The organism is Nonomuraea phyllanthi, from assembly GCF_006334985.2.
GTDB classification, from domain to species: domain Bacteria; phylum Actinomycetota; class Actinomycetes; order Streptosporangiales; family Streptosporangiaceae; genus Nonomuraea; species Nonomuraea phyllanthi.
The window spans coordinates 1-55,184 of the sequence record NZ_VDLX02000027.1 but is presented as its reverse complement, the minus strand read 5'-3'; the positions used below and the strand labels follow the sequence as shown (position 1 = coordinate 55,184).

The 55,184-nt window shown below is 71.1% G+C and carries 57 protein-coding genes and 2 pseudogenes (1 of these 59 running past the window's edge); 35 read left to right on the top strand and 24 right to left on the bottom strand.

The features are described 5' to 3' along the window. A protein-coding gene (gene modA, locus FH608_RS45475) for a molybdate ABC transporter substrate-binding protein (protein WP_193318998.1) crosses the window boundary here: on the bottom strand, nt 1-506 show its 5' portion. Its footprint begins 295 nt before the window's first position; only the first 506 of its 801 coding nucleotides appear in the window; the start codon lies at nt 504-506; its stop codon lies off the left edge, out of view. An 11-nt stretch (nt 507-517) separates the two neighbouring features. Further along, complete coding sequence (locus FH608_RS45470) at nt 518-928, bottom strand: TOBE domain-containing protein (RefSeq protein ID WP_139637402.1); 411 nt, start codon at nt 926-928, stop codon at nt 518-520. A gap of 239 nt (nt 929-1,167) precedes the next feature. On the opposite strand from FH608_RS45470, the gene FH608_RS45465 reads away from it, so the two are divergent. After that, entirely contained in the window at nt 1,168-2,160 is a 993-nt protein-coding gene (locus FH608_RS45465; protein ID WP_139637401.1) for an alpha/beta fold hydrolase, read from the top strand. A gap of 104 nt (nt 2,161-2,264) precedes the next feature. Next, nucleotides 2,265-2,663, top strand: coding sequence for a GNAT family N-acetyltransferase (locus FH608_RS45460; protein WP_139637400.1), 399 nt, complete (start codon nt 2,265-2,267; stop codon nt 2,661-2,663). A gap of 4 nt (nt 2,664-2,667) precedes the next feature. On the opposite strand, the gene metE is transcribed toward FH608_RS45460, so the two are convergent. Continuing rightward, entirely contained in the window at nt 2,668-4,809 is a 2,142-nt protein-coding gene (gene metE, locus FH608_RS45455) for a 5-methyltetrahydropteroyltriglutamate--homocysteine S-methyltransferase (protein WP_139637399.1), read from the bottom strand. Nucleotides 4,810-4,897: 88 nt separating this feature from the next. Between metE and FH608_RS45450 the strand changes: the two genes are divergently transcribed. Then, nucleotides 4,898-5,737 carry a LysR family transcriptional regulator gene (locus tag FH608_RS45450; protein ID WP_226900493.1) on the top strand — a complete coding sequence of 280 codons (840 nt, stop codon included), beginning with the start codon at nt 4,898-4,900 and terminating at the stop codon, nt 5,735-5,737. A 3-nt stretch (nt 5,738-5,740) separates the two neighbouring features. Here FH608_RS45450 and FH608_RS45445 read toward each other — a convergent pair whose 3' ends face one another. Together FH608_RS45445 and FH608_RS45440 are read right to left on the bottom strand one after the other, a co-directional pair. Then, complete coding sequence (locus FH608_RS45445; protein WP_139637397.1) at nt 5,741-6,421, bottom strand: DNA alkylation repair protein; 681 nt, start codon at nt 6,419-6,421, stop codon at nt 5,741-5,743. Further along, complete coding sequence (locus FH608_RS45440; RefSeq protein WP_139637396.1) at nt 6,418-7,086, bottom strand: TetR/AcrR family transcriptional regulator; 669 nt, start codon at nt 7,084-7,086, stop codon at nt 6,418-6,420. Before FH608_RS45440 ends, FH608_RS45445 begins: the two co-directional genes overlap by 4 nt. Nucleotides 7,087-7,273: 187 nt before the next feature. Between FH608_RS45440 and FH608_RS45435 the strand changes: the two genes are divergently transcribed. Continuing rightward, nucleotides 7,274-8,752, top strand: a complete 1,479-nt coding sequence (locus tag FH608_RS45435) for a glycoside hydrolase family 3 protein (protein WP_139637395.1) — start codon at nt 7,274-7,276, stop codon at nt 8,750-8,752. A gap of 4 nt (nt 8,753-8,756) precedes the next feature. Beyond that, nucleotides 8,757-9,428: a pentapeptide repeat-containing protein gene (locus tag FH608_RS45430; RefSeq protein WP_139637394.1), complete on the top strand. Its 672-nt coding sequence runs from the start codon at nt 8,757-8,759 to the stop codon at nt 9,426-9,428. 42 nt (nt 9,429-9,470) lie between these two features. Here FH608_RS45430 and FH608_RS45425 read toward each other — a convergent pair whose 3' ends face one another. After that, a complete protein-coding gene (locus FH608_RS45425) occupies nt 9,471-10,118 on the bottom strand; it encodes an NIPSNAP family protein (protein ID WP_139637393.1) in 648 nt (215 codons plus the stop codon). A 216-nt stretch (nt 10,119-10,334) separates the two neighbouring features. On the opposite strand from FH608_RS45425, the gene FH608_RS45420 reads away from it, so the two are divergent. The 3 genes from FH608_RS45420 (at nt 10,335) to FH608_RS45410 (ending at nt 11,836) form a co-directional block, all read left to right on the top strand. After that, on the top strand, nt 10,335-10,622 hold the full coding sequence (locus tag FH608_RS45420) for a hypothetical protein (RefSeq protein ID WP_139637392.1): 288 nt from the start codon (nt 10,335-10,337) through the stop codon (nt 10,620-10,622). 51 nt (nt 10,623-10,673) lie between these two features. Further along, a complete protein-coding gene (locus tag FH608_RS45415) occupies nt 10,674-10,931 on the top strand; it encodes a DUF320 domain-containing protein (RefSeq protein WP_139637391.1) in 258 nt (85 codons plus the stop codon). A 95-nt stretch (nt 10,932-11,026) separates the two neighbouring features. Beyond that, complete coding sequence (locus FH608_RS45410; RefSeq protein ID WP_139637390.1) at nt 11,027-11,836, top strand: ATP-grasp domain-containing protein; 810 nt, start codon at nt 11,027-11,029, stop codon at nt 11,834-11,836. A 7-nt stretch (nt 11,837-11,843) separates the two neighbouring features. Here the strand turns inward: FH608_RS45410 and FH608_RS45405 are convergent, their stop codons facing one another. Both FH608_RS45405 and FH608_RS45400 read right to left on the bottom strand, forming a co-directional pair. Then, nucleotides 11,844-13,139 carry a DUF2252 domain-containing protein gene (locus FH608_RS45405; RefSeq protein WP_139637389.1) on the bottom strand — a complete coding sequence of 432 codons (1,296 nt, stop codon included), beginning with the start codon at nt 13,137-13,139 and terminating at the stop codon, nt 11,844-11,846. Between the two features lie 63 nt (nt 13,140-13,202). Further along, nucleotides 13,203-13,910 (bottom strand): flavin reductase family protein, encoded by a 708-nt coding sequence (locus FH608_RS45400; protein ID WP_226900483.1) that lies wholly within the window; start codon nt 13,908-13,910, stop codon nt 13,203-13,205. A 1,008-nt stretch (nt 13,911-14,918) separates the two neighbouring features. Here FH608_RS45400 and FH608_RS45395 point away from each other — a divergent pair. The 3 genes from FH608_RS45395 to FH608_RS45385 all read left to right on the top strand — a co-directional run bounded on the left by FH608_RS45395 (nt 14,919) and on the right by FH608_RS45385 (nt 17,279). Beyond that, nucleotides 14,919-15,668, top strand: coding sequence for a GntR family transcriptional regulator (locus FH608_RS45395; RefSeq protein WP_193318996.1), 750 nt, complete (start codon nt 14,919-14,921; stop codon nt 15,666-15,668). 315 nt (nt 15,669-15,983) lie between these two features. Continuing rightward, nucleotides 15,984-16,472: a GNAT family N-acetyltransferase gene (locus FH608_RS45390; RefSeq protein WP_226900482.1), complete on the top strand. Its 489-nt coding sequence runs from the start codon at nt 15,984-15,986 to the stop codon at nt 16,470-16,472. A 126-nt stretch (nt 16,473-16,598) separates the two neighbouring features. Continuing rightward, the gene (locus FH608_RS45385) at nt 16,599-17,279 is read left to right on the top strand and encodes a copper homeostasis protein CutC (RefSeq protein WP_139637387.1); all 681 of its coding nucleotides are present in this window, start codon (nt 16,599-16,601) and stop codon (nt 17,277-17,279) included. A gap of 33 nt (nt 17,280-17,312) precedes the next feature. Here FH608_RS45385 and FH608_RS45380 read toward each other — a convergent pair whose 3' ends face one another. Next, complete coding sequence (locus tag FH608_RS45380) at nt 17,313-18,497, bottom strand: DUF6986 family protein (protein ID WP_139637386.1); 1,185 nt, start codon at nt 18,495-18,497, stop codon at nt 17,313-17,315. Nucleotides 18,498-18,513: 16 nt separating this feature from the next. Beyond that, nucleotides 18,514-19,815 carry an FAD-dependent oxidoreductase gene (locus FH608_RS45375; protein ID WP_226900481.1) on the bottom strand — a complete coding sequence of 434 codons (1,302 nt, stop codon included), beginning with the start codon at nt 19,813-19,815 and terminating at the stop codon, nt 18,514-18,516. A 374-nt stretch (nt 19,816-20,189) separates the two neighbouring features. Between FH608_RS45375 and FH608_RS45370 the strand changes: the two genes are divergently transcribed. The 4 genes from FH608_RS45370 to FH608_RS45355 all read left to right on the top strand — a co-directional run bounded on the left by FH608_RS45370 (nt 20,190) and on the right by FH608_RS45355 (nt 23,749). Further along, entirely contained in the window at nt 20,190-20,666 is a 477-nt protein-coding gene (locus FH608_RS45370) for a hypothetical protein (protein WP_226900480.1), read from the top strand. Between the two features lie 93 nt (nt 20,667-20,759). After that, nucleotides 20,760-21,431, top strand: coding sequence for a hypothetical protein (locus tag FH608_RS45365; protein ID WP_139637383.1), 672 nt, complete (start codon nt 20,760-20,762; stop codon nt 21,429-21,431). A gap of 82 nt (nt 21,432-21,513) precedes the next feature. Then, the gene (locus FH608_RS45360) at nt 21,514-23,256 is read left to right on the top strand and encodes a proline--tRNA ligase (protein WP_193318995.1); all 1,743 of its coding nucleotides are present in this window, start codon (nt 21,514-21,516) and stop codon (nt 23,254-23,256) included. A 118-nt stretch (nt 23,257-23,374) separates the two neighbouring features. Then, complete coding sequence (locus tag FH608_RS45355) at nt 23,375-23,749, top strand: ArsR/SmtB family transcription factor (protein WP_193318994.1); 375 nt, start codon at nt 23,375-23,377, stop codon at nt 23,747-23,749. Nucleotides 23,750-23,755: 6 nt separating this feature from the next. Here the strand turns inward: FH608_RS45355 and FH608_RS45350 are convergent, their stop codons facing one another. Together FH608_RS45350 and FH608_RS45345 are read right to left on the bottom strand one after the other, a co-directional pair. After that, complete coding sequence (locus tag FH608_RS45350) at nt 23,756-24,229, bottom strand: ferritin-like domain-containing protein (RefSeq protein WP_139637381.1); 474 nt, start codon at nt 24,227-24,229, stop codon at nt 23,756-23,758. Further along, complete coding sequence (locus FH608_RS45345; RefSeq protein WP_139637380.1) at nt 24,226-24,735, bottom strand: hypothetical protein; 510 nt, start codon at nt 24,733-24,735, stop codon at nt 24,226-24,228. The genes FH608_RS45350 and FH608_RS45345 overlap by 4 nt, the downstream gene beginning before the upstream one ends. A gap of 223 nt (nt 24,736-24,958) precedes the next feature. Between FH608_RS45345 and rimP the strand changes: the two genes are divergently transcribed. From rimP to truB, 8 genes are all read left to right on the top strand, one after another. Then, nucleotides 24,959-25,444 (top strand): ribosome maturation factor RimP, encoded by a 486-nt coding sequence (rimP, locus tag FH608_RS45340; protein WP_139637379.1) that lies wholly within the window; start codon nt 24,959-24,961, stop codon nt 25,442-25,444. A 12-nt stretch (nt 25,445-25,456) separates the two neighbouring features. Then, entirely contained in the window at nt 25,457-26,461 is a 1,005-nt protein-coding gene (gene nusA, locus FH608_RS45335) for a transcription termination factor NusA (protein WP_139637378.1), read from the top strand. Next, on the top strand, nt 26,445-26,756 hold the full coding sequence (locus FH608_RS45330) for a YlxR family protein (RefSeq protein WP_139637377.1): 312 nt from the start codon (nt 26,445-26,447) through the stop codon (nt 26,754-26,756). Before nusA ends, FH608_RS45330 begins: the two co-directional genes overlap by 17 nt. A gap of 112 nt (nt 26,757-26,868) precedes the next feature. Next, nucleotides 26,869-29,949, top strand: coding sequence for a translation initiation factor IF-2 (infB, locus tag FH608_RS45325; RefSeq protein WP_139637376.1), 3,081 nt, complete (start codon nt 26,869-26,871; stop codon nt 29,947-29,949). Nucleotides 29,950-30,066: 117 nt separating this feature from the next. Then, nucleotides 30,067-30,363: a DUF503 domain-containing protein gene (locus FH608_RS45320; protein ID WP_139637474.1), complete on the top strand. Its 297-nt coding sequence runs from the start codon at nt 30,067-30,069 to the stop codon at nt 30,361-30,363. A gap of 39 nt (nt 30,364-30,402) precedes the next feature. After that, on the top strand, nt 30,403-30,867 hold the full coding sequence (gene rbfA, locus FH608_RS45315; protein ID WP_139637375.1) for a 30S ribosome-binding factor RbfA: 465 nt from the start codon (nt 30,403-30,405) through the stop codon (nt 30,865-30,867). Then, nucleotides 30,864-31,907 (top strand): DHH family phosphoesterase, encoded by a 1,044-nt coding sequence (locus FH608_RS45310; RefSeq protein ID WP_139637374.1) that lies wholly within the window; start codon nt 30,864-30,866, stop codon nt 31,905-31,907. Before rbfA ends, FH608_RS45310 begins: the two co-directional genes overlap by 4 nt. Beyond that, nucleotides 31,907-32,779: a tRNA pseudouridine(55) synthase TruB gene (gene truB, locus FH608_RS45305; protein ID WP_139637373.1), complete on the top strand. Its 873-nt coding sequence runs from the start codon at nt 31,907-31,909 to the stop codon at nt 32,777-32,779. Before FH608_RS45310 ends, truB begins: the two co-directional genes overlap by 1 nt. Nucleotides 32,780-32,839: 60 nt before the next feature. On the opposite strand, the gene FH608_RS45300 is transcribed toward truB, so the two are convergent. Next, complete coding sequence (locus tag FH608_RS45300; protein ID WP_139637372.1) at nt 32,840-33,859, bottom strand: TRM11 family SAM-dependent methyltransferase; 1,020 nt, start codon at nt 33,857-33,859, stop codon at nt 32,840-32,842. A gap of 83 nt (nt 33,860-33,942) precedes the next feature. Here FH608_RS45300 and FH608_RS45295 point away from each other — a divergent pair, with 83 nt between their 5' ends. The 6 genes from FH608_RS45295 (at nt 33,943) to FH608_RS45270 (ending at nt 40,841) form a co-directional block, all read left to right on the top strand. Further along, nucleotides 33,943-34,869, top strand: a complete 927-nt coding sequence (locus tag FH608_RS45295; protein ID WP_139637371.1) for a bifunctional riboflavin kinase/FAD synthetase — start codon at nt 33,943-33,945, stop codon at nt 34,867-34,869. Nucleotides 34,870-35,144: 275 nt separating this feature from the next. Then, nucleotides 35,145-35,414 (top strand): 30S ribosomal protein S15, encoded by a 270-nt coding sequence (gene rpsO, locus FH608_RS45290; RefSeq protein ID WP_132334293.1) that lies wholly within the window; start codon nt 35,145-35,147, stop codon nt 35,412-35,414. A 316-nt stretch (nt 35,415-35,730) separates the two neighbouring features. Then, nucleotides 35,731-38,067 (top strand): polyribonucleotide nucleotidyltransferase, encoded by a 2,337-nt coding sequence (locus tag FH608_RS45285; RefSeq protein ID WP_139637370.1) that lies wholly within the window; start codon nt 35,731-35,733, stop codon nt 38,065-38,067. A 67-nt stretch (nt 38,068-38,134) separates the two neighbouring features. Next, nucleotides 38,135-39,466 (top strand): M16 family metallopeptidase, encoded by a 1,332-nt coding sequence (locus FH608_RS45280; protein ID WP_193318993.1) that lies wholly within the window; start codon nt 38,135-38,137, stop codon nt 39,464-39,466. A gap of 9 nt (nt 39,467-39,475) precedes the next feature. Continuing rightward, complete coding sequence (gene dapB / locus FH608_RS45275; RefSeq protein WP_139637369.1) at nt 39,476-40,213, top strand: 4-hydroxy-tetrahydrodipicolinate reductase; 738 nt, start codon at nt 39,476-39,478, stop codon at nt 40,211-40,213. A 154-nt stretch (nt 40,214-40,367) separates the two neighbouring features. After that, nucleotides 40,368-40,841, top strand: a complete 474-nt coding sequence (locus FH608_RS45270) for a GNAT family N-acetyltransferase (RefSeq protein WP_139637368.1) — start codon at nt 40,368-40,370, stop codon at nt 40,839-40,841. Between the two features lie 120 nt (nt 40,842-40,961). On the opposite strand, the gene FH608_RS45265 is transcribed toward FH608_RS45270, so the two are convergent. From FH608_RS45265 to FH608_RS45245, 5 genes are all read right to left on the bottom strand, one after another. Further along, the gene (locus FH608_RS45265; RefSeq protein WP_193318992.1) at nt 40,962-41,831 is read right to left on the bottom strand and encodes an aminoglycoside N(3)-acetyltransferase; all 870 of its coding nucleotides are present in this window, start codon (nt 41,829-41,831) and stop codon (nt 40,962-40,964) included. A gap of 45 nt (nt 41,832-41,876) precedes the next feature. Beyond that, entirely contained in the window at nt 41,877-42,884 is a 1,008-nt protein-coding gene (locus tag FH608_RS45260; protein ID WP_139637367.1) for an adenosine deaminase, read from the bottom strand. Between the two features lie 10 nt (nt 42,885-42,894). Beyond that, nucleotides 42,895-43,770 carry a 1,4-dihydroxy-2-naphthoate polyprenyltransferase gene (locus FH608_RS45255; RefSeq protein WP_139637366.1) on the bottom strand — a complete coding sequence of 292 codons (876 nt, stop codon included), beginning with the start codon at nt 43,768-43,770 and terminating at the stop codon, nt 42,895-42,897. Nucleotides 43,771-43,786: 16 nt separating this feature from the next. After that, nucleotides 43,787-44,395 carry a GNAT family N-acetyltransferase gene (locus FH608_RS45250; protein ID WP_193318991.1) on the bottom strand — a complete coding sequence of 203 codons (609 nt, stop codon included), beginning with the start codon at nt 44,393-44,395 and terminating at the stop codon, nt 43,787-43,789. Between the two features lie 125 nt (nt 44,396-44,520). Continuing rightward, a complete protein-coding gene (locus tag FH608_RS45245) occupies nt 44,521-45,918 on the bottom strand; it encodes an aminotransferase-like domain-containing protein (protein WP_139637365.1) in 1,398 nt (465 codons plus the stop codon). Between FH608_RS45245 and FH608_RS45240 the strand changes: the two genes are divergently transcribed. Together FH608_RS45240 and FH608_RS45235 are read left to right on the top strand one after the other, a co-directional pair. Further along, complete coding sequence (locus FH608_RS45240) at nt 45,917-46,822, top strand: DMT family transporter (protein ID WP_139637364.1); 906 nt, start codon at nt 45,917-45,919, stop codon at nt 46,820-46,822. The two genes, FH608_RS45245 and FH608_RS45240, sit on opposite strands and share 2 nt — an antisense overlap. A 47-nt stretch (nt 46,823-46,869) precedes the next feature. Next, a complete protein-coding gene (locus FH608_RS45235) occupies nt 46,870-47,892 on the top strand; it encodes a hypothetical protein (protein WP_139637363.1) in 1,023 nt (340 codons plus the stop codon). A gap of 153 nt (nt 47,893-48,045) precedes the next feature. Here the strand turns inward: FH608_RS45235 and FH608_RS45230 are convergent, their stop codons facing one another. Then, nucleotides 48,046-48,564, bottom strand: a complete 519-nt coding sequence (locus tag FH608_RS45230) for a hypothetical protein (protein WP_139637362.1) — start codon at nt 48,562-48,564, stop codon at nt 48,046-48,048. Between the two features lie 110 nt (nt 48,565-48,674). On the opposite strand from FH608_RS45230, the gene FH608_RS45225 reads away from it, so the two are divergent. The 4 genes and pseudogenes from FH608_RS45225 (at nt 48,675) to FH608_RS45210 (ending at nt 50,430) form a co-directional block, all read left to right on the top strand. Beyond that, nucleotides 48,675-49,151, top strand: a complete 477-nt coding sequence (locus FH608_RS45225; protein ID WP_139637361.1) for a GntR family transcriptional regulator — start codon at nt 48,675-48,677, stop codon at nt 49,149-49,151. A gap of 41 nt (nt 49,152-49,192) precedes the next feature. After that, the gene (locus tag FH608_RS45220) at nt 49,193-49,669 is read left to right on the top strand and encodes a GntR family transcriptional regulator (RefSeq protein ID WP_139637360.1); all 477 of its coding nucleotides are present in this window, start codon (nt 49,193-49,195) and stop codon (nt 49,667-49,669) included. A gap of 216 nt (nt 49,670-49,885) precedes the next feature. Further along, nucleotides 49,886-50,074: pseudogene (locus tag FH608_RS45215) on the top strand (IS256 family transposase); the annotation flags it as partial. Next, nucleotides 50,071-50,430, top strand: a complete 360-nt coding sequence (locus FH608_RS45210) for a hypothetical protein (protein WP_139637359.1) — start codon at nt 50,071-50,073, stop codon at nt 50,428-50,430. The pseudogene FH608_RS45215 and the gene FH608_RS45210, both read left to right, overlap by 4 nt. Before the next feature lie 259 nt (nt 50,431-50,689). Here the strand turns inward: FH608_RS45210 and FH608_RS45205 are convergent, their stop codons facing one another. The 5 genes and pseudogenes from FH608_RS45205 to FH608_RS45185 form a co-directional block, all read right to left on the bottom strand. Further along, complete coding sequence (locus FH608_RS45205) at nt 50,690-51,004, bottom strand: hypothetical protein (RefSeq protein ID WP_139637358.1); 315 nt, start codon at nt 51,002-51,004, stop codon at nt 50,690-50,692. 639 nt (nt 51,005-51,643) lie between these two features. Further along, the gene (gene radC / locus FH608_RS45200; protein ID WP_139637357.1) at nt 51,644-52,300 is read right to left on the bottom strand and encodes a RadC family protein; all 657 of its coding nucleotides are present in this window, start codon (nt 52,298-52,300) and stop codon (nt 51,644-51,646) included. Nucleotides 52,301-52,419: 119 nt separating this feature from the next. After that, nucleotides 52,420-52,650: a hypothetical protein gene (locus FH608_RS53495; RefSeq protein ID WP_139637356.1), complete on the bottom strand. Its 231-nt coding sequence runs from the start codon at nt 52,648-52,650 to the stop codon at nt 52,420-52,422. Nucleotides 52,651-53,034: 384 nt separating this feature from the next. Continuing rightward, nucleotides 53,035-53,787, bottom strand: coding sequence for a GntR family transcriptional regulator (locus tag FH608_RS45190; RefSeq protein WP_226900479.1), 753 nt, complete (start codon nt 53,785-53,787; stop codon nt 53,035-53,037). Between the two features lie 298 nt (nt 53,788-54,085). Further along, nucleotides 54,086-55,184: pseudogene (locus FH608_RS45185) on the bottom strand (IS256 family transposase); the annotation flags it as partial.

The window sequence follows — 55,184 nt, the reverse complement described above, 5'->3', positions numbered from 1 at the left end:
TCCAGCGCCTTGCGCGCGGCGGCCCCGCACGGCACCTGCTCGGCGCAGAGCGCCACCTTGACCGCGGGATCGGCGAGGTCCTTCAGCTCGTCAACCCCGGCCGGGTTGTCGGCGGGCACGGCGATCCGCAGCTTGTTGCGGACGAACGTGGTCGGCGAGCTCGCCAGGGACGCGTCGGCCACGGTCTTCATGGTGGCCGGGCTGGCCGAGGCGAACACGTCGGCCGGCGCGCCCTGCACGATCTGCTGGGCCAGCGTGGCGCTGGAGCCGAAGTTCAGCTTCACCGCGGTGCCTGGATGGGCGGCCTCGAAGGCCTTGCCGAGCTCGGTGAACGTGCCGGTCAGCGAGGCCGCCGCGAACACCGTCACCTCCTTCGCCCCCTCGCCGGCGGCCGCGGAGCCCGCCGACGTGGAGGCGGCGGGCGCGCCGGAGCCGCACCCCGACAGAGCCAGCGCGAGCGCGACGGGAAGGGCCAGGGTCCACCGGGAGAGACGGCTGAACACCAACGAGGGGCTCCTCACAGGCTGCCGGCCACGCGCTCGTGACCGGGGATCTCCACGACGACGTTGGTGGACTTGATCACGGCGACCGCCACCACCCCCGGCTCCAGGCCGAGCTCGTCGGCGGCCTGGCGGCTCATCAGCGACACCACGCGGAACGGCCCGGCGGCGATCTCCACCTGCGCCATCACCGCATCCCTGACCACCTCGGTCACGATCCCCCTGAAGTGGTTGCGTGCCGAGGAACGGCCGCCCTCGACCGACCCGACCTGCGAACGGGCGAACGCGGCCAGATCGGCGCCGCTCACCCGCCGGTGGCCGTGCTCGTCCCGCTCGGCGGCCAGCCTCCCCGCGTCCACCCACCGGCGGACGGTGTCGGAGCTGACCCCGAGCAGCGCGGCGGCCTCACTGATCCGAAACGTCGTCACAAGCCCACACCCTACCCCTCGCACATTCGAGCTTGAAGACCCCTATTCCCTTGTATCAGCGACAGGTTCTACGCACTCACCATGGCATCTCCGCGAATCACGAGACGGGAGCGGGAGGCTTTGCCGAAGCGGCAACAGGATGCACGGCGCTCGCTCACCTCGCACGATGATGTCTGCTGTCCGGCCGGTGGCGGGTATGTGCGTGGAGTCCCGGCATATGGCGAGCTTCGGGAGGGCCGATGTCGACGTCCACCACTCCGGCGTCCACGGAGAAGATCACACACCGCATGATCCTGTCCACCTCAGGCCGCATCCACGTGGCCGAGCAGGGCTCAGGACCGCTGGTGCTCCTGGTGCACGGGTTCCCCGAGTCCTGGTATTCCTGGCGCCACCAGCTCCCGGCGCTGGCCGCGGCCGGATACCGGGCCGCCGCCATCGACGTCCGCGGCTACGGCCGCTCCTCCAAGCCCGCGGAGGTGGCCGCGTACCGGATGCTGGAGCTGGTCGAGGACAACGTCGCCGTGGTGCGCGCCCTGGGCGAGCGGACGGCGGCGATCGTGGGCCACGACTGGGGCTCGCCGATCGCCGCCAATTCCGCCCTCGTCAGGCCGGACGTTTTCCGCGCGGTCGGGCTGCTGAGCGTGCCGTACGCCCCGCGCGGCGGGCCGCGCCCCAGCGAGATCTTCGCGCGGATGGGCGGGGAGGAGGAGTTCTACATCAGCTACTTCCAGGAGTACGGCCGGGCGGAGGCGGAGATCGAGCCGGACGTCCGTGGCTGGCTGGCGGGCCTCTACGCCGCCCTGTCCGCCGACACCATGCCGCCCGCCGGCGCCCCTGACCCCCACTTCGTCTCCCGGGGCGGCAGGCTGCGCGACCGCTTCCCCACGGGCCGGCTGCCCGCGTGGCTGAGCGAGGACGACCTCGACGTCTACGCCGGCGAGTTCGAGCGGACCGGCATGACCGGGGCGCTCAACCGCTACCGGAACATGGACCGGGACTGGGAGGACCTCGCCCGCTTCGACGGCGCTCCCATCACCCAGCCGTCCCTGTTCATCGGCGGCTCGCTGGACGCCTCCACCACCTGGATGGCCGACGCCCTCAAGGCGTACCCGACCACCCTGCCGGGCCTGGCCTCCTCCCATGTCCTCGAGGGCTGCGGCCACTGGGTCCAGCAGGAACGCCGCGAGGAGGTCAACGAGCTCCTGACCGGCTGGCTCGCCTCCCAGAGCTGACGCCGCGCCCGATAGGCGCCTTCACCGGCCAGGCCGGGAACGCCGTGTAACAGGAGGGACAACCCGCTCGCGGCGGGCGGTCGCGGCGTGGTTGGCTGCCGTTCATGACCTCGGCATGGGCAGGCGAGCGCGTACGGTTGCGGGCCGTGGAGCCCGAGGACTGGGAGGCGTTCCACGCGCCGGTCGGCATGATCAACACGCACAGCGTCGACCGGGTGCACGGCACCTTCGCCTACGGCGTCAGCATCGGGACGCCGCACCACCGCAAGGGCTACGCCGGCGAGGCCGTCGTGCTGCTGATCCGCTACATGTTCTTCGAGCGCCGCTTCCAGAAGGCCGAGGCGTGGGTCTACGGCTCCAACGAGGCGTCGCTGGCTCTGCACCGGCGGCTGGGCTTCGTGGAGGAAGGCCGCCGGCGCAGGAGCCATTTCCACAACGGCCGCTACGACGACGAGGTGCTGTTCGGCATGACGGTCGAGGAGTTCACCGAGCGCCACGCCTGAGCACCTACAGGTCGGCGCGGAGCGTGCGGGTGGCGGTGACCACGTTGGCCAGCGCCGCCTCCACCTCCTCGTACGTCCGCGTCTTCAGCCCGCAGTCCGGGTTGACCCACACCCGCTCCACCGGCAGCACCGCGAGCGTCCTGCGCAGCAGGTCCTCGACCTCCGCGGCCGCGGGCACGCGGGGCGAGTGGATGTCGTAGACGCCGGGTCCTAGGCCGCGGGTGAAGGAGCCGACGGTGGGCAGGATGCGGGCGCCGGACCGGGCGGACTCGATGGTGGTCACGTCTGCGTCCAGCCCGTCGATGGCGGTCACGATCTGGTCGGCGTCCGAGTAGCACAGGTGGGTGTGGATCTGGGTGCGGTCGCTCGCGCCCGAGGTGGCCCGCCGGTACGCGGCCACCGCCCACTCCAGGTAGTCGGCCTGCGCGGCCCGGCGCAGCGGCAGCAGTTCGCGCAGCGCGGGCTCGTCCACCTGGATGATCGACACGCCGGCGGCCTCCAGGTCGCGCACCTCGTCCCTGACGGCGTCCGCCACCTGGAACACGACGTCGCGCAGCGGCAGGTCGTCGCGGACGAACGACCAGGCCACAATGGTGACCGGGCCGGTTAGCATGCCCTTGACCGGCTTGTCCGTCAGCGACTGGGCGTACGTGGCCCACCGCACGGTGATCGGCGCGGGGCGGCCGACGTCGCCGTGCAGGATGGGCGGGCGGGTGCAGCGGGAGCCGTACGACTGGACCCAGCCGTTCCTGGTGACGGCGAAGCCGTCCAGGTGCTCGGCGAAGTACTGCACCATGTCGTTGCGCTCCGGCTCGCCATGGACGAGGACGTCGAGCCCGAGGCGTTCCTGCACCCGGATGACGCGCTCGATCTCGGCCTCCACCTGCCGCTCGTAGTCGTCCTGCGAGAGCGTGCCGGAGGCGACGGCGGCGCGGGCGGCGCGCAGCGAGCCGGTCTGCGGGAACGAGCCGATCGTGGTGATCGGGAGCGGGGGCAGGCCGAGGTGCTCGGCCTGCGCCGCGGCGCGCACGGCGTACGGGCCGCGCCGCTCGGGCGCCACGGGCGCGGGCAGGGCCACGGAGGGCTCGGCGGGGGAGGCGTCGAGCCGCGGGGAGCGCGCGAGCGCGACCACCTCGGCCACCTTCTCCTCCGCGAAGGCGAGCCGCGCCCGCAGCCCCGGCTCCAGCTCCGGTTCGGCCGCCACGGAGTAGGGGACATGCAGGAGCGAGCACGAGGTGCTGACCGTCACCTCCGAGGCCCGTACGGCGCCCAGGGCGGCCAGGGCCCGCTCCGGTGAGGTCCGCCACACGTCGCGCCCGGACACGACGCCCGCGACGACGGTCTTGCCGGACAGGTCGAGGGCGGGCACGCCGCCGCGAACCAGGTCGAGCCCGATCGCCTCCACCGGGGTCGCGGCCAGGGCGGGCAGCGCCTCCCCGAGGTCGCCGAAGTACGAGGCCACGAAGAGGCCGGGCCGGTCGGCGAGGGAGCCGAGCCGCGCGTAGGCGGCGCGCACGGCGGCCAGCTCCTCCGCGCTCCTGTCGCCCACCAGCGCCGGCTCGTCGAGCTGCACCCACGCGACGCCCTCGGCGGCCAGCAGGGACAGCAGCTCCGCGTAGCAGCCGAGCACGTCGTCCAGCCGGTCCAGCGCCCCCGCCAGCAGCAGGAACGTGACCGGCCCCACCACGACCGGCCGCGTCTCGAACCCCAGCGCCCGCGCCTCCCGCACCTCCGCCAGCGGCTTGGCCGCGTCCAGCGCGAACACGGTGTCAGGCCCGATCTCGGGGACGATGTAGTGGTAGTTGGTGTCGAACCACTTCGTCATCCGCAGCGGCGCCAGCCCCTCGGTGCCCCGGGCCATCGCGAAGTACGGGTCGTCCGCCGCGCGATAGCGCGCCGGCACCGCGCCCAGCAGCACCGCCGTGTCGAGCACCTGGTCGTACATCGAGAACGTGTTGGACGGCAGCCCCTCCAGCCCCAGCTCGGCCAGCCGGCGCCAGGTCCGCTCCCTGATCTCGGCCCCCACCCGGTCGAGCTCGTCCCGGCCCGATGTGCCGTTCCAGTACGACTCCAGAGCCCGCTTCAACTCCCTGCGCGGACCGATCCGCGGATATCCGAGCACGGTGGACGTGGGAAATGGGGACATGGCTGTTGACTCCCTCGATGTCGATCGGCTGATCGCGGGCATCCTGCCGAGCATCCGGGATCTCGTGCATCATGTATTGGTGCTGCTTATGCTCAAGGAGATGCACTGCTTCGCCAGGGTCGCGGCGCGGCTCAGCTTCTCGCGGGCCGCCGCCGATCTGGGGATGTCGCAGCCCGCGATGAGCCAGGCCATCACGCGGCTGGAGCGGGCGGCCGGGGTCAGGCTCTTCGAGCGGACCGCGCGCGACGTGCGGCTCACGGCCGAGGGCAGGACGCTGCTCCCGTACGCGGAGCAGGTGATCGAGTCGGTCGGGGCGTTCGCGGCCGAGTCGGCGCGGCTGGCCCGGCCGACCATTCATCTCGCTTATCCACCGATCGTCGGCGCGCTGGCGGCGCGGATCGTCAGGCGGCTGGCGGGGCGGAGTCCGGCGATCGGCGTGGAGCTGCGCGCGGCGGGCCGAGGGGCGGCGGTGCGGGCGCTGGCGGACGGCGAGGTGTCGGCGGCGATCCTGGCCACGCCGGCGCCCGCGCGGTTCGTGACGGCGGCCAGGTTTCACGTCACGGTGGACCACCTCGCGGTCCCGGCGGGTCACCGGCTGGCGGCCAGGCCGAAGCTGGCGCCGGACGAGCTGGCCGGGCAGGTGGTGCTCACGCCGGGCAGCCGCCCCTGGCCGGGGCTGCCGGGGCGCTCGCGCATGGTGGCCGACGACGACTTCGCCGCCGCGCTCGACCTGGTGGCGGCGGGCGCGGGGCTGCTGCCGATCCCGCAGCTCGTGGCGAGGACGATCCGGCGCGACGACGTGCGCTTCGTGCCGCTCGACGCTGGCGACCTGCGCATCACGTACGCGCTGGCCTGGTCGAAGGAGCGCGTCACGCCGGAGCTGATGGCCCTGGTGCAGGCCGTGCAGGACGCCCTGTGGACGCGATGAGGGCTAGGCGACGGGGAGGTTCTTGAGGGCCTCGCGGCGGCTCAGGCCCGTGATGCCCTTGGCGTTGACGTAGCGGATCACCTCGGTGGGGCTGGTCTTGGCGTATTCGCGTAACGCCCAGCCGATCGCCTTGCGGGCGAAGAAGTCGTTGTCGGACAGACTGGGCTCGATGCACGCGTACAGCAGGGCCGTGTCGGTGCGCTGCTTGAACCGGTTCTGGCAGAGGATCGCGGTGCGCCGCTTCCACAGGTCGCCGTCGTGCGCCCACTCCAGCATGAGCGGCCGCATCGTGTCGGGGAAGGCGGTGAGCAGGCCGCCGATCCGGTGCGTGGCGAGCTCGTCCACCAGGTCCCACCAGGCGCCGGAGACGATCATCTCCTCGTACATCGGCACGGTGTAGAGGGTCTGGTAGTCGCGGTAGAGGTGGTGGCCGGACAGCTCGATCGCGGCGTAGCGCTCCTCGCGGTATTCGGCCTCCCGCCACAGCCCCAGCACGGCGCGGCGCCACTCGGGCGCGCTCTCCAGCCGGTGCTCGGCGAACACCCGCCGCAGCGCCGCCCGCCTGGGCACGGCCCGCACCCCGAGGAAGGGCATCGAGGACTTCATGTACGCCCGCATGGCCTCGGCCCTGCCGGGCTCCGCGATCTCCTGCAGTGCCAGCCGCACCGCCTTGCCGAGGCTCATCCGTGCTGGGTGGAGCGCTCGCCGGTGGCCAGGCCGTCGAAGAGCACGGTGATGTAGTGCTCGGCCAGCGTGTGCGTGTTGAGCCGGCCGCCGGGGCGGAACCAGCGCACCGCGACCCACATGGTGTCGCGGATCATGCGGTAGGTCAGCTTCGGGTCGACGTCGGGCCGGAACAGCCCGGCCGCCTGGCCCGCCCTGATCTGCGACACCCAGATCTGCTCGACCTCGTCCTCGGCCTTGACGAGGTAGTTGAACCGCTCGAACTGCCGCAGGTAGTTCCAGTCGTTCTGCATGACCGTGATGGCGGCCCGGTGGGGCTCCAGCGTGCCGAACCCGATGCGGACCATCTCCGACAGCACGGCGCGGGCGTCGGCGCTCGAGTCGACCGCCGTGCGGTAGCGGGCGATGAGGTCGTCGAGGAAGGTGGACAGCACCTCGTCGACGATCGTCTCCTTGGAGTCGAAGTGGTGGTAGAGACTTCCGGAGAGGATGCCCGCCTCGCGGGCGATCTCGCGTACTGTCGTAGCCTGGAAGCCTTTACGCGCGAAGATCTCGGCGGCGAGCTTGACGAGGTGGTCTCGGCGCTCGGAGGCGGACCCCGACGAGGTCGCGCGCTGGTGTCTGGCCGGGGTGGTCGTGGTGCCGGAGTTCTTACGCGTGCTCACCAGACCATTATGAGCCCTCAGACAATCGCTTGTTCACCTAACTGCCGCAGCTCATACGGCCTTCTGGGCCAAACCAAGCGTTTGCTACCAGGGGGGTGCCGAGGGGGCGCCTGTGGGGGGACATTCGCGGCAAGGCGTCGCGAAATGCCCCTAGCAAATAGGAAACTTTCCTATTAGATTGCGGGTCATGCCCTTGAGCGGTGACCTGCTTCGCCTTGCCGACGCCGTGCTCTTCCCCGGATTCGCGGGACACACGCCGCCCGACTGGGTCCGGCGCCGCCTCGGCGACGGGCTGGCGGGCGTCGTGCTGTTCTCCCGCAACATCGCGGGCGCCGAGCAGGTGGCCCGGCTGACCGCCGAGCTGCGCGCCGAGAACCCCTCGGTGCTGGTCGGCACCGACGAGGAGTCGGGGGAGGTCACGAGGCTGGAGGCGGCCACCGGGAGCAGCCGCCCCGGCGGGTACGCGCTCGGCGTCGTGGACGACGTGGCCCTGACCGAGGCCGTGGCCGGCGACCTCGGCCGCGACCTGGCCGCCGCCGGCATCACGCTGGACTTCGCCCCTTCCGCCGACGTCAACTCCAACCCCGACAACCCCGTCATCGGCCTGCGGGCGTTCGGCGCGGACCCGGCGCTGGTGTCCCGGCACACCAGGGCGTTCGTACGCGGCCTGCAGTCCGCCGGCGTGGCCGCGTGCGCCAAGCACTTCCCCGGCCACGGCGACACCTCGGTGGACTCGCACCACGGCGTGCCCGTGGTGGCCGGAGACGGGATCGAGGACGCGCTGCTCCCTTTCCGCGAGGCGATCAAGGAGGGCGTCAAGGCCGTCATGACCGGCCATCTGCTGGTGCCGTCGTACGACGCCGAGCTGCCGGCCACGCTCAGCCCCAAGCTGCTGACCGGGCTGCTGCGGGAGGAGCTCGGCTTCCAGGGGATGATCATCACGGACGGCATCGAGATGGCCGCCGTGGCGGGGGCGTACGGGATCGGGGGCGCCTCCGCCCGCGCCATCGCCGCGGGAGCCGACGCGATCTGCGTCGGCGGCGAGCGTGCCGACGAGGCCACCGCCGCCGGGATCCGCGACGCGATCGCGACGGCCGTCACCCAGGGACTGCTGCCTGAGGAGCGGCTCGCCGACGCCGCTCGTAGGGTCCGCGAGCTGGCCCGGTGGGCCGCCTCCTCGGGCAGCCAGGCGCCCCGCGACCACGCCGTCGGCCTGACCGCCGCGCGCCGGGCGGTCCGGGTCACCCGCCGCTCCACCGCGCCCGTGCTGCCGCTGACCTCTCCCGCGCACGTCGTCGAACTGGCCCCCGAGATGAACCTGGCCATCGACAGGAGCACGCCGTGGGGCGTCGGGGAACCGCTGGCCCGGCTGCTGCCGGGCACGGCCGTGACGCGGCTGACGGCGCGCGACGCGACGGGCGCGACGCTGGAGCGCCTGCTCGGGGAGGCCATCGGGCGGCCGCTGGTGATCGTGGTCCGTGACGTGCACCGGTACGCCTGGCAGGAGCAGGCGCTGCGGCACCTGCTCAGCGCCCGGCCGGGCGCGGTGGTGGTGGAGATGGGGCTGCCCGCCCGCTCCGACCTGGGCGCCGTGCACATCGCCACGTACGGCTCCGCTCGCGTCTGCGGGCAGGCGGCGGCGGAGGTGCTCACCGGTAGGGTGTGATCCCGTGAACTTCGACGGCGAGGACCTCTCCCGCAAGGCGCTGGCCGACCGGCTGCCGTCCGACGAGACGCACGTCTTCCGCGCCTGCGACCTCACCGAGGCCGACCTGTGGGGCGCGCCCCTGGCGGGGGCCAGGTTCGAGTCGTGCGTGCTGGACCAGGCCGACTTCCGCAAGGCCGACCTCGACGGCGCCGCGTTCACGGGCGGCGGCGGGATGCGCATCCGCTTCAACGACGCCGACCTCATCGACGTGACGTTCACCGACGTCGACCTGTCGTCGGCGCAGTTCGGCGGCGCGCTCCTGACGGACGTCTCGTTCACGGGCTGCCGCATGATCGGCGCCTCCCTCACGGGCTCGCGCGGCACCGGCTTCAAGGTCGCCCGCTCCAACCTGACCCTGGCCAACCTCGGCGGCTGCTCGCTGCGGGGCGAGCTCATCGAGGGGGTGCGCTTCGACGACGCCGACCTGTCGGGCTGCGACTTCACGGGGGCCACGTTCAGCGACTGCCGGCTGATCGGCACCCGCCTGCTGCGCGCCACGTTCGCCAAGGCCGACCTGCGCGGGGCCGACCTGGGGCACCCGGACGACGCCAAGCTGCGGGAGTTCGCGGGCGCCGTCATCAACCAGACCCAGGCCAACGCCATCCTCGCCGCCCGCGGCATCACCGTCGCCTGAGACCAGCCCTCGTCGAGGCAGGGCAGCGCCGGCCATGCGACGTCAGCGCATGGCGGAGCGGGCGGTCGGGTGCAGCAGGATCCGCTCGGGAGGGCCGGTCAGGCGCGGCGTCACCATCGGCAGCTCGATCTCTCGCTCCTCCCTTGCCGTGTCGAAGCGGGCGAACCATACGAACACGTTCTCGCCGGTCCTGATCGGGTGGCGGGGGAAGTTGTTGGCCGAGTGCTCGCTCTCCAGGCAGGCGACCGGCGGCACGCCCGCCTCGGCCAGCACGGGTGCGACCTCGCGGGCGAAGAACGCGGAGAAGCCGTCCTCGACGTGGTAGACCGTGGCCGCGTACACCGACTCGGGCGGCTCGGCCGCGCGCGGCCGCTCCCAGGAGGGCGGCTCGCCCCCCACCGAGTGCAGGAGCAGCACGTCGTCGCTGTCCTCCAGGGTGGCGTTGGCGGCGTCGCGGTGGGCCAGCCACACGGGGCCGTCGTAGAAGGCCTCCAGGGCGGCCTGGCGGGCGGGCATGGACGGGTAGGAGCGCAGCCAGGTGAACCGGTCGGGAGCGCCTCCGACGCGGAACGAGCCGGCCACCCGCGCGCCGACGGCCTCCTGCGCCTCGACGAACTCCCGCTCGAACAGCTCGATCAGCGTGTCCCGCCGGCCGGGAACCAGGGTGTACTGCCGCAGTTCGTAGATCATGCGGCGGAGGTTAGGCGCGGGTCGCTGACACCTCCTGTCAGCGGCTTGGCCGAACAAAATTCTTGTAACGCAGAGCTACCGATATGCAACACAGAGTTATATGCTCGCACTGACCTTGATCTCCTGCGGTCAAGGAAAGTCAAAGGAACGGTGGACGCCATGGGCCCGTGGCACCCGCCTGCCCGGAGGGTTTCCCCTACTGGCGAAGGAGCAGAAGTGATCAAAAAGGTGTGCGCCACCGCGGTCGTGCTGGTGGCGGCCGCGAGCGGCGCACTGCTTGCCGCGCCCGCCCACGCCGACGACGACTGGCGAGGCCCCTGGCGTGGTGACCGCTGGTCCGGCAACTGGAGCGGCAACCACGACTCGACCCAGTCCGGCAACAACTTCGGTGACGTCACCTCCGCCAACCGCGGCGCCGGCTGGTCCACCAACGTCAACAACACCAACGGCATCGCGACGACCGCCACCAACGGCGGCATCACGGTGACCTACATCTTCTACTGACCGGCTGACGTCCGAAGTCAAGACGATCATCAATCGGAAAGGACCCACACCATGATGAGGAAGCTCTGCGTGACCGGTGCCGTCGTCGCCGCCGCTGCCGGGGTGACGCTGCTGTCGGCTCCCGCGTACGCCGACGTCAACGCCGGAAACTCCAGCTCCAACCGCAATTCCTCGCAGTCGGGCAACAACTTCGGCAACGTCGTCAACAGCAACGTGAGCGGCCGGGGCGCGACCAGCGTCAACAACGTCAACGGCAACGCCGCCACGGCCACCAACCGCGGCGTCGTGGGCATCGAGATCGACGACTGACCCGGACGGGACGCGCGGCGGAGCCGGATCGCGGGCGCGTCCGCGGCGCGAGCCAGACCGAAATGGTCTGGCTCGCGCCGTATTAGCATCTCTGGGTGTCTATCTGCGCATATGTGACCTACGAGGATCCTGAGGGCGACGACGACGAGCGTGGCCCGGCCCTGTCGGCCTGGCGGGAGGCCGGCATCGAGGGGCGCGTGGAGCGCTGGGACGACCCGGCCGCCGACTGGGCCTCCTACGACGCGGTGGTCGTCCGGTCGGTCTGGGACTACATCGCCAGGCGGCAGGAGTTCCTGGAGTGGGCGCGCCGCGTGGCGTCCGTCACCCGGCTCATGAACCCCTGTCCGGTGCTGGAGAGCAACACCGACAAGACCTACCTGCGCGAGCTCGGCCTGCCCACCGTGCCGACGCACTGGTCGTCGCGCGACCTTCCCGACTGGCCCGAGTACGTCGTCAAGCCGACCGTCTCCGGCGGGGCCCGCGACACCACGAGGACAGCCGACCGCGACAGGGCCGCGGAGCTGGCCGCCGCGCTGGAGGCCGCCGGCCGCACCCCGATGGTGCAGCCGTACCTCGACATGGTGGAGTCGGAGGGCGAGACCTCGCTGCTGTACTTCAACGGCCGGTTCAGCCACGCGGTGCGCCGCGTGCCCATGCTGGGCCCCGACGCTGCGGACGGCCGGCGGGCGCGGCTGCGCACCCCGGCGGCGGACCAGGTCGAGCTGGCCGAGAAGGTGCTGGCCGCCGTCCCCCACCCCCTGCTCTACGCCAGGATCGACCTGGTCAGGCTGCCAGGCGGCGAGCCCGCCGTCATCGAGGTGGAGCTGACGGAGCCCTACCTCTACCTGCGGCACGAGCCGCGCGCCGCAGCCAACCTCGCCGCGGCGCTGCGCGAGCTGCTCTAGGAGGCGCTCAGACGCCCGGGAGGCGGCCGTTGCGGAACAGGTCGACGAACGTCTGGTGGTCGTTCCTGGCCTGCGCGCCGTAGCGGTGGGCGAAGTCCACCAGCATCCCGACGAACCCGGGCCGGTCGTCGCCGATCACCGCCACGATCGCCTCCTCCGTCGAGAAGTCGACCAGGTCGTGGCTGGACTCGTCGTCGGCCACCGAGTGCATGCGCGCCACCGCCCGCCCCAGGTCCTGCACGATCGAGCGCAGCTCGTCCGGCTCGTTGACGTCGTCCCAGTCCAGATCGGCGGAGTACGGCGACACCTCCGCGACGAGCTGCCCCACGCCGCCGAGCGTCGTGTAGCCGAGCCAGGGGTCGGCGTAGGCCTGCAGGGCGCGCTGCGACTCGGCCGTGCGATGCCCCTGGTGCAGGAAGTACGACGCCACCTTCTCGTCGGTGACGTATCGCGCCACCGCGGGCACCGCGGCCTGTTTCATGTAGAGGATGACGTCGTTCTCCAGCGCCTGCGAGCGCCCCTCCAGCAGCAGGTTGTACGACGGCAGCCCCGCCGACCCGATGCCGACGCCCTTGCGCAGCGCCACGTCCTTGATCGCGTGCTCGCCCGAGCCGCCCTGCGCCGGCAGGGTGCCCAGATAGTCGTGGAACGCGGCCAGCACCGCCCGCCTGGTCTCCGCGTCCACCGGCTCGCGGCCCTCCATGAGCGCGAACCGCCGGTCGTAGTCGTCGATCACGGTCTCGACGTCCAGCAGCGCCACCCGCGTCCTGAGCCGCGCCGTCTGCAGGACGCGGTGCAGCACGCCGGTGGTGGTGTCCAGCGTGAGCGAGCCGATCGCGTCGTCCCCGCCGGCCGCGACGGCGGCCAGCTCGACGAGGTACGCGCCGGCGAAGTCGGTCACCAGCACGCTGATCGAGTCGTCGGACAGCGCCTTGGCGTACCCGAGGAGCGCCACGCTGGCGGCGAAGCGCTTGAGGTCCCAGACGTAGGGGCCGACGTACGCTTCGTCGAAGTCGTTGACGTTGAAGACCAGGGCGCCGGAGGCGTTCATGTACGTGCCGAAGTTCTCCGCGTGGAGGTCGCCGTGGATCCATACCCGGCTGGTCAGCTCGTCGAGGTAGGACCCGTCGGCGAACGAGCCGGTCATGTCCGCGTAGAACAGGCAGGCGGTGCCCCGGTAGAAGGCGAACGGGGAAGCCGCCATTTTCCGAAATTTCCGGCGGAAGGCGGCGGGGTCTCGCTGGATCGACTCGCCGAACTCCGCCATGAGGACATCGAGCAGGAAGGAAGAGCGTGCGCCCATACTTCGGACAGTAGATCGTCTCGCCCTTGCCGCCTACCCTGGTCTTTCCCTGACAGGGGCGGGTCAGAGGGACGGCACGGCCTCGGCGAAACCGCCGTAACGCCCGCGGAAGAACACCAGCGGGCCGCCCTCGCCCTGCGTGCCGAGCCGCAGCACCCTGGCCACCACGATCACGTGGTCGCCCGCCGGGTGCTCGGCCTCGACCGCGCAGTCCATCCAGGCCAGCGCGCCGTCGATCACCGGGTTGCCGCCGGGGGAGCCGGTCCATGCCAGGCCCGCGAACTTGTCGCCGCCCTTGGCCGCCAGCCGGGCGCAGACGGCCTGCTGGTCCTCGGCGAGGACGTTCACGGTGACGGCCTTCGCGCCGCGCACCCGCGGCCAGCTGGAGCTGCTGTGGGCCACGCAGAAGGCCACCAGGGGCGGGTCGAGCGAGACGGAGGTGAAGGAGTTGGCCGCCAGCCCGGACGGCCGGCCGTCCGCCGGGTCGACCGCCGTTATCGCCACCACCCCGGTCGCGAACCTCCCGAGCACCTGCCGGAAAAATCGCCCGTCGAGGTGCCCGTCGAGGTGCCCATCAAGGTGCCCGTCAAGGTGCTCGTCGGGGCGCGCGGCGTGGCGGGCGGGCCCCGGCTTGGGGACGGTGCCGGGGGAGGCGCTCGGGGCGGCGGTGGGGGCGGCGGTGGGGGAGGTGCTGCGGATCCTGCGCTGGGGGTGCGCGGGAAGGCCGCGGCAACCGTCCGGCGCGGTGAGCCGAGCAGCGTGGGTGCTCATGGGTTCCGCCTCCTCCGCGCTCTGTCAAACAAGCGCTTGCTTGGACGTTAGGACTCCCCGCGGCGGCCTGTCAAGGTTCGAATACCGGGAGAGCACCTGGCTCGTCCGGCTCCGAAGGTTGATGATGTGGCAGTAGGCGTCAACGCGGACGGCTCGGACTTGGCGGCGAGCGATGACTGGTTCGGACTCGGTGACAGGCGCGACCCCGACGACGGGGGCCACCGCCATGCCCGTCCGCCGGTCACGGTTCTCACCACCCGGCCGGCCCGGCCTGGCCGTCGCGGCGCCCGGCCACGCGCGCCCGAGGACCGTCTCCCTGGACGGGCGCCGGGCATGGTCGGCGGGTGGGGCCGGCCGTGCTTGCCGTACGAGATGGGTGTCTCGCAGCGGCAGCGGCAGGGCGGCGCGCGGGCCGCCGGCCCGGGCTTCGGAATGACAAGCAGCCTGAAGATGACGGCGTAGGTGGAGAGCGCGCCCTGGCGGGCGTGGGGGACCCGCCAGGACGCGCTTCCTGCCCCGTGTGCGGCGGTCCAGGACTCCGGCGAGGGATGGAGTCCTAGGCCGTGGATTCGCCCACGGAGTCGATGGGGGAGCGTGAAGGCTCCTGTCGCCGGCGACGTGCGATGCGTCGAGCCGCACCGACCGGGTCATCGATGGGGTGCGTGACGGGGGCGCCACCTTCCTCATTCCAGACAAAGGATCCGTCATTGCACCACACGGTCAGCTCAGTCGACGCCGATTGCCCGGATGCGCCGTTGCTCTGGTAGGTGTGGGTTAACCCTTGGCGTCGCAACCCGTAACGCAGTAAACGTGTTGCTTCGTAAGGGCCATGCCAGGGCAGGTACGGCGTACCCGTGCGGACCGGCAACACTGGCCTTCACCCCCTCACCGGCCTTTAGATGGATTTGTACCAACGAATGGATGATGGGCCGGGGGAGGGGGTTCGGTCAAGGGGTTGTGGCCTGCTAGAACCAGATCGTCTAAATTGTTGGAACAAAAGGGGTGAAAGTGGCAAGGTCGGTGCTGTATCAGCAGGTGGCTGCGGAGTTGCGTCGAGCCATCTACTCGGGTGTCCTCGGCCCGGGCGCACAGCTACCGACCGAGGCGCAGCTCATGGAAGACCATGGGGTGAGCAGGAACACCGTAAGGCTGGCCCTGGGAGAGCTCGTCAATGAGGGGCTCGTCACGCGCACGCCGCGGCGCGGGACCGTCGTCAGGGATCGCAGGCCGCTGCTGATCTATCCGCAGCGGGAGCTGGAGCCGCAGCCCTCCGGGGAGCTGCGGGAGGCCTTCGCGTATGCCGTGGCGCAGGAAGGCCGTGCGCCGAGTCAGTACATCGAGGTGCTGACGGTGTCCCCGATCGAGGAGATCGCCAGCCGGCTGGAGTTGGCGGATGGGGAGCTGGCGGTGGTGAGACGCCGTCTGCGGTTCGTGGACGGGCAGCCGTACAACACCAACGACTCCTACTTCCCGCGCGACCTGGTCGCCGACTCCGAGATCGCGAGGCCCGGCGACATCGCGCGAGGCGCGAACCGGGTGCTGGACGAACTGGGGCATTCGCAGGTGCGCGTCGTGGACGACATCTGGGCCCGCATGCCCAACCAGGAGGAGGCCGAGCGCCTCCAACTTGAGCTCGGCACGCCTGTCATGGTCTATGTCCGCGTCGGGTACGACGTGGGTGACATGCCGGTGCGTGTCGCGGTGTCGGTGCTGCCCGCCGACAAACATCTGATCAGATACGAGCTCGACCGCCGCTAACGGGCTCGGGAGTGAAGGGGTGATTTAGCCGGCCGGGCGCAGCGAGAAATAGCCGCCTCGCTGGCCATGGGGAGTCGTGCATACTCCCCTAAATCGCCATTTATCCATATATATCGGGTTGTGGCCCTAATTCCGGGCCTGCGCGAACATGCCTCCTCACGCTGCGTGTGCGCGCACATACTCGATGCCACGGGAGTTGTTATGCACACAAACACCCTGCTTCACCCGCTCGCGCTCCGGAGAGCGGAACCCGAGGACCTTAGCGGCGTACTCACCCTTCTCGCGGACACCGCCGAGTGGCTCCATGCGCAAGGAGTGCGCCAGTGGCCGCGCGGGGGTTTCGGCCCCGAGCGGATCACGCCGCTCATCGAGGAGCGCGTCCTGTTCCTGCTCGACGACGAGCTGCGCTACCTCGACCCGGACGAATCGGCTCCTCCGGTGGCCACGATAGCCCTTGACGGCCACGCGGACCCGGAATTCTGGTCACCTGGCGATAATCCCGGCGCGGCACTCTACGTCCACAAACTGGCCGTGGCCCGGCCCTGGTCGGGCAGCGGCCTCGGCGACGCCCTCCTCGACTGGGCGGGCGCCGCCGCCCACGCCGCCGGGCTGCCGCTGCTGCGGCTGGACTGCTCCAAGACGAACTGGCGGCTCCAGCAGTACTACCGGCGCCGCGGCTTCCGCCACATCCGCACGGTGGACCTGCCCCACCGCGCCTCGGGCGCCCTGTTCGAACGGCGTTCGGAAGACCTTCCCAGTACGGCCTTCCGCGACCTCACGATGGCCGAGCTCATCTCCGCCTGACCCCGTACGTCCCCGGCCCGGCCGGGGATCCTGGGGCAGACGGCGGGCGGGGCGGGGACCAGCTTCCCCGCCCCCGCTCCACCGTGACCGGCGCAAAGGTGCAGATCACCATATAACCTCTCCTCCATGACCGGATCCCTCCTCGAGGTGATCGCGCTGAACGTGCGCGACGCCGTGGCCGCAGAACAGGGTGGAGCCGACCGGCTGGAGGTCGTCGCCGACATGGCGGCCGACGGGCTGACCCCCTCACCCGAGACGGTCGCCGCGATCGCCGCGGAATGTCCCCTTCCCCAGATGGTCATGCTCCGGTGCGACGCCCGCTTCACCGCCGACCCCGACGTCCTGCATCGGCTGAGCCAGGACGCCAAGGCGCTGGCGCAGGCGGGGGCGGCCGGGTTCGTGTTCGGGTTCCTGGACGGATCCGGGACCGTCGACCTCGCGGCGACCGAGGCGCTCATCCACGCGGTCTCGCCGCTGCCATGGACGTTCCACCGGGCCGTCGACCACGCGGCCGACGTGCAGGCGTCCTGGCGGGCCGTGCGGCTGCTGCCCAACCTCGCCACCGTGCTCACCTCCGGCTCACCCCACGGGGTGGGGGAGGGGCTGCCGGTGCTGAAGGCGCGCGCCGACGCCGGTGACGGCTCGATCATCCTCGCCGGGGGCGGGCTGCGGCCCGCGCACGTCCCCGCGCTGCTCGACTACGGCATCCGCGCCTTCCACGTGGGCTCCGCCGTGCGGGCGAGCTGGTCGGACCCGGTCGAGTGGCGGCTCGTACGCCAGTGGCGCGACTTCGTCGAGCGCGACTGATCTGACCCGGCCCCGCGCCGCCGCGCCCTACGGTCAGGGGAGGGCGGCGTCCGCGCGTCTGAGCGCGGCCGCCAGCGTGCGGATCGTGGCCGGCTCGTCCATGATCCCGCCCCCGGCCTGCCGCCGCTCCTCCCAGGCGCTCACCCGCTCGCGGTAGTCGTCGTAGCGGGCCAGATGGAAGGCGTAGACGGTGGCGAAGCGGCTCACCAGGTGCGAAGGATGCATGTCCCAGCCCTGGTAGAAGCCGTGCCGCAGCGAATGACGTACCAGCTCGGCGTGGCGCCGCCACAGCGCGTGCACGTCCCCCGTGCGGCCGGAGGCGGGCGAGGCGGCCAGCGACCCATCCGACAGCTCCACCCCCGTGCCGGCGAGCGCCGTCTGCATCACGTGCCGGGCGTGGTCGCACGCCGGATGGTCGAGCCGCTGCTCGTGCGGCGGCAGCCCGATCGCGGCCGTGTAGTCGAACACCCCGAAGTGCGCCGCGGCCAGCCGCCCGCCCAGCGACTGCACCAGCTCCGGGCGCAGGAAGTGCAGCGTCTGGGGCGCCTCCACCTGCATCTCGAACGGCAGCCGCGCCCCTGCCCGCGCCTCCAGCCGCTCCAGCACGCCGGCGAAGAGGGTGACGTACGGCTCCATGAGGATCTTGGGGAAGGTCACGGTGAACCCCGGCGGCAGCCCGCCCGCCCTTTCGGCCACACCCGTGACGAACAGGCCGAGCGTGCGCACCGACCGCGCCGGGTCGCCGTCGGCGAACGACTTCACCCGGGGCCCCCACCGCCGCGGCAGCGCCCCTTCCGCGTGCAGCGCGGCCACCGCCTCGACGGCCCGCGCGACGTGCCGGTCCTCCTCCTCGCCCGGGCGCACGCCGTAGCCATCCTCGAAGTCGATCCGCAGGTCCTCGACGGGCTCCGTGGACAGCTTCGTGAGCAGCCTGGCGTGCACGCCCTCGGCGAGCCCGGCGGGCACGCCGAAGACCTCCGCCAGCGCGTCGGCATCGGGCAGATGCGCCTTGACGAGGGACGACGCCTGCTCTCCCCACTCGGAGACCGTGCGGGCCGTGAAACGGTCGGCCGGGACGTAGACCGTGTGGACCGGCTGCCAGCCCGGCTCTCCTGCGGGGTAGCGCGCCTGCTGGTCCCGGTAGGCGGCCGCGAACCCCTCGGGAACGGCGGGAACGGCGCCCTCGGGAACGGCGGGGACGGCGGGGACGGGGCTCACGGCGGGCTCGGATCGTTCAGGGGCGGCAGGCACGGAGCATGGCCTCCAGGCCGACGAGCTTGACGCGCTCGCCCCGGTCCAGCGACCTGGCCAGCTCGGCCTCGGCCGTCTCGATCGCGAGCCACTCCTCGTACGTCACGGGACGCACCCCGCGCGCCGCCAGCAGCTCGTCGATGGACCCGCGGCGCTCCGGCACGCGGCCCGCCAGGTCGGCCAGCAGCGTGCGGACCGTCTCCGCGGCGTCGGACTTGTTGGTGCCGATCACTCCGGTGGGGCCGCGCTTGAGCCAGCCCGCCACGTATTCGCGCTCCCGCACCCGGCCGGCCTCGTTGGGCACGGTCATGGTCTTCTCGGAGAACGGCACCCCCGGCAGCGGCACGCTCTGGTAACCCACAGAGCGCAGCACCATGCCGACCGGCAGCGTCTCGAACTCGCCCGTGCCGGTCACCCGGCCGTCCTCCGACAGGCGGGTGCGTTCGAGCTTGAGCCCCTCCACCCGCTCGGTGCCGAGGATCTCCACGGGCCGTAGCCAGAAGCGCACGTCGAGGCGGCGCGGCCGGCCCGCCGGCTCGCGGGCCGCCCACGACTGCAGGACCTTGATGTTGCCCTGGACCTGGCGCGGGAAGTCGCCGCCCGGCACGACCGCCTCGTCGGGGCGGACGCAGACGTCGGCGTTGGTCAGCTCGCCCAGCTCCCGCAGCTCCTTGAGGGTGAACTTGGCGTGCTCGGGACCGCGGCGGCCGATCATGTGGATGGCCTTGACCTGGCTCGCCTCCAGGCGTTCGAGCACGTCGTGGGGGACGTCCGTGGAGCGCAGCTCCTCGTGGGTCTTGGCCAGGATGCGGACGACGTCGACGGCCACGTTGCCGACGCCGATCACCGCCACCTCGGAGCTGTCGAGCGTGAACCGGCCGGGGTCGACGTCGGGATGCCCGCAGTACCAGTTGACGAAGTCGGTGGCCGCCACGCTGCCCGGGAGGTCCTCGCCCGGGATGCCGAGCCTCCTGTCGACCATCGCGCCCGTGCAGTAGACCACCGCGTCGTACGCGCCGAGCAGGTCGTCGACCGACACGTGCTCGCCCAGCGTGACGCCGCCGAGGAAGCGCACCTGGGGCAGCTCCAGCACCCGGCGCAGGTAGTTGGCGATCGACTTGATCGAGGTGTGGTCGGGCGCGACGCCGTACCTGACCAGCCCGTACGGGGTCGGCAGGCGTTCGAGGACGTCGACCTCGACCGGCTCGGACGACTGCTTCACCAGAGCCTCTGCCGTGTAGATCCCGGCGGGGCCCGAACCGATGACCGCCACGTGCAACGCCACGCTGCCTCCTAAGACTCGGTTACACGTGTCCCACCAGATGTAACCGGCCGGTGTGATCGATGTATCCCCGGTCGCCGGACCGGAGGAACCGTGCCCGGCGAATTCCGCGTGATCGCTGCTGCCAACGTAGCCGTTCATGACCGCTTCCGAGCGGAGGAACACCTCGTCCCGGTGTTCTCGGGCGGGTCGCAGGGCCGTGCGGCCTCCCGGGCCAACAGGCGCGACATGGCGGCTCCTGGGGCAATCGACGCTAATTTGGTCATACCCATCCCAAAACCGGATGACGCCGCCGGACGGGCCGGAGCCCGCCCGGGTACGCGGATCGGCGGAGACCCCTTGCGGGAAGGGCGCGGAGCCGATCAGAGTGGGTGCCTGTGAAGCGAAAGCACGCGCTCCGGCGGCCGAAGGACGCCGCGTACCCCGACGCCGACGACGACCTCTCGCTCACCAGTGCCCGCAGATACGAGGCGTTCGGCCGGGTGATGGCCGCGCTCGCCACCGAGGCCGACTTCATCGAGTCGTGCCGCGACCTGACCTGGTGGCGCGGGTCCGACCACAGCTGGCACATCGAGTGGCGCGACGGCCCGTACGCCTCCGAGGTGGCCGCCCTGCTCGCCGCGCACGTGCGCGACCCCGACCACGACGGCCCGCTCGTCACCGAGGCCGGTCCCGGCGGCGCGGGCTCCGCCGTCCTCGACGTGATGGGCGTGCGGTTCGAGCTGCGCGCCGTCGACCCGATGGGGCGGGACACCGTACGCGCGCGCACCGGGCTCTGGCGCCTGGCCGAGGCGCTCGACACGACGCGCCGCACCAACGCTCGCCACCCGTGGGAGGAACTGCTCGGCGGCTGAGCTTGACAGGGGCATGACCGACTTTTGCCTTTTCTGTACGGTCACATAATGTGGAAATGGTCAGCCAGAAGTGCGGTTGACCAGGGAATGGGGATGAACGACAGCAGCATCGACTATGCCGACCTCGCCGAGTACGACCGGCGCCAGCGCGGCATCGAGCGCCATCTTCTGGCGGCCTTCCTCGGGGGGTTCGTCGTGGGGCTGGCCGGCATGTTCGTGGCCGGCTGGGGCCCCGGATGGGTGGGCCGGCTCTACGACCCGTACGTCTACCTCGCGCTCTCGCTGGCCGTGGGCGCCACGGCGTCCGGGTTCGGGTGGGCGCTGCTGACGACGTTCCTGGCGGCGGCCGCCACGCTGGTCGCGGCCATGGGCGCGAGCGGGTTCGGCGGTGATCCGGCCTTCGACGTGATCGGCGGCAGCGCGGCCGGGCTCAACTGGACGATCGCGCTGCTCGTGGGCCTCGGCCTGCTGGCGTACGCGACACGCAGGGGCGACATCTGGGGCGATCTCGCCGCGGGCGCGATCGGCGTGGCCCTGATGGCCGACGTGGTGAACCGTGCCACCTCGAATTTCGCGGGCGGCGATCTGCCGTCCTGGCCGGGACCGGCGGCGCTGATGGGGCTCGCGTCGGTCGCGGCGGTGTTCGCGCTCCGCAGCAGGGCGCGGGGCCACCTGCACGCGCTGGCGCTGTCGGCGGTGTTCGCCGGGCTGTCGATGGTCTGCCTGGCCGCCCTGCTGTCCGGCTGGATCCCTTTGACGGTCTGAGCCCTGTGGATAAGCGCGAGCGAGGTGCTCCCCCGACTCGATAGCCTGTAGCCAACATCTCGGGTTCGAGCAAGGAGTGGCCGTGTTGCTGCGCATGTCGTCGTTGTTTCTTCGCACCCTGCGGGACGACCCGGCAGACGCGGAAGTCCCGAGCCACAAGCTCCTGGTCCGCGCCGGCTACGTCCGCCGCGTGGCGCCGGGCATCTACTCCTGGCTGCCCCTCGGCAAGATGGTGCTCGAGAACGTCGCGAAGGTCGTCCGCGAGGAGATGAACCGGATGGGCGCCCAGGAGGTGCTCTTCCCCGCCCTGCTGCCCCGCGAATACTACGAGGCCACCGGCCGCTGGACCGAATACGGCGACACGATCTTCCGCCTGCAGGACCGCAAGGGCGCCGACTACCTCCTCGGTCCCACGCACGAGGAGCTCTTCACCGACATGGTCAAGGGCGAATACTCCTCCTACAAGGACTTCCCGGTCACCCTCTACCAGATTCAGACCAAATACCGCGACGAGGCGCGGCCCAGGGCCGGCATCCTGCGCGGCCGCGAGTTCCTCATGAAGGACTCCTACTCCTTCGACCTCGACGACGACGGCCTCAAGCACTCGTACGAGCAGCACCGCGAGGCCTACATCCGCACCTTCGACCGGCTCGGCATCCGCTACAAGATCGTCTTCGCCCAGTCGGGCGCGATGGGCGGGTCGGCGTCGGAGGAGTTCCTGGCTCCCACGCCCACGGGCGAGGACACGTTCGTGGCCTGTCACTCGTGCGGCTACGCCGCCAACGCCGAGGCCGTCGTCACCCCCGCGCCCGCCGCGCGCCCCCTCGACGACGCCGCGCCGCTGCGGGTCATGGACACGCCCGACACGCCGACCATCGACACGCTGGTGTCGTACGTCAACGAGCACCACGGCCTGTCCGTCACCGCCGCCGACACGCTCAAGAACGTCGTCGTCAAGGTCTCCACCCCCGGCTCCGACAAGGTCGAGACCCTGGTCATCGGCGTTCCTGGCGACCGCGAGGTCGACTTCAAGCGCCTGGAGGCCGCGCTCTCGCCCGGCGAGCCCGCCATCTTCGAGGCCGCCGACTTCGCCAAGCACCCCGGCCTCGTCCGCGGCTACATCGGCCCCCAGGTCCTGCGCTCGCTCGGCATCCGCTACCTCGTCGACCCGCGCGTGGTCACCGGCACCTCCTGGGTGACCGGGGCCAACGAGCCCGGCAAGCACGCCGCCGACGTGGTCGCGGGCCGCGACTTCACGCCCGACGGCACGATCGAGGCCGCCGAGGTGCGCGCCGGCGACCCCTGCCCCCGGTGCGGCTCCGAGCTGTCCATCGACCGCGGCATCGAGATCGGCCACATCTTCCAGCTCGGCCGCAAATACGCCGACGCCGCCGGCCTCGACGCCCTCGGCCCCGACGGCAAGCCGATCCGGGTCACCATGGGCTCCTACGGCATCGGCGTCTCCCGCGCCGTGGCGGTCATCGCCGAGCAGGCCCACGACCCGCTCGGGCTGGTGTGGCCGCGCGAGGTCGCGCCCGCCGACGTGCACATCGTGGGCACCGGCAAGGACAACCAGATCGAGGCCGCGCTGGAGCTCGGGGCCGAGCTCGAGTCGCGCGGGCTGCGGGTGCTGGTGGACGACCGGCCCTCGGTGTCGCCCGGGGTGAAGTTCAAGGACGCCGAGCTGCTGGGGCTGCCGACGATCGTGGTGGTCGGGCGCGGGCTGTCGCAGGGCGTGGTGGAGCTCCGGGACCGGGTCTCCGGCGAGAAGTCGGAGATCCCCCTCGCGGAGGCCGCCGACCGCATCCTGGCCGCCACCACCTGACCCACCGGGCCGCGCCCCGGCGCCGCAGGCGCGCCGCGCAGGCGCGGCCCGCTGAAGCCGCCGGGACGCGACGCCCGTGCTGCGCCGGGTCCCTCAGCCCATCGGGAGGGGGGTCCTGGTGCGGCGGCGCAGCACCGCCGGGCCGACGAGGCAGGCGGCCGCGACGAGCAGGATCGCCGGCGACACCGGCCGGGTGACGAAGACCGACGGGTCCGCCACTCCGGCGTTGGAGACGGCCAGGCGCCGGCTCGCCGCGCTGCAGGACCCGACCAGGCTGCGGCCGGCGTACGCGATCCTGCGCGACCCCGTCGCCACCTCCGAACTGGCCACCCAGCCCCGCATGACCGCGCCCCAGGTCTCGCGGCACCTGCGCAGGCTGCGGGAGGCCCAGCTCGTGCACACCCACCGGCGCGGCTCGGTCGTCTACCACCCGCTCGACGCCGACGCCGTCGAGCGCCTCGGCCCCGACCTGCTGTCGGTCCTCTACCGCTGAGGCGCCCTACCCGCCGCCGTGCGACGGCGAGGCGGAGGACGTCGGCGACGGGGCCGGCGCCGACACCGGCATGCCGGGGAAGGCGGGAGGCTGTGCCGGGCGGAACGCGTAGGAGCGGGTCACCGCCTCCTGCATGGCCAGCGCGGCGTAGCGGCGCAGGTCGGAGTCCTGGGCGGCGGCCAGCTCCAGGTAGGCGGCCGTCACGCCGGCCTCCAGGCGCACCGCCAGCTTGGCCGCCAGCGCCTGGTCGGAGGGGAAGAACGGCAGCGCGTAGGAGGGGTCGGCCTCGACCGGCCGCCCGCCCCGCGCCGTGATGAGCGTGCGCAGCTGGTCGCGGCGCGCCCGGTGGGCGTCGAAGGCGGCGCTCATCTTGTCGCGCAGCGACCCGGACGTGCGCGCGCCCAGCAGCCCGTACGCGTACAGCACCGCGTGCTCGGCCGCCAGCGCCCCGCGCAGCTTCTCGACGTCGGCGGGGCTCACAACGACCTCGGCAGGGCGACGACGTGGGCGGCCTCGCAGGCCCCGATGCTGGCGATCAGCTGCGCCACCCCGGGCGAGAGGCCGGCGAGCTGCTTGGCCCGCTGGGCCGCCGCCTTGCGCTCCAGGTCGCGCAGCTCCGACAGCGACGGCTCGGGCGTGGCCGACGGTGCCGCGGAGACGGTCGCGGCGGAGGGGGAGGCGGTGGCCGGTGGCGCCGAGGACACCACGACGTACTTGCGCAGCTCCTTCAGATGCGCCTCGTGCCGCTCGCGGAACGGGACCAGCTTCCGCGCCCCGCCGGTGATCAGCGACGAGTAGAGCGCGATCGTCCGCTCCTTCTCCGCGATCAGCCCTTTCAGCAGCGTGGTCTCGGGCGAGTCGGACGCCTTGGCGGACGGCTCGGGCGGGCCGGTGGCGCTGCAGGCGGTGAGAGTCGTGCCGCCTGCGGTGAGAGCGGCCGCTCCGCCCGCCAGCACGACTCGCCTGGAGAGGTGACGCGGGCGCACGGGCTTGGACCTCCAGTGACTACGGACGCAGATAGCATCGTACGGGCTAGTGCCCTGAATCGCCGTCAGGCGACGCCCCCGCCATTCGACCACGACGAGTGGCGCTCTTTCCGTGCCTCCGTACAGATAGGGTGTCAACTGTCGTCGCTGGCTGAGCGGCCGGTCGGCGACGAGCCAGAGGCGAGGTCCGCCCGGCTGAGACTTGACAATAGGGGAGGTCGATATGGGCAACGCATCACCCCGCGACCACCTGATGAAGCTCCTTGAGCCTGTGGTCAGCGCGGAGGGCCTCGACCTGGAGGACGTCACGGTCACCCAGGCCGGCAGGAGACGGCTGCTGCGCGTGGTCGTCGACCGCGACGGCGGCGTGAGCCTCGACGACGTGGCGGAGGTCAGCCAGGCCGTCTCCACGGCCCTGGACGACGACGACGCGATGGGCCAGTCGGCCTACACGCTGGAGGTCTCCTCCCCGGGCGTCGACCGCCCTCTGACGGAGCCGCGCCACTGGCGGCGCGCGGCCAAGCGCCTGGTGAAGGCCGAGATGAGAGACGGCACCGTCGTGGAGGGCCGCATCCTGGCCGCGGACGAGTCCGGGGTCGACCTCGACGTCGCGGGCACCGCGCGCAGGCTTGATTACGAGGGCCTGACCCGGGGACGGGTACAGGTGGAGTTCCGCCGGATCGACGACGTCGACGGCGACGAAGGCTAAGGGGGAGCCGTCGTGGACATCGACATGAGCGTCCTGCGCAGCCTGGAGCGAGAGAAGGACATCTCGTTCGACCTGGTCGTCAAGGCGATCGAGGACGCACTGCTGATCGCCTACTTCCGCACCGACGGCGCCGCGTCCAAGGCGCGGGCCGAGCTCGACCGGAGCAGCGGTCACGTCACGATCTGGGCGGCCGAGCTCGACGAGGACGGCGAGGTCGTCAGGGAGTTCGACGACACGCCCAGCAACTTCAGCAGGATCGCCGCGACCACTGCCAAGCAGGTCATCCTGCAGCAGTTGCGCGACGCCGAGGACGAGATCAACTTCGGCGAGTTCGCCAGCCGCGAGGGCGAGCTGGTCTCCGGCGTCATCCAGCAGGGCAAGGACCCGCGCGTGGTGCTGGTCGACCTCGGCAAGATCGAGGCCGTGCTGACGCACGCCGAGCAGGTGCCCGGCGAGGAATACGTGCACGGAGAGCGCATCCGCGCCTACGTCGTGCAGGTGAAGAAGGGCCACAAGGGCCCCTCGGTCACCCTGTCGCGCACGCATCCCGGGCTGGTGAAGAAGCTGTTCGCGCTGGAGGTGCCCGAGATCGCCGACGGCACCGTGGAGATCGCGGCGGTGGCGCGCGAGGCGGGCCACCGTACGAAGATCGCGGTGCGGTCGCGCAAGCCGGGCGTCAACGCCAAGGGCGCCTGCATCGGGCCGATGGGATCACGTGTCCGAAATGTAATGACCGAGCTGCACGGCGAGAAGATCGACATCATCGACTGGTCCGACGACCCGGGCGAGTTCGTGGGGAATGCCCTGTCGCCGGCCCGTGTTTCCCATGTCGAAGTGCTCGATCTCGAGGGGCGCGTCGCGCGGGTGACCGTGCCCGACTACCAGCTTTCGCTGGCCATCGGGAAAGAGGGGCAGAATGCCCGGCTTGCCGCGAGACTCACCGGGTGGCGGATCGACATCCGGCCGGACACACAGGCCGAAGATGCCGCCGGTTCCGTAGATGCGTCAACACGGTAAGCTGGAATATGGTGGCCATGCGGCTCCGCAGCGCACCTGTGTGGGCTGCAGGGTTCGCACGGCTAAGTCCGAGCTGCTCCGCCTGGTGCGGGTTGAGGATCATGTAGTCCCCGACCTGCGAGGACGGCTTCCTGGCCGCGGTGCATCGCTGCATCCGTCCTTGAGCTGTCTGGAGCTTGCCGAGCGTCGCCGAGCGTTTCCGCGCGCGTTCCGCGTGCCGGGGCCGCTTGACGTCTCGCGCGTGCGGGCGCACCTGGAGGGAGACCACGAAATGTCATGTAGGACGCCGAGTTGATGGGCGGAGTCAGATTGCTATGAGCGCCTGATGAGCACGCGGCGATGAAGACGTCAAGGTAGCGACGGTCCGGACGGCATAGCCAGCCTCCCGGGCCGAGTAAGGGAGTGCAGTGGCGAAGGTCCGGGTATACGAGCTCGCTAAGGAGTTCGGCGTAGAGAGCAAGGTCGTCATGGCCAAGCTCCAGGAGATGGGAGAGTTCGTCCGATCGGCGTCCTCGACCATCGAGGCGCCGGTGGTCCGCAGGCTCACCGAAGCTCTGGGCGCATCGAAGGGTGGGCCCTCCAGAGGCGGCGGACAGCCGTCCAACAGGCCGCAGCCGCCTAAGGCTGCTCACCGGCCGGCCGATGGCCAGGCCGGCAACGGCGCCTCGCAGGCGCCGGTCCCCACAGCCCCGCGTCCGGGTCCCAAGCCCGGTCCGCGTCCCGGCCCCGCGGGCGGCGGTCAGCCGCGCCCGCCGGTGCCCATGCCCCACCAGCCTCAGCAGCAGCCGCAGGTCGCTCGGGGCGAGACCTCCGGGGCTCCGCAGGCACGTTTCGAGAGCGGCGCGCCCGCGCGCCCGACCCCGGGCCCGCGTCCCGGCCCCGGTGGTGGTGCCCGTCCGGGTCCCAAGCCGGGTCCCGCGCCCCGTCCGGGTCCCGCCGGTGGCGGCGGTGGCGGTGGCCAGCAGGCTCCGCGTCCCGGCGCGCACGGTGGCGGCCCGCGTCCCGGCCCCGGCCCGAAGCCGGGTCCGCGCGGCCCGCGTCCCGGTAACAACCCGTTCTCCTCGACCGCCAGCGGCATGGGCCAGTCGCGCCCGCCGCGCCAGGGCGGCCAGCGTGACGGAGGCGGTCCCGGCCAGCGCGAGCGTCGCGACGGTCCGCCGCGTGACGGCGCGATGCCGCGTCCGCCGCAGGGCCGTGGCGGCACCGGCGACGCCGGTCCCAGGCCAGGTCCGCGTCCGGGCCCGCCCGGCGCAGGTGGTCCGCGTCCCGGTCCCGGTGCGGGCGGTCCCCGTCCTGGTGGTCCGCGTCCCAACCCGATGATGATGCCGCAGGGCCGTCCTGCCGGTCCGAGCGGCGGTGGCCGTCCCGGCGGCGGCGGCGGTGGCGGCCGTCCCGGTGGCGGCGGTGGCCGTCCGGGTGGCGGTGGCGGTCGTCCCGGTGGCGGCGGCGGCGGTTTCGCCGGTCGTCCCGGCGGCGGCACCGGTCAGCGCACCGGCACCGGTGGTCCCGGTGGCGGCTTCGGCGGGCGTCCCGGCCCTGGTGGCCGTGGTCGTGGCGGCGGCACCGCGGGTGCCTTCGGGCGGCCCGGCGGCCGTCCGGCCCGCGGGCGCAAGTCCAAGCGGCAGAGGCGCCAGGAGTTCGACAACATGTCGGCGCCGGCGATCGGCGGTGTGCAGGTCGCCCGTGGCAACGGCGCGACGATCCGCCTTCCGCGCGGCGCGTCGCTGGCCGACTTCGCCGACCGCATCGGCGCCAACCCCGCCTCGCTCGTGCAGATCATGCTGCACCTCGGCGAGATGGTGACCGCCACGCAGTCGGTCAACGAGGAGACGCTGCAGCTGCTCGGCGCCGAGCTCGACTACAACATCCAGGTCGTCAGCCCGGAGGAGGAGGACCGCGAGCTTCTCGAGGCCTTCGACATCGAGTTCGGCGAGGACGAGGGCGACGAGGCCGACCTGGCCGCGCGCCCGCCGGTCGTGACCGTCATGGGTCACGTCGACCACGGTAAGACCAAGCTGCTCGACGCCATCCGCAAGACCAACATCGTGGCGCGCGAGGCGGGGGGCATCACCCAGCACATCGGTGCCTACCAGGTCTCCACCGAGCACGAGGGCCAAGAGCGGAAGATCACCTTCATCGACACCCCGGGTCACGAGGCGTTCACCGCCATGCGTGCCCGAGGCGCCAAGTCCACCGACATCGCGGTGCTGGTGGTCGCGGCCGACGACGGTGTGAAGCCGCAGACGGTCGAGGCGCTCAACCACGCCCAGGCGGCCGACGTGCCGATCGTGGTCGCGGTCAACAAGGTCGACAAGGAGGGCGCCGACCCCAACAAGGTGCGCGCCCAGCTCACCGAGTACGGCCTGGTGGCGGAGGAGTACGGCGGCTCGACGCTGTTCGTCGACATCTCCGCGCTGAAGGGCCAGGGCATCGACGAGCTGCTCGAGGCGATCCTGCTGACCGCCGACGCCGAGCTCGACCTGCGGGCCAACCCGACGATGGACGCGCAGGGCATCGCGATCGAGGCGCACCTCGACAAGGGGCGCGGCCCCGTCGCGACCGTCCTGGTCCAGCGCGGCACGCTGCGCGTCGGCGACTCGATCGTCTGTGGCGAGGCCTTCGGCCGCGTCCGGGCGCTGCTCGACGACACCGGCGAGCCGGTCGACGAGGCCACGCCGTCCCGTCCGGTCCTGGTGATGGGTCTGACGGCCGTGCCGAGCGCCGGTGACAACTTCATCGTCGTCACCGACGACCGGATGGCCCGCCAGATCGCCCAGCAGCGTGCGGCGCGCAAGCGCACCGCCGACATGGCGAAGTCGAGCCGTCGCCGCAGCCTCGAGGACATCTTCAAGGACCTCGAGAAGGGCAGCGTCGACGAGCTCAAGCTCATCATCAAGGGCGACGTGTCCGGTTCGGTGGAGGCCCTGGAAGACGCCCTGCTCAAGATCGACGTCGGCGACGAGGTCAGGCTCCGTGTCCTGCACCGCGCGGTCGGCGCGATCACCGAGTACGACGTCAACCTGGCCGTCGCCGACGACAACGCGGTCATCATCGGCTTCAACGTCCGCCCCGAGCCCCGGGCGCGCGACCTGGCCGAGCGCGAGGGCGTCGACATCCGCTACTACTCGGTCATCTACCAGGCGATCGAGGAGATCGAGGCGGCGCTCAAGGGCATGCTCAAGCCCGAGTTCGAGGAGGTCCAGCTGGGCACGGCGGAGGTCCGCGAGGTCTTCAAGGTGCCGAGGATCGGCAACGTCGCCGGTTCGCTGGTCCGCTCCGGCGTGATCGTCCGCAACAGCAAGGCCAGGCTGATCCGCGACAGCGTCGTCGTCGCCGACAACCTGACCGTCTCGTCGCTGCGTCGCTTCAAGGATGACGCGACCGAGGTCCGCGAGGGCTTCGAGTGCGGCATCGGTGTCGGCTACAACGACATCCGGATCGACGACGTGATCGAGACGTTCGAGATGCGGGAGAAGCCGCGCGTGTGACGCGCGGCCGGGCGCCCGGCGGGACATCCGCCGGGCGCCTCTCGCACGCCCTCGCCTGGTCCCCACCGCAGCAGGCCGGTCGTGCGTTCACACCAGGCCAAGCGGTGGTTGCCAACGATGTATGTGGGTGCTCTGACCCTGGACATCCTGCTCGGCGACGTCAGGTCGCTGAAGCAGAAGCGCTCTGTCGTGCGACCGCTGATCGCCGAGCTGCAGCGCCGTTATCCCAGCATCGCGGTGGCTGAGACAGGCCATCTCGACCTGCACCGCAGGGCCGAGGTCGGCGTCGCGGTCGTGTCCGCCTCGGCGGGAAACTGCGAAGAGGTGCTGGACGCCTGCGAGCGTATGGTGGCCTTCCGCCCCGAGATCGAGCTGCTGTCGGCCAGACACCGGCTCTACAACGACGAAGATTGAACGACTGCACGGCCAGGTCGTGCGTGAGGGGGAGCGAACATGGTGGATGCCGCACGAGCGCGCAAGCTCGCCGACCGCATCCAGCAGATCGTCGCCGAGATGCTGGAGCGCCGGATCAAGGACCCGCGCCTGGGCTTCGTCACCGTGACCGACACGCGTGTCACCGCTGACCTGCGCGAGGCGACGGTGTTCTACACGGTGTTCGGCTCCGACGCCGAGCGGGCCGACAGCGCGGCCGCCCTCGAGAGCGCCAAGGGCATCATCCGCTCCGAGGTGGGCCGCCAGACCGGCGTGCGCTTCGCCCCGACCCTCACGTTCAAGCACGACCCCCTGCCTGACAGCGCGCGCCACCTCGACGACCTGATCCTCGCCGCCCGAGCCCGCGACGCCGAGGTCGCGCGCCGGGCCGAGGGCGCCTCCTACGCGGGCGAGGCCGACCCCTACAAGAAGCCCGAAGAGGACGAGGACGCCCTGTTCGACAAGGTCGAGGACGATCAGGAGTGACGCCCGACGTACGCGACGGCACCCGCCGGGCCTCCCATCCGCGCCGGGTCAGCCCCGGCGCGGGCGCCACCGCGGTCCCCGAGGCCGCGTGGGACCGGACGCTGCGGCTGATCGGCCGGTCCGAGGAGGTCGCGCTCGCCTGCCACGTGACGCCCGACGGCGACGCGCTCGGCTCGATGCTGGCGGTCGGGTTCGCGCTGCGCTCGATCGGCAAGCGGGTCGTGGCCTCGTTCGGCGACCGCCACTTCGCGGTGCCGCGGCTGCTGCGGTTCCTGCCGGGGCAGGAGATGCTGGTGCCGCCGGCGGAGTTCCCCGCCGCGCCCGAGCTGCTGATCACCTTCGACGTCTCGACGTTCGAGCGCCTGGGCCTGCTGCGCGACAACACCGCCAGGGCCGGCGAGGTCATCGTGATCGACCACCACCCCTCGAACGAGGGGTTCGGCACGCTCAGCCTCATCGACTCGACGGCGGCCGCCACGGCCGTGCTGGCCGAGCAGCTGATCTACCGGCTCGGCGGGCGGCTCGACCGCGACATCGCCACCTGCCTCTACGCGGGGCTGGTGACCGACACGGGCTCGTTCAAGCACGCCTCCACCACCTCCGCCGTGCACCAGATGGCGGCCAGGCTGGTGGCCACCGGGCTGCGCACCGACGAGATCGCCCGCGAGCTGTGGGACCGCTCGCCGTTCGGCTACCTCAAGGTGCTGTCCGCCGCGCTCGACCGGGCCGTCCTCGAGGACGGGGTGGTGTGGACCTACGTGAGCCGGGTCGACCGGGCCGCGCAGGGGCTGCCGTACGCGGAGCTGGAGGGCATCATCGACATCGTCCGGCGCACCGACGAGGCCGAGGTCGCGGTCGTGCTCAAGGAGGACGACCACGGCGACTGGCAGGTGTCGACCAGGTCCAAGGGCAGGGCCGACGTGGGGTCCGTGTGCGCGGCGCTGGGCGGCGGCGGCCACCACAACGCGGCCGGCTACACCTCCCACGACAGCGTGGAGCAGACGATGGCCGCGTTCCGGCGCGAGCTGGGGAAGGTCTGATGGCCGAGAGCGGGCTGATCATCGTCGACAAGCCGGGCGAGTGGACGTCCCACGACGTGGTGGCCAAGATGCGCCGCGTCGCGGGCACCCGCCGGGTGGGGCACGCGGGCACGCTCGACCCGATGGCGACCGGCGTGCTCGTGGTCGGCGTGGAGAAGGCGACCAGGCTGCTCGGGCACCTGGCGCTCACCGAGAAGGTGTACGAGGCCACGATCCGGCTCGGCGTGAGCACCAACACCGACGACGCCGAGGGCGAGACCACCGCCACGGCCCCCGCCTCCGAGGTGACGGCGGCCGAGATCCACAAGGGCATCGCGGCGCTCACCGGCGAGATCATGCAGGTCCCGCCGCAGGTGAGTGCCATCAAGGTCAACGGCCAGCGTGCCTACAAGAAGGCCCGCGCCGGCGAGGAGGTCGCGCTCGCGGCCCGGCCCGTCACCGTGCACGCGTTCGAGGTGCTCGGCATCCACACGCACGACGACGTCGTCGACGTCGACGCGGTCGTGACCTGCTCCAGCGGCACCTACATCCGGGCGCTGGCCCGCGACCTGGGGGCGGCGCTCGGCGTCGGGGGGCACCTGACCCGGCTGCGGCGCACCCGCGTGGGCCCGTACGACCTGTCGCTGGCCAGGACCGTCGAGCAGCTCGTCGAGGAGTGCGTGATCCTGCCGATCGGGGAGGCGGTGACGGCGGCGTTCCCGCGCAGGGACGTCACGGCCGAGGAGGCGCGCGTCATCGGGCACGGGGGGCGCCTGCCGTCCCTGGGGCTCGGCACGGGGCCGATCGGCGTGTTCGGGCCGGACGGGGGGCTGCTGGCGCTGGTCGAGGAGCATGGCCCGGTGGCCAAGCCCCTCGCCGTGTTCGTCGGCTAGCGGAGCCGGCGGCTCGGGTCGCGGGCCGGCGGCTCGGGCCGGCGGGACTGATGGCTTGGGTCAGCGGGGCCTGCGCGCCACGATGATGTCGCGGACGATCGCCTGGTCGACCCGGTGCTCGAAGCCCGGGTAGTCCAGCACCTCCAGCCCGGCCGCGCGCAGGATCTCCGCCAGGTCGGCGCTCTTGCCGCCGTAGGTGTTCCAGGCGATGCCCATGGCGCCGCCGGGCCGGAGCAGCTCGGCCCAGACCGGCACGGCCTGCCTGAGCAGCTCCAGTGGGCTGCGGGACAGGCCGGAGCCGCCCTTGCTGCCGTGCTGCACGCCGTAGGGCGCGTCCGCCACCACGACGTCGAACGAGCGTGGCCTGAAGAACTCGCGGCTCTTGAGGGTGTCGGCGCTGACCACCGCCAGGTGCTGGACGTCGCCCGCCTTGACGGCCTCCTTCGACAGGCCGAACGTGACGTTCAGCCGCCGCCCCAGCAGGGCCCGGTCACGGCGCACCGGCACGGTCTCGGCGGTGTGCTTGAGCCGCTTGTTGCGCAGCCAGGTCTTGATGAACCCGGCGTAGGCCTCGAAGTCCTTGCCGTCGACGTCGAGCCCGTAGGCGTCGTAGCCGTACATGAGAGCCTGGTTGAGGGTCGTGCCGCGCCCGCACAGCGGGTCGAACACCGCCAGCCGCTCCCCGAGCCCCTTCTCCCCGGCCAGCGCGGTGACGTTGAGCAGCAGCTTGGTGAAGTGCTCGTTGGTCTTGCCCGCGTATTTCTGGATGGTGATCAGGTCGCTGCTGAGCCGGTCGAGCGGGCGCATGGTGAGCGGCCGGAGCAGGTCACCTTCCATTCCAAAAACTGCGTAAACAGCGGAAAGATTGGACAAAAGCGATATGTCCGACTGTTCGAGCGGGGTCGCTGCCTCGAACGTCACGTACGGCACGCCCCCGATGACCGTCTCCTCGCTGTCGCGCACCTTCCCGCCCAGCCCGCGCTCGCTGAAGACGGCCAGCTCGCTCCTGGTCAGCCGGACGGAGCTCTCGCCGTAGACGCGGTTGAAGGCAGGCAGGATGAGAAGCGCGTAACGAGGCATGATGCGTGATGATATCCCCCTCGGTTGGAGCTGACGGAGACGCGCGTGGCAGGCTTGGTCTCGGATTGATCCACCACGAGCGAATGGGGCCTGGCGTGCACGGTTCGGGAAGGTCTGTCGTCACCATCGGCGTGTACGACGGGGTTCACCGCGGGCACCAGCGGGTGATCGGGCGGGCGGTCGCCATCGCCGGCGAGCGGGGGCTGCGCAGCGTGGCCGTCGCGTTCGAGCCGCACCCCGACGAGGTCGTGCGCCCGGGGTCCCGCCCGCAGCGGCTCACCAGCGCGCGGCGCAGGAGCGAGTTGCTGGCCGGGCTGGGGGTGGGCGAGGTGGACGTGGTGGAGTTCACGCTGGGGTTGTCGCGGACCAGCCCCGACGACTTCGCCCAGAACGTGCTGTCCGAACGGCTGCGCGCGGCCGTCGTGGTGGTGGGGGAGGATTTCGTGTTCGGTCACGGGGCGAGCGGAGACGTGGAGACATTGCGAACGCTGGGCGACAAATACGACTTCGAGGTGGAGGTCGTGCCGCTGGTCGACGGCGTCTCCTCGACCGCGATCCGCGAGCGGCTCGTCGCGGGCGACGTGGAGGGCGCGCGCGAGCTGCTCGGCCGGCCCCACCGGGTGGAGGGCGTGGTCGTCCGCGGCTACCAGCGGGGCCGCCAGCTCGGCTTCCCGACCGCGAACGTCGAGACCCCCCAGCACACCGCCATCCCGGCCGACGGCGTCTACGCGGGGTGGCTGGAGTGCGTGCCGGTGGCCAACCTGCCCACGCTGTACGCGGGGGAGCGCTGGCCGGCGGCCATCTCGGTCGGCACGAACCCGACGTTCGAGGGGGTGCCGCGCACGGTCGAGGCCTACGCCCTGGACCGTGACGACCTGGAGCTGTACGGCGCGCACGTGGCCGTCGACTTCGCCGCCCGCCTGCGCGGCAACACCCGTTTCGACTCCATCGACGCCCTGATCGCCCAGATCCACGCGGACGTGGAGGCGGCCCGCGATCTGCTCGGCTGAGCGTACGGGTCCGCCGGACCACCCGGCCGGTCAAGAACGCGCTCCGTAACGGCGGCGCGCCACTGAAGGGTCAGATGCCGTTTCCCTGGAGTGCCCTCAGCCGGAGTGCGGCGGGTGGCAGGCCACGGCGCCGCCGTAACATATGGGCTTTGGGGGATGGTAACCTTGTGTGTCTTGGGGAGTGCCGTGCGCTGCCCACGCGGCGACTGTAGGCACGCACGGTCGTTGGCGGTTTTCGATTCATCAGCCGCGTGCCCGTAGCTCAAAGGAGAGCCGTGTCCCTCGACACCGCTGCCAAGAAGTCCATCATCAGCGAGTACGCGACGACCGAAGGCGACACCGGGTCGCCCGAGGTGCAGATCGCACTGCTGAGCAAGCGCATCAGCGAGCTCACCGAGCACCTGAAGACGCACAAGCACGACCACCACAGCCGTCGTGGCCTGCTTCTGCTCGTCGGTCGCCGGCGTCGCCTGCTGAAGTACCTGCAGAAGGTCGACATCCAGCGCTACCGCTCGCTCATCGAGCGGCTCGGCCTGCGCCGATAACATGGAAAGGGAGCGGCGAACGCGCCGCTCCCTTCTCATATGAGCAGAGCTCTCATATGGGTAGAGCCAGATGGTCGGGCGCGTGGCGGCGTGGAAACGCGGTGGCGCCTGACATACAACTGAAGATCCGAGACACACAGCCCCCGCGTCCGCTCAGCACCATGCGACCCGCGACGCCTGCGGGCCGGTCCTCGGTAGTGGCTTCCGGTAGGAAATGTAGACGTGACCGGGCGCTTCGATCGAAGACCGGCGCTGCACCTAACGAGGGTGCCGGTGAGAAAAAGGGCGCGGGAGACCGACCACAAGGAGGTCCCCCGTGGAGGGTGTCCACACTGCCGAAGCCGTCATAGACAACGGCGCGTTCGGCACACGCACGATCCGGTTCGAGACCGGTCGTCTCGCGCGCCAGGCGGCGGGTTCCGCCGTCGCCTATCTCGACAGCGACACGATGGTCCTGTCGGCCACCACGGCGTCGAAGGCGCCGAAGGAGAACTTCGACTTCTTCCCGCTCACGGTCGACGTCGAAGAGCGCATGTACGCCGCGGGCCGCATCCCCGGCTCGTTCTTCCGGCGTGAGGGCCGTCCGTCCGAGGACGCGATCCTGACCTGCCGGCTGATCGACCGGCCGCTGCGCCCGTCGTTCGTCAAGGGCCTGCGCAACGAGGTCCAGGTCGTCGCCACGGTGATGGCGCTCAACCCCGACCACCTCTACGACGTCGTCGCGATCAACGCGGCGTCGCTGTCCACCCAGCTCGCCGGGCTGCCGTTCTCCGGCCCGATCGGCGGCGTGCGCGTCGCGCTGATCGACGGCCAGTGGGTGGCGTTCCCGACCCATCACGAGCTGGAGCGGGCCACGTTCGACATGGTCGTGGCGGGCCGCGTGCTCGACGACGGCGATGTCGCGATCATGATGGTCGAGGCCGAGTCCACCAAGGACACGCTCAAGCTGGTAGCCGACGGCGCCGTCGCGCCGACCGAGGAGACGGTCGCGCAGGGCCTGGAGGCCGCCAAGCCGTTCATCAAGGTGCTGTGCGAGGCGCAGGCGCGTATCGCGCAGGTCGCGGCCAAGGAGACGGCCGAATACCCGGTCTTCCCCGACTACCAGGAGGACGTCTACAACGCGGTCGAGGCCGCGGTGAAGACCGAACTGGCCGCCGCGCTCACCATCGCCGGCAAGCAGGAGCGCGAGAGCGAGCTCGACAAGGTCAAGGCGCTGGCCGCCGAGAAGCTGCTGCCCGAGTTCGAGGGGCGCGAGAAGGAGATCTCCGCCGCGTTCCGCTCGGTGATGAAGAAGCTCATGCGCGAGCGGGTCGTCAAGGAGGGCATCCGCATCGACGGCCGCGGCACCAAGGACATCCGCGCCCTGTCGGCCGAGGTCCACGTGGTGCCCCGGGTGCACGGCTCGGCCCTGTTCGAGCGCGGCGAGACCCAGATCCTGGGCATCACCACGCTCAACATGCTCCGCATGGAGCAGGTCATCGACACGCTCAACCCCGAGCGCACCAAGCGCTACATGCACAACTACAACTTCCCGCCCTACTCCACCGGTGAGACCGGCCGGGTGGGCTCGCCCAAGCGCCGCGAGATCGGTCACGGCGCGCTGGCCGAGCGGGCGCTGATCCCGGTGCTCCCGACCCGCGAGGAGTTCCCGTACGCGATCCGCCAGGTCTCCGAGGCCCTCGGATCCAACGGCTCCACCTCGATGGGCTCGGTCTGCGCCTCCACGATGTCGCTGCTCGACTCCGGCGTGCCGCTCAAGGAGATGGTCGCGGGCATCGCGATGGGCCTGATCGGCGAGGGCGACACGTACGTCACGCTGACCGACATCCTGGGCGCCGAGGACGCCATGGGCGACATGGACTTCAAGGTCGCCGGCACCAAGGACGTCATCACCGCGCTGCAGCTCGACACCAAGCTCGACGGCATCCCGGCGAGCGTGCTCGCCGCCGCGCTGAAGCAGGCCAAGGGCGCCCGCCTGGCGATCCTCGACGTGATGCAGGAGGCCATCGCCTCCCCGGCCGAGATGAACCCGACCGCGCCGCGCATCATCACCATCAAGGTCCCGGTCGACAAGATCGGCGAGGTCATCGGCCCGAAGGGCAAGATGATCAACCAGATCCAGGACGACACGGGCGCCGAGATCACCATCGAGGACGACGGCACGATCTACATCGGCGCCACCGACGGCCCGTCCGCCGAGGCGGCCCGTTCGGCGATCAACGCCATCGCCAACCCGCACATGCCGGAGGTCGGTGAGCGCTACATCGGCACGGTCGTCAAGATCGCCGCCTTCGGCGCGTTCATCTCGCTCCTGCCCGGCAAGGACGGCCTCCTGCACGTCTCCCAGATCCGCAAGCTGCACGGCGGCAAGCGCATCGAGAACGTCGAGGACGTGATGAGCGTCGGCGAGAAGATCCAGGTCGAGATCGCCGAGATCGACGCCCGGGGCAAGCTCTCGCTGGTGCCGGTCGAGGTGATCGAGAAGGAGGCCGCCGAGAAGGAGGCCAAGGGGGCCGCCGAGCCCGCCGAGGCCGCGCCTTCCGACGAGGCCGGCGCGCCGGCCGAGGACCGGTCGGAGCGGCCCCGCCGCACCAGGACACGCGTCCGCACCCGCGGCGGCAGCGGCACCGACGGAGACGACCGGAACTCGTGAGCGAGCCGACCAACCACGTTCGCGGGCTCCTCACCGAGGGGCCCGCGGGCGGCACCCCGGAGGGGCCGTGAGCGAGCGCATCATCGAAGGCAGCACCACGACGTTGCACCCCGGCAAGGACGGCGCCGGCGTGGTGCGCCGCACCGTTCTCCCCGGCGGCCTGCGCGTGGTGACCGAGACCATGCCGACCGTGCGCAGCGTCGCGGTCGGCATGTGGGTCGGCATCGGCTCGCGCGACGAGGCCCCCGAGCACATGGGGGCCACCCACTTCCTCGAACACCTGCTGTTCAAGGGCACTCCCACGCGGGACGCCATGCAGATCTCCGCCTCCATCGAGGGCATCGGCGGCGAGATCAACGCGTTCACCGCCAAGGAGTACACGTGCTACTACGCGCGCGTGCTCGACGAGGACCTGCCGATCGCGGTCGACGTGCTCGCCGACGTGGTGACCAGTTCCCTCGTCACCGAGGAGGACGTCGAGTCGGAGCGGGGCGTGATCCTCGAGGAGATCGCCATGCACGACGACGACCCCTCCGACGTGGTGCACGAGCAGTTCGCGGCCGCCCTCTACGGCGACTCGCCCATCGGCCGGCCCATCCTGGGCACGGTCGAGTCGATCAACGAGCTCGGGCGCGAGCGGATCGCCGAGTACTACCACCGCTACTACCGTCCCCGCCGCACCGTCGTGTCCGTCGCGGGCAACGTGCGGCACGAGGAGGTCGTCGAGCTGGTGACCAGGGCGTACGAGCGGGCGGGCGCGCTGAGCGGCCCCGCCGAGTTCGCGCCCCCGCGCACCAGCGGGCCGGGAGCCGACCAGCGCTCCGGGGTGCGGGTGCTCGACCGGCCGACCGAGCAGGCCAACCTGGTGCTCGGCACGACCGGCCTGTCGCGTACGGACGACCGCAGGTTCGCCCTGGGCGTGCTCAACGCGGCGCTCGGCGGCGGCATGTCGTCCCGGCTCTTCCAGGAGATCCGGGAGAAACGCGGCCTGGCCTACTCCGCCTACAGCTACACCTCGGCCTACGCCGACACCGGCCAGTTCGGCATCTACGTGGGCTGCCTGCCGTCGAAGATCGACGACGTGCTCAAGATCTGCCGCGACGAGGTGTCCCGCGTGGTGGCCGAGGGCCTGAGCGCCGACGAGATCATGCGGGGCAAGGGCCAGATGCGCGGCGGGCTCGTGCTCGGCCTGGAGGACACCGGCTCGCGCATGTCCCGCATCGGCAAGAACGAGCTGGTCTACGACGAGCTGATGTCGGTCGACGAGGTGCTGGCCCGGATCGAGGCGGTCACCCCCGACGAGATCGGCGAGGTGGCCGCCGACGTGCTCATGCGGCCGCTCACGCTGGCCGTCATCGGCCCGTACGGCGACAAGGACTTCACCGACGTCGTCCGATAGGGTTGCCCTGTGATCAGGGTAGGTGTGCTGGGCGCCCAGGGGCGTGTGGGCGTCGAGGTGTGCAAGGCGGTCGAGGCGGCCACCGACATGGAGCTGGTGGCCGCGCTCGACAAGGACGACTCCATCGAGGGGCTCGAAGGCGCCGAGGTGGTGGTCGACTTCACCCACCCCGACGTGGTCATGGGCAACCTCGAATGGGCGATCCGGCACGGCATCCATCCCGTGGTCGGCACGACCGGCTTCGACGAGGCGCGCCTGGAGACCGTGCGCGGCTGGCTGGCCGCCTCTCCCGGCACCCACTGCCTGATCGCCCCCAACTTCGGCGTCGCGGCCGTGCTCATGATGCACTTCGCCCAGCTCGCGGCCCGCTATTTCGAGTCCGTCGAGATCGTCGAGCTGCACCACCCGGGCAAGGCCGACGCGCCGTCCGGCACGGCCCGGCGCACGGCGGCGCTCGTGGCCGAGGCGCGGGCCAAGGCGGGGCTGGGCCGCATGCCCGACGCCACGACGACGGCGCTCGACGGCGCCCGCGGGGCGGCCGTCGAGGGCGTGCCGGTGCACGCGGTGCGGCTGTCCGGGCTGATCGCGCACCAGGAGGTGCTGCTCGGCGGCGACGGCGAGATCCTCACGATCCGGCACGACACGATGAGCAGGGCCTCCTTCACGCCGGGCGTGCTGCTCGGGGTGCGCCGCGTGCGCGAGCTGCCCGGCCTCACCGTGGGCCTGGAGCCACTGCTCGACCTCTGAGACCCCCTTCTCCCGGACGGCACACGACGTGCCCACCACCGGACGGTCGTGGGCACGCCGTGAGGAGAGGGTCCCGGCTCCGCACAGCCGAGCCTACGATCGTCAAGATTAATACGAGCGGCGGGCTACGCCGGAAACGTGAGATCGTGTCGGCATGGTGCGATGGGCGGAGAAGGGTGAGCTCGCCGGGCTGGCCGCCGTCGAGCGGGCGGCCGACGGGCTCTTCGAGCAGCTGGGCATCGTGTTCCCGCCCGGCACGACCATGATCGAGGAGGCCGACGATCCCGGGCTCGTCCTGGTCGAGGGCACTCCGCCGGCGGGCTTCGCCCTGATCGGGTGGGTGGACGGCAACCTGCACCTGGAGCAGCTGGCCGTGCATCCGCGGAGCATGCGGCAGGGCATCGGCGGGCGGCTGGTGGCGGCCGTGATCGACCACGCGCGGGCCGCCGGGGCGCCTGCCGTGACGCTGACGACGTTCCGCGACGTGCCGTGGAACGCGCCCTGGTACGCGCGGCACGGCTTCTCGGTGCTGCCCGAGCAGGAGTGGGGGCCGCAACTGCGCGCGCTGGTGGCGCACGAGCGTGACCTCGGCATCGAGGTGGCGCCCCGCGTGGTGATGCACCGCTAGTCGGCGAGTGGCCGGCGCGTCGCTGGCCCGGGTGCGCGAGCGGCGGGTGCGCCGTCAGGTCCGGTTGCGCGCGCGGCGGGTGCGCCGCTAGGTCCGGTTGCGCGCGCGGCTGGTGCCCCGCTAGGTCCGGCTGTGCACGCGGCCGGTGCGCCGGGTGGGTCCGTCGGCGGGCCGGGTGGGTCCGGTGGCGGGCCGGCGGTGGGTGGTGAACCAGCCGACGGCGTAGTCGACGGCGGCGGCCAGCGGGAAGAACCGGGCCTGAGCCGCGCCGGCCCACCCGCGCCGCACCGCGCCGGTCCGGTCGAAGTCCGCGCCCAGCGCCTCGAAGTCGCTCGCGTCCACGTTCACGTCCACGAACTCGTACCACCCCCGCCCCCGCCCGTCGTCGATCACGCCGCGGTAGCTGCGGCGGGGCGGATCGCCGGTGTAGCGGTATTCGGCCAGGTGGAAGGCGCTGCACTTGTCGTAGCCGACGCCGAGCAGCAGCACGAGGGCGCCGGCGTCGTAGAGCCGGGCCAGCGGCGAGCGCTCGCCGAGCAGGCAGTCGCGGGCGTGCCCGCCGGTGATCGCCGCCGCGCGCGGGCCGATGGCGGCGAACGACGTGTGCGGGTGGGCGCTGCGCAGGGCGCCGGGCAGGGTGCGTACGTACTCGGGGATCCGGCCCATGGCCGTGGTCGGGGTGGAGCGGGGGTCGTACGCGGGCATCGCCGAGCGGTAGCGGGCGAGCTCCGTCAGGCTCATCCCGGCGGTGGCCCGGAGGTAGTGGGGCGAGGTGTCGGAGTTGGCCGAGGTGCCGCTGGGCACGGCGAGCGTGCCGTCGTGGCCCAGCAGCTCGCGCAGCGCCGCGACCACCGCGGCCGGGCCGCCCTCGACGTGGCCGAGGCGGCTGAGCGCGGAGTGCACGAGCACCACTTGTCCCGCCCCCACCCCCAGGGCGGCGAGATCACTCGCCAACCGGGCGCGGTCGGTGGTGAGACCTGGGATCGCCATCTGAGCAGCCATTGCTCCTGATATATGCTCGCCCGGCCGTCCTGGCTAGGCTCTGGCCGCCAGATAGGAGTCGACCTCGGCCAGATAGGAGTCCTTGACGTGCCGGGGCAGCCAGGTGATCTCGAACGCGTTGCGCTCGAGCTGGGCCAGCTCCTCCGGGGCGAGCTGGAGCGACGCCTGCAACGCCTCGAGATTCTCCCCGACGTATCCGGCGAAATAGGCGGGGTCGTCGGAGTTGATCGTCACGCGGACGCCGAGGTCCATCAGCTTGCGGATGCCCTCGGCCTTCATCGAGTCGGTGACGTAGCCGTTGGAGATCGGGCAGCACGTCAGCCCCATGCCGCGCTCCAAAACGACCTCCACCAGCCGCTGGTCCTCCAGGATGTTGATCCCGTGGTCGACGCGGTTGACGCCGATGTCCTCGACGGCCTGGCGGATGTGCTCGATCGAGTCGTCCTGGTCGACGTCGCAGTGCATGGTCAGGAGGTAGCCCTCCTGCCTGGCGCGCTCGTAGACCGCCGCGAACTTGACCGGTGGGTTGCCCTTCTCGTCGGAGTCGAGCCCGACGCCCACGATCCACTCCTTGTACGGCAGCGACTCCAGCAGCGTCGCCATCGCGTACTCGGCCTGGAAATCGCGCAGGAAGCACATGATGAGCTGCGCCCGCACCCCCAGCCGCGCCTCGGCGTCCATCAGCGCCCGCCGCAGCCCCGAGATCACCACGCCGAACGGCACCCCGCGCGAGGTGTGGGCCTGCGGGTCGAAGAAGATCTCCGCATAGCGGACGTTCTGCTCGGCCGCCTTGCGAAGGTAGGCCATCGCCAGGTCGTAGAAGTCGGGCTCGGTGCGCAGCACCTGCATGCCCTCGTAGTAGATCCTGAGGAAGGACGGCAGGTCGTCGAAGGCGTAGGCGGCCCGCACCTCGTCGGCGGAGGCGTACGGCAGCTCCAGGCCGTTGCGCCGGGCCAGCTCCAGCTTGAGCGCGGGCTCCAGCGTGCCCTCGATGTGCAGGTGCAGCTCGCATTTGGGGAGCCCGGCGATGAAGTCCTTCATCCGCCCAAGCCTAGAAGATGATCGCGAGTCCCACCGCGAAGAGCAGCCCGTAGGCCATCTGCAGCTTGCCCGTCTGCTGCAGCACCCCGATCAGCGCCGGGCCGACCGCCTTGTCGCGCACGGTCCTGATCGGGGGGATCGCCAGCGGCGCGGCCAGCAGCACGAGCGCGGCCCACGGCGCGACCGGGACCATCCCCATCGCCACCAGGAACGGCACGACCTGGCAGGCCACATAGAGCGTGCGGGTGCGCTCGGCCCCCAGCATCACGGCCAGCGTCCGCTTGCCCGCCTCGCCGTCCGTCCCGACGTCGCGCAGGTTGTTGACCACGAGCATGGAGCACGACAGCAGGCCCACCGGGATCGACGCGAAGAACGCGGGCCAGCTCAGCGACTCCGTCTGCACGTACGCCGTGCCCATCACGGGGACGACGCCGAAGAACACGAACACGGCCAGCTCGCCCAGCCCGCGGTAGCCGTACGGGCGTTTGCCGCCCGTGTAGAACCAGGCGGCGGCGATGCACAGCGCGCCGACCAGCAGGATCCACCACGCCCGCGTGACCACCACGAGGACGAGCCCCAGCACGGCCGCGACCGCGAAACAGATCAGCGCGGCGACCAGCACCTCGCGCGGGGTCGCCGCCCGCGAGCCCACCAGCCGCATGGGGCCGACCCGCTGGTCGTCGGTACCGCGTACGCCGTCGCTGTAGTCGTTGGCGTAGTTGACCCCGATCTGCAGCGACAGGGCCACGAGCAATGCCAGGATCGCCCGCCACCACACGAACCCGCCCTCCCCGATCGCCACGCCGGTGCCGACCATGACGGGCACGACGGCGTTGGGGAGGGTACGCGGGCGCGCGCCGGCGATCCACTGGCCAGGGGTTGCCATATCCGTCCTCTAGCCTCTAGCTGATGTCCGTGGTGAGCCGGATCATCCTGATCGGGCGGCCCATGTCGAGCACCCGCTCGGCCATGTCCTCGCCCCACCCGGCCGACTCGAGAAAGCCCAGCACCGCGTAGTTGTCGGCGAACACCCAGGTGACGATCTGCCGGAAACCGTCTTCACGCAGGTGGTCGACGGTCGCGTTGAGCAGGCGGCTGCCATGGCCGCGCCGGACGAAGTCGGGGTCGACCAGCAGCGTCAGCATCTCGGCCACCACGCTGGGGTCGAGGTCGGGATCCTCGGCGGGAGCATGCGAGGCCAGCCCCACGACGCGCTCGCCGCCGCGCGGGGTCGTGAGCGCGGCGCTGCCGCCCGCGCCCAGGGCGGGGAAGCCCTCGGTGTCGAGGATGGTCTCGACCGCCACCAGCACGCGGTGACGGGGGCTGGGCGGGGCGACGATCGCCTCGTCCCACTGCCGCAGCCACATCTTCTCCGCCGCCGCGCTGGTCATCTGCTCGAGTGGGCCTTCAGGGAGGAAGTCCCGATAGCCGTAGCGCCAGGCGCGGATCTGAGTGTTCGCAACCTGGAGCACATCCTCGCGCCGGGCCGCCCGGACGCCTACGTCTGCCATCTCGGCCCGCTCCTTCGCCTGCCGTTCGTGCCACAAGGCACGAGTTACACCGTATCGGTGTTTGACCCTTGGAGACGACGCGAACCCCTCTTCAACGGCGATCCCACCCCAAGACGCTGGGGCGGTCAGGAAACCTCGTCCAGCGTCCGCGCGAGCCGGCGTACGCCTTCGTGCAGCTCCGCCAGATGCGCGGCGGCCATGTGCGTCACCCGGATGCGCGGCCCAGGCGGCTCGGACGGGTAGTACATCCTGCCGGGGCTCACCAGCACCCCGTTGAGCCGGGCGGCCTCGACCAGCGCTCCCTCGTCGACCTCGGCCGGCAGGCGGAGCCACAGGTGCATCCCGCCGGCGGGCAGCAGGTGCACCTCGGCCCGCGGCATGCGGGCGGCCAGGGCGGTCGCGAGCGCGTCGCGCCTGGTCCTGATGTCGGCGTGCACGGCCGCGAGGTGCCGCCGCCAGCCCGGCGAGCTCACGAACTCCAGCGCCGTCTCCTGCAGCGGCCGGGCCACGAAGAACGACTCCACGAGCTGGCAGGCCCGCAGCCGGTGGGCGGCCGGCCCCCTGGCGATGACGGCGGCCACCCGCAGGCTCGGCGAGAGGATCTTCGTCAGCGACTTCACGTGCACGACGACGCCGTGCCGGTCCATCGAGGCCAGGGAGGGAGGGGCCTGCTCGGTCAGGTAGCGGGCGAAGTCGTCCTCGATCACGAACGCCCCCGCCGCCCTGGCCACCTGCAGCACCTGCTCCCTGCGCCCGACCGGAAGCGTGGCCCCCGTGGGGTTGTGCAGGGTGGGCTGGCACAGGAAGACCCTCGCCCCCGTGACGGCGAACGCCTCGGCCAACAGCTCGGGGCGCACGCCGTCGCGGTCCATGGGCACGGCGGTGGCCCGCAGCCCGGCCGCCCTGGCCGCCGCCAGCGCGCCCGGATAGGTGGGCATCTCGACCAGCACGGGCGTGCCCGGGGCGGCCAGCGCCCTGAAGGCGTGCGTGAGCGCCGCCTGGCCGCCGCTCACGATCAGCGCGTCGGACGCGGTCACGTCGCCGCCCGCCTGCCCGGCGAACCACCTCCTGAGCTCCAGCAGCCCCGCGATGGGTGGCATGGCCCAGGCGTCCGGCCTGCGTACGGCGCGCGCCGCCGCGGCCGCCAGCTGCCGGTCCGGCCGCAGGCCCGCCCGGAGGTAGCCGCCGGTCAGGGGCACCACGCCGTCCGGCGCCACGGCCAGCAGGCTCGCCACGGCGTCGCCGTCCACGACCCGGTCCCCGAGCGCGACGGTCTGCCAGGACAGGTCGGGCGCGTCCTCGCCCCCTTCGACCCGCGGCGCCACGAACACCCCGCTGCCGGGCTTCGCGACCACCCGTCCCTCGGCGGCCAGCTGGCCGATGGCGCGCGACACGGTGACAGGGCTGACGTTGTGCCGTCGCATGATCTCCCGGCTGGACGGCAAACGTGCCCCGGGACCGAGCCGCGTGGCCTCCTCGCGCAGCATCGCGGCGATCTGAGCGATACTGCTATCGTTATTCATGAAGAATCAGAATAGCGCTATCGTCTCGGGTGGAGTAGCACTCCCTGCCGCGGCCGGCCGGGGCACGGCGCTGGCCTTCCTGGGCGTGCTGGCGTTCTCCGGCTCGTTCCCGGCCACCGTCCACGCGATGCGCGGCTTCGACCCGTGGCTGGTCGCGCTGGGCCGGGCGGCCATCGCCGGGGTGATCGCGCTGGTCTGCCTGAGGAGCGACCTGATCCCTCCACGTCGTGACCGGCTGTCGTACGCGCTGATCGTCTTAGGAGTGGTGCTCGGCTTCCCCGCCTTCAGCGGCCTGGCCCTCGCCCTGGGCGCGAGCACGTCGCACGCGGCGGTGGTGACGGCGCTGCTCCCGGCGGCCACCGCGGTCTGCGCGGTGCTGCGGGCCGGCGAGCGCCCCAGGCCCGTGTTCTGGGCGGCCTGCGCGGCGGGCGCCGTGGCCGTGACGGCGTTCACGCTCACCCAGAACCACGGAGAGGTGACCTGGCCGGACCTCCTCCTCGTCGGGGCGCTCGTCTCGGCCGCCGTCGGCTACACCGAGGGCGGCCGCCTGGCCCGGGAGACGCCGGGCTGGCAGGTCATCTCCCGCGCCCTCGTCCTCGCCCTGCCCCTGACCCTCCCCGTGTCCGCCGCCCTGGCGCTGACCACCCCGCTCAGCTTCACGCCCCAGTCGGTGGCGGGGCTCGCGTACGTGTCGCTGGTGTCGATGTTCCTCGGCTTCATCCCCTGGTACGCGGGCCTGGCCAGGGGCGGCATCGCCAGGGCGGGCCAGACCCAGCTCACCCAGCCGCTGCTCACCCTCCTGTGGGCCTGGCTCCTGATGGGCGAGCGGTTCGGCCCCGCCACGGTGCTCGCCGCGCTGGCCGTCCTCGTCTGCGTGGCCATCACCCAGCGCGCCCGTACTTGAAAGCCGTGACGCCGGCCAGCAGGATGGGGGAGGAGGTGTCACAAACCATGGCGGACCTCACGATCCCAGAGGGCGGCTTCTGGCCCGCGCCGGAGATCCCGCAGCCCAACATCTATCCCATGGAATGGCGGGTCGAGACCGAGAAACTCGCCGCCATCTACGAAAAGTCCAAGCGCGTGGTCTGGAATCCCGCCGACCTGCCCTGGGACGGCCTGAACCCGGACGACTTCACGCGCGAGCAGCGCCTGGGCATCATGTACTGGTTCGCGGTCCTGGCGAACTTCGACGCGTCAGGCCCGGCCGTGTTCGCCCGCGCCACCATCCAGGCCTTCGAGAAGCACGAGGAGGATCCGGTCAGGAAGTGCTTCTTCTCGATCACCCGTGACGAGATGAACCACGAGGAGTGCTGCCAGCGCACCATCGCCAAACTCTGGCCGGGGGGCCCCCTCGACTGGACGCCGTCGGACGACCTCGAATCGGCCGCCCACAACAACATCGGCTGGCTCTACCACAACGGCGGCCGCTACTGGAACGGCTACAACTCGGCGGTCGGCAAGTATTCGCTGCCGGTGCTCTTCACCAGCTTCATGATGGGGGAGATGGCCGCCTCCACCCTGTTCCGCGGCATGGCCTCCGGCACCCAGCATCCCGTCTTCAGCGAGATGTTCCAGCGCATCGGGCGCGACGAGTCCCGCCATCTGCAGATCTGCATGACGATCCTGGAGAACGAATGGCCGGGGCTGACCGACGACACCCGTACGCTCATCACCCGCCAGCTCAGGGCCGGGTTCGTCTTCCTCAGCATGATCCTGTGGGAGCCGCCTGAGGGGTTCTGGGAACTGCCGCCGTACTTCCTGGCCAACCACCGGGTGCTGATGGACCACGCCAGGGAGGCGGGGCTCGGGGTGCTGTCGTACGAGGAACAGGCGGAGAACTGGCGCGTGGCCATGGCCAGGATCCGCGCGATCGTGGAACGCTGGGGGATCGCCTTCCCGGCCATTCCCGAGCTCGACCTGGAGGGCGTGCCGGTGGACTTCATCGACCCGGAGGACATCATCCCGGTCTTCTAGCGCCTCTGGGCGCGCTTGGTCGCGCGGACCATCGTGCGCGGGGCGGCGCCGGCGGAATCCCGCCGCGCACGATCCGCTCGGAGGCCTCCGCGGCGATCTGGTTGGTGGTGCGCGGATGCACCCGGTGCTGGGCGGGGCAGCGGCACGGGAGTGTCATCCCGGCCGACGCCCGGTGCGCCCGTTCGCCAGCCTCAGGAGCCGCCGTGAAGCCCAGGTCCGCCGTGGTGCCTGCACCAGCCACACCTTCGGCTTTCCTGGTCGCGACGGGCTTCTCGCCCCGCGCCGGGATCCGGCGCGACCGGTCGCGCCGGTGCTGTCGTGCCGGGGAGGGACCGCGTCCCCGGTCACCTCGCCGCACGGCTCATGCGGTTCGGAGGGTTCACAATCCAGCAGCCTGGCCCAGAAGTCCAGTGCTCTGGCGCGGGGGTAGGGGAAGCTTTCCTCGATCACCACGCCGTCACCCACCCGCCGACTCCTGCGGATGAAGTACTGGCCGCCGCTCTGGCACAGCTCGTAGAAGGTCGGCATGCAGGCGCACGTGTAGTCACGGACCCGGGCGCGTTCGTTGCGCCCCTGCGGGTCATGCCACGTGGTGATCACGCCGTCGGGCAGCGGGTCAGGCACGTGGCTGGCGATCTGGCAGCAGGGCAGGTAGGAGAGGTCGTCGTCCATGCGCGAACAATACGTCTGGTTGTCTTCTCCTGTCTATCTGCAAAGAGCGATCTGTCTATGAAGACAGAACGGTATGGGCGGTTCTGGACCTGTTGGTCTAAGTTGCAGGCGTGCTCGACTACGACGGAGACACCCACATCTACCTCCAGATCGCCGACATCCTCCGGGAGCGGGTTTCCGGGCTCGCGTCAGGGCATCCCGTGCCGAGCGAGGCGGACATCCAGCAGGAGTTCGGAGTCGCCAGGACCACGGCCAGGCGAGCGGTTCATGTTCTTCGCGAGGAAGGGCTTATCTACACGGTTCAGGGCGAGGGCACCTTTGTCGGCGGTCCGGACCAAGCCCCGCGTAAGCAGCGGAAGATGCCGCTATACCAGCAGATCGCGACAGACATGGTGGAGAACATCAAGGCGGGGCAGTTCGCGCCGAGACGCCCTATACCGGGCGAATCCGCATTGGTGGCGCAGTACGGCGTGGCGCGCGAGACGGTACGGCGGGCCATGGCCCTGCTGCGAGAGCAAGGGTGGATCTACACCGTCGCACAGCGAGGCAGTTACGTGTCGCCCAGGGAGTCGTGGCCCCAGGTTTGACTCTTCTCGCCTGCTTGTATCCAGATGTCTAAGCTGGGGGCATGCTGGACCGCGATGGCCCCGTTCCGATCTACGTACAGATCGCCGACGTGATCCATGAGCAGATCACCAGTGGACGGTTGCGCGCCGGCGAGGCGGTGCCGAGCGAGACGGCCCTGGAGGCCGAGTTCGGGGTCGCCCGGTCGACCGCGCGCAACGTGGTGCGGGAGCTGCGCGCACGCCGGCTGGTCCACACCGTCCAAGGCGAGGGCACCTTCGTCGGGCCTGCCGGGGTGCCGCGGATCAGGCGAGCCAAAGCCCTCTACCTGGACATCGCGCAGGATGTCGCCGAAAGGATCAGACGTGGGGAGCTCCGGCCCAACCGCCTGATATCGAGCGAGACGGCGTTGATGGTGCGGCACGGCGTCGCCAAGGTCACCGTCCGGAAGGCCGTGGCTTACCTGAGGAAGCAGGGCTGGGTGTTCACCGCCCCCGGGGGGACCTATGTGAATGAGCCGGAAAAGTGGCCCTCGGAGTGAACGGGCGGCCGGCTCAAGGCGGGCGACGGCCACCTCGCCCTGGATCGGCGGGGCGGGTGGTGCCGAGCGGGCCCGCGCTCCAGAGGCGCTACGGCACCCACCGCCCGGCGGGTGCCCGTACACGATCCGGGCGAGGGGACGTACGTCAAACAGCCGGGGACGCCGCGCTCGCCCAGGACGGTGGCGCTGTACCACGATCGAGTCCGCCTTCGCCAAGTCCAGCACCGCACCAAAGTCACCAAGGGTCCCGGCTCCCGCGCCGCCGGCCTAGTGATGGCCTTCGAGCCGGCCCAGGCACGCTGGCGGGCGGTGAATGGCCCTCACCTGGTCGCCCGTGTCCGTGCTGGCGCCCGCTTCGAACGCGGAGTTCTGCCGGCACCTCACGTGGACAAGGAAGGCGAATGACTGACCCCGGCCGCTACGACTACTGCGGGCTCTTCCTACGCGGCGCAAGCCACGAGGCGGCGATCGAGCTGACCGCCCGTGCCATCGGTGTGACGCCTGATGGCTGCCTGCTGCGCGTCGGCACCATAGAGATCGAGATCCGGCGCAATGACAACTGCGCTCCTGATAGGGCTGACTTCCCCACCTGGCCGATCAAGATGGATATCGAAAGAGGGAACGCTACCAGCGGCCAGGTCGTCGAGACGGTGTCCAAGATCCTCACTCATGCCTGGCAGGCTGGCCATGACGCAGTTGCTGCCTGTGACTATGAAGACGAACTTCCTGACCACGGCGGATACCCCCGCTACCGAGACTGATCACCACCCGATCCACAGGGATGGACAATCGCTCCCGGCGCCTGCCCCGGCCCCGGCCCCGGCCCTGGCCCTGGCCCTGGCCCCGGCCCCGGCCCCGGCGCCCGCTCGGCGGTGGCGGCACGCGGCCGCGGCTCCGTTCAGGCCGACATGAGAGGCGTCGTGGCCTGCGCTGGGACGGCCACCCGCCGCCCTTCCTTCCTGCCGTGCGCCTTAACCGCGGACACCCCCATGCAACCCGCCACACCCATGACGGCGGTGCTCAGGGCGTGCGTTGGTCGGTGAGGCTGGGAGCCTGCTCGTCCTGGGCGAAGGTGATCACGATGTATCTGCCGTTCGCATAACTGACCACAGGGCGCTGGAGCATCTCGCCGACCATGCGAGCGACGCTCTGAAAGAGGTCCACCATCTCCGGGGTGTCGGCGCTGACCCTGAACCGTCCTTTACCGGCGAGCTCCTGTGCGACGACGGGCGCGAAGTTTCTCTCGGCCCGGAGTCGTTCGTCCGCGGTGAGCGGGGTGCGCTTGGGCGCGGGCTGCGTGCCGAGGGGGTGGGCCGCCATCATCGAACTCCTCATGATTTTGATGACTTCAGCATGCCATCCGCGCCTTGGGGGTGATGTCGGGAATGGGGGGGAGCTACGGCCCGGGCGCGTTCCGGCCTCTCGCCCGCGTGCTGACCTGCGCGGCTTCGGTGCTCGGGCGGCGGCTGCGGGGCAACGGTGGTCTGGCCCGCTCGATTCGCGGTGCGGCGATCACCTTTGGGCTGGACCGTCTGCGGCAGGCTCCTGAGCTTGCTCGGTGACATGCCGGATCCGCTCAGCTCACTGGATGGATCCGTCGCAGGAGACGGCGTGCGGACGGGTGTCCGGTTCGTGCTTTGGCCGCCAAGGGCACGAACCGGACACCCCAGGTGATGGCATGCCAACATGCCATCGGGGGACGCACCTGTGTGATCCGCGGCGACGCGCCTGCCCATGGCCCGGCGAGGGGCGATGGGCTTCGCCTGGAGGATCGGTGCGATCGGTGGACATGGTCCCGCGCCCTCCGGAGGCGCGGGACCATGCCACGGCGAGTATTGGCCGGCTGACGTCCGTAACGGCCTACCCGCGGCATTAGATTCTCATGGCCGTCCCTTGGAAAACTGCAGTTCGGCGCTATAAGCGGGATGATCCCCTTTGATGCGCGGTGGGTCCATGCTCCCTAGTGGAATTGGTTTATGTGGGGATCCGCCGCCAGGCGGTGTCGGTGATGATCAGATGGTCGAGCAGGCGCAGCCCGACCGTCTCCGCGGCCTGCACGAGCTGGGCCGTGGCCTCCAGGTCGGCCCGGCTCGGCTCCAGCGAGCCGCCTGGATGGTTGTGGGCCAGGCCGAACATCGCCCCGTTGGAGGTGAGCACCTCCGTGATCACCTCGCGGATCGGCACCGGCGTGTGGTCGGACGCGCCCTCGGTCAGGACCGCATGCTTCAGCACCCGGCCCCTGGTGTCGCAGACCACCATGACCAGCCGCTCCTGCAGGCGCCCGCGGAGCAGCGGCGCGCAGTGGTTGGCCAGGTCGGAGGTGCTGGTGATCCGCTCGCGTTCCGGCCAGGCGTCCGCGCGGCGTACGAGATGGAAGGCCGCGGCGACCCTGGCGGCCTTGGCGGGCCCCACGCCCGGGACGGCGAGTAACCGATGCGGGTCGGAACGGCGGAGGCCATCGAGATCCCCGCAATGATTGATCACCTGGCTGGCCAGGTCGAGGGCACTCGACCCGCGAAAGCCAGAGCCGAGCAGCACGGCCAGCAGCTCACGGTCGGCCAGCGCGGCTGGACCGCTGGACATGAGCCGCTCGCGCGGCCGGTCGCTCTTGGACAGGTCTTTGACTCGCATCGGCAACCTCCGCACCCGTTGTATCAACGCGCACCGACAATCTCTGACCTGGGCGTTCGCGGTCAGGGTGGTGGGCGGTCGGCCTCGGTGATCGTGCGGGTTTCCGGGGATATGCCGGGTCAGTTCGCCGGACGGTTCGCCTCAATGATCACGGCGAAGGCCCATTGTGCCGCCTCCGTGGCGAGCTCGTACGGCGAAAACGGCCGCCCGTTCTCCGGCCACCACGTGATCGCCTGCGTGAACATGCCGCTCAGCGGGGTCGCGAGCAGGTCGTCCGATGCGGGGCAGCGAGTCGAGGTGTCTGAGCGACGGTGCGCGGGGGCAAGGACTGCATTTTCGCCGCGAGCCACGTGCTGCCCTTCCTGGCGAGCAGTGCGTCGTACAGACGCCAATGATCGACGACATGTTGAGAGGGCGCGGCCGAGCGTGCTCAGCCGCGCGTGTGCCTGATGGCGGCCGCTCGAGCGGCCGCGCGCGTAGTCCTCACCGTCACGGCGGCCTCCGCACATGTGGCCGGCGCGTGCGCTGGGATGGTGGCCACGGGAAGTCCGCCGAGTCCGCCGAGTCCGCCGAGTGAGGCGCGGCTCCGGGCGAGGGGGATTCGCCCAGAGGCGCGGGTGTCAGAGCGAGGGGGGATTCGCCCAGAGCCGTGGGTGTTTGGGCGACGGGGATTCGCCCGGAGGTGTCGGGCTCGGGCGAGGGGGGATTCGCCCGAAGCCGCGGGTCTTCGGGTGCTAGACGGGCATGCTGTACGTCACTCTGAAGCGGTCGCCCGGGATGACGATGTCGCTCGTTTCCACGGGGCGGTCGCCTGCCCAGTGGGTGCGTTCGATGTGCAGGACGTTGACGCCGGCCGCCAGATCGAGCGCGTCGCTCTCCGCCGGGCGGGGGACCCGGGTGTGCACGCTCTCGACGACCTCGGTGACCTTTACGCCGTGCGCGTACATCCTCGCGACCAGGCTGCGCCGCTCCTCCGCATGGGGCGCGAACTCCAGCGGCTCGTACGACGTGACGAGCTGCAGCGGCTTGCCCTCGCCGCGGAAGATGAAGTGCGTCCTGGTCAGCGTGCTCGACGCGCTGAGGCGCAGCCGTCTGGCGATGTCGGGCCCCGCCTCGGTCGGCTCGCTGTGCCAGTCCCACGTCACGCGCCTGCCCTGGGACTGCAGGTCGGCCGCGAACGGCGCAGGATGATCGAGAAAACGCCATCGGTAGAGCGAGGTCAAATCGGGGCGTTCTCTGACGTAATGGCCCGAGCCCACGCGGCCGATGATGAGGCCTTCGCCCGCGAGCACGCGTAGCGCGTGCCGGGCTGCGGTCTCACCGACCTGATACTTACGGGTCAGCTGCGCCCGCGATGGGATCGGCGCGCCGGGGGGAAGGGTGCCGTCAATGATCTGCCGCCGAATGTCTGCGACGACACGCAGGTAGACCGGATCTGAGGTGGCCACTAGTCCATCCCTGGGGGTTCGTGTGAGGCGTTGCCCCATGTTGCCGTATTCGACAGGTAACCGACCGTCATCGATGGCGGTTGGAGCCCCAACTTTGCGATGGCGGAAAATTATCGGAGAAACCCTGTAACGCGGATGTAAGGGACACCGATTCTTCGATAGAGGTCGTCGATGTGTGTACCCCCGAGCACATATCGGCGACCTCTTCCAATGTCTGCGGGTTGACGGCGTGGCGGTACGGGCCCTGCGGTGACCTGGTCAAATGCCGCACATTGGGGTCACGTCCACGGACGTGGTGTATGAATCGATCTTCGCGTGATCCTGTTTCTGCAGGTTGAGCGGTAAGTGTCTGCGGGAGTAGGTTCTGGGCTGGTGTGTCGCCAGGGATCACGCGGATCCGGGCCTTGGCGAGGATGTCCAGGCCCATGTAGCGGCGGGCTTCGACCCATTCGTCGGTCTGCTCGGCCAGCACGGCGCCGACCAGCCGGATGATTGAGGGCCGGTCGGGGAAGATGCCGACCACGTCGGTGCGGCGGCGGATCTCTTTGTTGAGCCGCGCTTGGGGGTTGTTCGACCAGATTTGCGGCCAGATCTCGCGGGGGAAGGCGGCGAAGGCGATCAGGTCCTCGCGGGCGGCGTCCAGGTGTTCGGCTGCGGCTGGATGCTTGGTCTCTAGAGTTTGCACGACCCAGACGTGCTGGGCGCGCACCGAGGCGCTGTCGGGCTGGTCGAAGATGGTGCGCACCAGGGTGGCCACGAACGGCTGTGCCGACTTGTTCACGCAGGTCAGAAGGTTGCGCAGGTAGTGGCTGCGACACCGTTGCCAGGACGCACCCGCCAGGGTGGCGCCGATCGCGGCCACGAGACCGGCGTGGCAGTCGGAGATGACCAGCTGCACTCCGGACAGGCCGCGGGCGACCAGTCCGCGCAGGAAGGCCAGCCAGCCCGCGCCGTCTTCGGCGCTGGTGACGTCCATGCCGAGGATCTCGCGACGGCCGTCGGCGTTCACCGCGGTGGCCACCAGGACGTGCACGTTGATGATCCGGCCGCCTTCACGCACCTTCTGGGTCAGCGCGTCCAGCCAGACGAAGGTGTAGGGGCCGCTGTCGAGCGCGCGGGTGCGGAACGCCTCGACCTGCTCGTCCAGCACCTTGGCCATCTGCGAGACCTGGCTCTTGGAGATGTGCTTGATGCCCAGCTGCTCGACCAGCTTGTCCACCCGCCGGGTCGAGACGCCCAGCAGGTAGCTGGTCGCGATCACGCTGATCAGCGCCTGCTCGGCCCGCCGCCGGCGTTCCAGCAGCCAGTCGGGGAAGTATGAGCCTTCGCGCAGCTTGGGAATGGCCAGCTCGATCGATCCTGCGCGGGTGTCCCACTCGCGGGCGCGGTAGCCGTTGCGCCGGTTGGTTCGCTCGCTGCTGCGCTCGCCGTAGCCT

Excerpts from the sequence above, each read along its gene's own strand:
- FH608_RS45465 (WP_139637401.1), top strand. The coding sequence starts at position 1,168 with ATGTCGACGTCCACCACTCCGGCGTCCACGGAGAAGATCACACACCGC.
- FH608_RS45460 (WP_139637400.1), top strand. The coding sequence starts at position 2,265 with ATGACCTCGGCATGGGCAGGCGAGCGCGTACGGTTGCGGGCCGTGGAG.
- metE (WP_139637399.1), bottom strand. The coding sequence starts at position 4,809 with ATGTCCCCATTTCCCACGTCCACCGTGCTCGGATATCCGCGGATCGGT.
- FH608_RS45450 (WP_226900493.1), top strand. The coding sequence starts at position 4,898 with ATGCTCAAGGAGATGCACTGCTTCGCCAGGGTCGCGGCGCGGCTCAGC.
- FH608_RS45445 (WP_139637397.1), bottom strand. The coding sequence starts at position 6,421 with ATGAGCCTCGGCAAGGCGGTGCGGCTGGCACTGCAGGAGATCGCGGAG.
- FH608_RS45435 (WP_139637395.1), top strand. The coding sequence starts at position 7,274 with ATGCCCTTGAGCGGTGACCTGCTTCGCCTTGCCGACGCCGTGCTCTTC.
- FH608_RS45425 (WP_139637393.1), bottom strand. The coding sequence starts at position 10,118 with ATGATCTACGAACTGCGGCAGTACACCCTGGTTCCCGGCCGGCGGGAC.
- FH608_RS45415 (WP_139637391.1), top strand. The coding sequence starts at position 10,674 with ATGATGAGGAAGCTCTGCGTGACCGGTGCCGTCGTCGCCGCCGCTGCC.
- FH608_RS45405 (WP_139637389.1), bottom strand. The coding sequence starts at position 13,139 with ATGGGCGCACGCTCTTCCTTCCTGCTCGATGTCCTCATGGCGGAGTTC.
- FH608_RS45400 (WP_226900483.1), bottom strand. The coding sequence starts at position 13,910 with ATGAGCACCCACGCTGCTCGGCTCACCGCGCCGGACGGTTGCCGCGGC.
- FH608_RS45385 (WP_139637387.1), top strand. The coding sequence starts at position 16,599 with ATGACCGGATCCCTCCTCGAGGTGATCGCGCTGAACGTGCGCGACGCC.
- FH608_RS45365 (WP_139637383.1), top strand. The coding sequence starts at position 20,760 with ATGAACGACAGCAGCATCGACTATGCCGACCTCGCCGAGTACGACCGG.
- rimP (WP_139637379.1), top strand. The coding sequence starts at position 24,959 with ATGGGCAACGCATCACCCCGCGACCACCTGATGAAGCTCCTTGAGCCT.
- FH608_RS45330 (WP_139637377.1), top strand. The coding sequence starts at position 26,445 with ATGCGTCAACACGGTAAGCTGGAATATGGTGGCCATGCGGCTCCGCAG.
- FH608_RS45320 (WP_139637474.1), top strand. The coding sequence starts at position 30,067 with ATGTATGTGGGTGCTCTGACCCTGGACATCCTGCTCGGCGACGTCAGG.
- rbfA (WP_139637375.1), top strand. The coding sequence starts at position 30,403 with ATGGTGGATGCCGCACGAGCGCGCAAGCTCGCCGACCGCATCCAGCAG.
- truB (WP_139637373.1), top strand. The coding sequence starts at position 31,907 with ATGGCCGAGAGCGGGCTGATCATCGTCGACAAGCCGGGCGAGTGGACG.
- FH608_RS45300 (WP_139637372.1), bottom strand. The coding sequence starts at position 33,859 with ATGCCTCGTTACGCGCTTCTCATCCTGCCTGCCTTCAACCGCGTCTAC.
- FH608_RS45295 (WP_139637371.1), top strand. The coding sequence starts at position 33,943 with ATGGGGCCTGGCGTGCACGGTTCGGGAAGGTCTGTCGTCACCATCGGC.
- FH608_RS45270 (WP_139637368.1), top strand. The coding sequence starts at position 40,368 with ATGGTGCGATGGGCGGAGAAGGGTGAGCTCGCCGGGCTGGCCGCCGTC.
- FH608_RS45265 (WP_193318992.1), bottom strand. The coding sequence starts at position 41,831 with ATGGCGATCCCAGGTCTCACCACCGACCGCGCCCGGTTGGCGAGTGAT.
- FH608_RS45260 (WP_139637367.1), bottom strand. The coding sequence starts at position 42,884 with ATGAAGGACTTCATCGCCGGGCTCCCCAAATGCGAGCTGCACCTGCAC.
- FH608_RS45255 (WP_139637366.1), bottom strand. The coding sequence starts at position 43,770 with ATGGCAACCCCTGGCCAGTGGATCGCCGGCGCGCGCCCGCGTACCCTC.
- FH608_RS45250 (WP_193318991.1), bottom strand. The coding sequence starts at position 44,395 with ATGGCAGACGTAGGCGTCCGGGCGGCCCGGCGCGAGGATGTGCTCCAG.
- FH608_RS45240 (WP_139637364.1), top strand. The coding sequence starts at position 45,917 with ATGAAGAATCAGAATAGCGCTATCGTCTCGGGTGGAGTAGCACTCCCT.
- FH608_RS45245 (WP_139637365.1), bottom strand. The coding sequence starts at position 45,918 with ATGAATAACGATAGCAGTATCGCTCAGATCGCCGCGATGCTGCGCGAG.
- FH608_RS45235 (WP_139637363.1), top strand. The coding sequence starts at position 46,870 with ATGGCGGACCTCACGATCCCAGAGGGCGGCTTCTGGCCCGCGCCGGAG.
- FH608_RS45230 (WP_139637362.1), bottom strand. The coding sequence starts at position 48,564 with ATGGACGACGACCTCTCCTACCTGCCCTGCTGCCAGATCGCCAGCCAC.
- FH608_RS45220 (WP_139637360.1), top strand. The coding sequence starts at position 49,193 with ATGCTGGACCGCGATGGCCCCGTTCCGATCTACGTACAGATCGCCGAC.
- FH608_RS45210 (WP_139637359.1), top strand. The coding sequence starts at position 50,071 with ATGACTGACCCCGGCCGCTACGACTACTGCGGGCTCTTCCTACGCGGC.
- FH608_RS45205 (WP_139637358.1), bottom strand. The coding sequence starts at position 51,004 with ATGAGGAGTTCGATGATGGCGGCCCACCCCCTCGGCACGCAGCCCGCG.
- radC (WP_139637357.1), bottom strand. The coding sequence starts at position 52,300 with ATGCGAGTCAAAGACCTGTCCAAGAGCGACCGGCCGCGCGAGCGGCTC.
- FH608_RS45190 (WP_226900479.1), bottom strand. The coding sequence starts at position 53,787 with ATGGGGCAACGCCTCACACGAACCCCCAGGGATGGACTAGTGGCCACC.